General features: G+C 66.9%; 52 protein-coding genes and 1 tRNA gene (2 of these 53 only partly in view). 25 read left to right on the top strand and 28 right to left on the bottom strand.

All coding sequences use genetic code 11. The annotated features are described in order from the left end of the window. Nucleotides 1–465, top strand: partial view of a DUF488 family protein gene (locus ACP15H_RS28530; RefSeq protein WP_425069497.1) — the 3' portion only. The gene continues 99 nt to the left of window position 1, outside the view; 465 of the gene's 564 nt are visible here — the last part of the coding sequence; its start codon lies off the left edge, out of view; the stop codon is at nucleotides 463–465. Between the two features lie 5 nt (nucleotides 466–470). Then, nucleotides 471–1325, top strand: a complete 855-nt coding sequence (locus tag ACP15H_RS28525) for an alpha/beta fold hydrolase (protein WP_425069496.1) — start codon at nucleotides 471–473, stop codon at nucleotides 1323–1325. A gap of 3 nt (nucleotides 1326–1328) precedes the next feature. Here the strand turns inward: ACP15H_RS28525 and ACP15H_RS28520 are convergent, their stop codons facing one another. The 4 genes from ACP15H_RS28520 to ACP15H_RS28505 all read right to left on the bottom strand — a co-directional run bounded on the left by ACP15H_RS28520 (nucleotide 1329) and on the right by ACP15H_RS28505 (nucleotide 4587). Beyond that, a complete protein-coding gene (locus ACP15H_RS28520) occupies nucleotides 1329–2846 on the bottom strand; it encodes a hypothetical protein (RefSeq protein WP_425069495.1) in 1518 nt (505 codons plus the stop codon). Further along, the gene (locus ACP15H_RS28515) at nucleotides 2846–3781 is read right to left on the bottom strand and encodes an SGNH/GDSL hydrolase family protein (protein WP_425069494.1); all 936 of its coding nucleotides are present in this window, start codon (nucleotides 3779–3781) and stop codon (nucleotides 2846–2848) included. Before ACP15H_RS28515 ends, ACP15H_RS28520 begins: the two co-directional genes overlap by 1 nt. Before the next feature lie 152 nt (nucleotides 3782–3933). Beyond that, nucleotides 3934–4008: transfer RNA gene (locus ACP15H_RS28510), tRNA-Gln, on the bottom strand. 63 nt (nucleotides 4009–4071) lie between these two features. Further along, nucleotides 4072–4587, bottom strand: a complete 516-nt coding sequence (locus tag ACP15H_RS28505; protein ID WP_425069493.1) for a flavin reductase family protein — start codon at nucleotides 4585–4587, stop codon at nucleotides 4072–4074. A 194-nt stretch (nucleotides 4588–4781) separates the two neighbouring features. Here ACP15H_RS28505 and ACP15H_RS28500 point away from each other — a divergent pair, with 194 nt between their 5' ends. Genes ACP15H_RS28500 through ACP15H_RS28490 form a run of 3 tightly spaced genes read left to right on the top strand, consistent with a single transcriptional unit; the run spans nucleotide 4782 to nucleotide 7714 of the window. Beyond that, the gene (locus ACP15H_RS28500; protein ID WP_425069492.1) at nucleotides 4782–5651 is read left to right on the top strand and encodes a CHAD domain-containing protein; all 870 of its coding nucleotides are present in this window, start codon (nucleotides 4782–4784) and stop codon (nucleotides 5649–5651) included. A 21-nt stretch (nucleotides 5652–5672) separates the two neighbouring features. Continuing rightward, nucleotides 5673–6836, top strand: a complete 1164-nt coding sequence (locus tag ACP15H_RS28495) for a CobW family GTP-binding protein (protein ID WP_425069491.1) — start codon at nucleotides 5673–5675, stop codon at nucleotides 6834–6836. Continuing rightward, entirely contained in the window at nucleotides 6833–7714 is an 882-nt protein-coding gene (locus ACP15H_RS28490) for a fumarylacetoacetate hydrolase family protein (protein ID WP_425069490.1), read from the top strand. Before ACP15H_RS28495 ends, ACP15H_RS28490 begins: the two co-directional genes overlap by 4 nt. 90 nt (nucleotides 7715–7804) lie before the next feature. Here ACP15H_RS28490 and ACP15H_RS28485 read toward each other — a convergent pair whose 3' ends face one another. The 4 genes from ACP15H_RS28485 to ACP15H_RS28470 form a co-directional block, all read right to left on the bottom strand. After that, a complete protein-coding gene (locus tag ACP15H_RS28485) occupies nucleotides 7805–10954 on the bottom strand; it encodes a multidrug efflux RND transporter permease subunit (RefSeq protein ID WP_425069489.1) in 3150 nt (1049 codons plus the stop codon). Nucleotides 10955–10964: 10 nt separating this feature from the next. Continuing rightward, nucleotides 10965–12152 carry an efflux RND transporter periplasmic adaptor subunit gene (locus ACP15H_RS28480; protein WP_425069488.1) on the bottom strand — a complete coding sequence of 396 codons (1188 nt, stop codon included), beginning with the start codon at nucleotides 12150–12152 and terminating at the stop codon, nucleotides 10965–10967. A gap of 253 nt (nucleotides 12153–12405) precedes the next feature. Further along, complete coding sequence (locus tag ACP15H_RS28475) at nucleotides 12406–12984, bottom strand: TMEM165/GDT1 family protein (RefSeq protein WP_425069487.1); 579 nt, start codon at nucleotides 12982–12984, stop codon at nucleotides 12406–12408. Between the two features lie 281 nt (nucleotides 12985–13265). After that, entirely contained in the window at nucleotides 13266–13592 is a 327-nt protein-coding gene (locus tag ACP15H_RS28470; RefSeq protein WP_425069486.1) for an NIPSNAP family protein, read from the bottom strand. 72 nt (nucleotides 13593–13664) lie between these two features. Here ACP15H_RS28470 and ACP15H_RS28465 point away from each other — a divergent pair, with 72 nt between their 5' ends. Then, on the top strand, nucleotides 13665–14204 hold the full coding sequence (locus ACP15H_RS28465) for a hypothetical protein (protein WP_425069485.1): 540 nt from the start codon (nucleotides 13665–13667) through the stop codon (nucleotides 14202–14204). A 10-nt stretch (nucleotides 14205–14214) separates the two neighbouring features. Here ACP15H_RS28465 and ACP15H_RS28460 read toward each other — a convergent pair whose 3' ends face one another. Further along, a complete protein-coding gene (locus ACP15H_RS28460; RefSeq protein WP_425069484.1) occupies nucleotides 14215–15120 on the bottom strand; it encodes an ABC transporter substrate-binding protein in 906 nt (301 codons plus the stop codon). A gap of 58 nt (nucleotides 15121–15178) precedes the next feature. Between ACP15H_RS28460 and polA the strand changes: the two genes are divergently transcribed. Genes polA through ACP15H_RS28445 form a run of 3 tightly spaced genes read left to right on the top strand, consistent with a single transcriptional unit; the run spans nucleotide 15179 to nucleotide 19415 of the window. After that, entirely contained in the window at nucleotides 15179–18097 is a 2919-nt protein-coding gene (gene polA / locus ACP15H_RS28455; protein ID WP_425069483.1) for a DNA polymerase I, read from the top strand. A 9-nt stretch (nucleotides 18098–18106) separates the two neighbouring features. Next, the gene (locus ACP15H_RS28450) at nucleotides 18107–18778 is read left to right on the top strand and encodes a hypothetical protein (protein WP_425069482.1); all 672 of its coding nucleotides are present in this window, start codon (nucleotides 18107–18109) and stop codon (nucleotides 18776–18778) included. 19 nt (nucleotides 18779–18797) lie between these two features. Next, a complete protein-coding gene (locus tag ACP15H_RS28445) occupies nucleotides 18798–19415 on the top strand; it encodes a glutathione S-transferase family protein (protein ID WP_425069481.1) in 618 nt (205 codons plus the stop codon). Here ACP15H_RS28445 and ACP15H_RS28440 read toward each other — a convergent pair. Together ACP15H_RS28440 and ACP15H_RS28435 are read right to left on the bottom strand one after the other, a co-directional pair. After that, entirely contained in the window at nucleotides 19396–20742 is a 1347-nt protein-coding gene (locus tag ACP15H_RS28440) for a glycosyltransferase family 4 protein (protein ID WP_425069480.1), read from the bottom strand. The two genes, ACP15H_RS28445 and ACP15H_RS28440, sit on opposite strands and share 20 nt — an antisense overlap. Further along, on the bottom strand, nucleotides 20739–22097 hold the full coding sequence (locus ACP15H_RS28435) for a glycosyltransferase family 4 protein (RefSeq protein WP_425069479.1): 1359 nt from the start codon (nucleotides 22095–22097) through the stop codon (nucleotides 20739–20741). The genes ACP15H_RS28440 and ACP15H_RS28435 overlap by 4 nt, the downstream gene beginning before the upstream one ends. A gap of 84 nt (nucleotides 22098–22181) precedes the next feature. Here ACP15H_RS28435 and ACP15H_RS28430 point away from each other — a divergent pair, with 84 nt between their 5' ends. Beyond that, nucleotides 22182–22931, top strand: a complete 750-nt coding sequence (locus ACP15H_RS28430) for an SDR family NAD(P)-dependent oxidoreductase (RefSeq protein WP_425069478.1) — start codon at nucleotides 22182–22184, stop codon at nucleotides 22929–22931. 246 nt (nucleotides 22932–23177) lie between these two features. After that, a complete protein-coding gene (locus ACP15H_RS28425; protein ID WP_425069477.1) occupies nucleotides 23178–23831 on the top strand; it encodes a formyltransferase family protein in 654 nt (217 codons plus the stop codon). A 10-nt stretch (nucleotides 23832–23841) separates the two neighbouring features. Here the strand turns inward: ACP15H_RS28425 and ACP15H_RS28420 are convergent, their stop codons facing one another. From ACP15H_RS28420 to ACP15H_RS28390, 7 genes are all read right to left on the bottom strand, one after another. Continuing rightward, nucleotides 23842–24192 (bottom strand): HdeA/HdeB family chaperone, encoded by a 351-nt coding sequence (locus ACP15H_RS28420; RefSeq protein ID WP_425069476.1) that lies wholly within the window; start codon nucleotides 24190–24192, stop codon nucleotides 23842–23844. 12 nt (nucleotides 24193–24204) lie between these two features. Then, on the bottom strand, nucleotides 24205–24426 hold the full coding sequence (locus tag ACP15H_RS28415; protein ID WP_425069475.1) for a hypothetical protein: 222 nt from the start codon (nucleotides 24424–24426) through the stop codon (nucleotides 24205–24207). Nucleotides 24427–24457: 31 nt separating this feature from the next. Continuing rightward, nucleotides 24458–25387 carry a DUF2950 domain-containing protein gene (locus ACP15H_RS28410; protein ID WP_425069474.1) on the bottom strand — a complete coding sequence of 310 codons (930 nt, stop codon included), beginning with the start codon at nucleotides 25385–25387 and terminating at the stop codon, nucleotides 24458–24460. Next, nucleotides 25384–26568 (bottom strand): DUF3300 domain-containing protein, encoded by a 1185-nt coding sequence (locus ACP15H_RS28405; protein ID WP_425069473.1) that lies wholly within the window; start codon nucleotides 26566–26568, stop codon nucleotides 25384–25386. The genes ACP15H_RS28410 and ACP15H_RS28405 overlap by 4 nt, the downstream gene beginning before the upstream one ends. 117 nt (nucleotides 26569–26685) lie before the next feature. Next, nucleotides 26686–28533: an adenylate/guanylate cyclase domain-containing protein gene (locus tag ACP15H_RS28400; protein WP_425069472.1), complete on the bottom strand. Its 1848-nt coding sequence runs from the start codon at nucleotides 28531–28533 to the stop codon at nucleotides 26686–26688. 50 nt (nucleotides 28534–28583) lie between these two features. Further along, the gene (locus ACP15H_RS28395) at nucleotides 28584–30191 is read right to left on the bottom strand and encodes a phosphoenolpyruvate carboxykinase (RefSeq protein ID WP_425069471.1); all 1608 of its coding nucleotides are present in this window, start codon (nucleotides 30189–30191) and stop codon (nucleotides 28584–28586) included. Nucleotides 30192–30366: 175 nt separating this feature from the next. Then, nucleotides 30367–31071: a HugZ family protein gene (locus tag ACP15H_RS28390; protein WP_425069978.1), complete on the bottom strand. Its 705-nt coding sequence runs from the start codon at nucleotides 31069–31071 to the stop codon at nucleotides 30367–30369. 136 nt (nucleotides 31072–31207) lie between these two features. On the opposite strand from ACP15H_RS28390, the gene ACP15H_RS28385 reads away from it, so the two are divergent. The 13 genes from ACP15H_RS28385 (at nucleotide 31208) to trxA (ending at nucleotide 46400) form a co-directional block, all read left to right on the top strand. Continuing rightward, the gene (locus ACP15H_RS28385; protein ID WP_295132478.1) at nucleotides 31208–31903 is read left to right on the top strand and encodes a response regulator transcription factor; all 696 of its coding nucleotides are present in this window, start codon (nucleotides 31208–31210) and stop codon (nucleotides 31901–31903) included. Further along, nucleotides 31872–33662, top strand: a complete 1791-nt coding sequence (locus ACP15H_RS28380) for a stimulus-sensing domain-containing protein (RefSeq protein ID WP_425069470.1) — start codon at nucleotides 31872–31874, stop codon at nucleotides 33660–33662. The genes ACP15H_RS28385 and ACP15H_RS28380 overlap by 32 nt, the downstream gene beginning before the upstream one ends. Nucleotides 33663–33670: 8 nt before the next feature. Next, complete coding sequence (locus ACP15H_RS28375; protein ID WP_425069469.1) at nucleotides 33671–34126, top strand: HPr kinase/phosphorylase; 456 nt, start codon at nucleotides 33671–33673, stop codon at nucleotides 34124–34126. Between the two features lie 17 nt (nucleotides 34127–34143). After that, a complete protein-coding gene (rapZ, locus tag ACP15H_RS28370) occupies nucleotides 34144–35079 on the top strand; it encodes an RNase adapter RapZ (RefSeq protein ID WP_425069468.1) in 936 nt (311 codons plus the stop codon). A 9-nt stretch (nucleotides 35080–35088) separates the two neighbouring features. Next, nucleotides 35089–35493 carry a PTS sugar transporter subunit IIA gene (locus tag ACP15H_RS28365; RefSeq protein WP_295132495.1) on the top strand — a complete coding sequence of 135 codons (405 nt, stop codon included), beginning with the start codon at nucleotides 35089–35091 and terminating at the stop codon, nucleotides 35491–35493. Further along, on the top strand, nucleotides 35490–35801 hold the full coding sequence (locus tag ACP15H_RS28360) for an HPr family phosphocarrier protein (protein WP_425069467.1): 312 nt from the start codon (nucleotides 35490–35492) through the stop codon (nucleotides 35799–35801). The genes ACP15H_RS28365 and ACP15H_RS28360 overlap by 4 nt, the downstream gene beginning before the upstream one ends. 156 nt (nucleotides 35802–35957) lie before the next feature. Beyond that, on the top strand, nucleotides 35958–37349 hold the full coding sequence (ahcY, locus tag ACP15H_RS28355) for an adenosylhomocysteinase (RefSeq protein WP_425069466.1): 1392 nt from the start codon (nucleotides 35958–35960) through the stop codon (nucleotides 37347–37349). 63 nt (nucleotides 37350–37412) lie between these two features. Beyond that, on the top strand, nucleotides 37413–37856 hold the full coding sequence (gene tsaE / locus ACP15H_RS28350; protein ID WP_425069465.1) for a tRNA (adenosine(37)-N6)-threonylcarbamoyltransferase complex ATPase subunit type 1 TsaE: 444 nt from the start codon (nucleotides 37413–37415) through the stop codon (nucleotides 37854–37856). Beyond that, nucleotides 37843–38850 carry an aminoglycoside phosphotransferase family protein gene (locus ACP15H_RS28345; RefSeq protein WP_425069464.1) on the top strand — a complete coding sequence of 336 codons (1008 nt, stop codon included), beginning with the start codon at nucleotides 37843–37845 and terminating at the stop codon, nucleotides 38848–38850. Before tsaE ends, ACP15H_RS28345 begins: the two co-directional genes overlap by 14 nt. Beyond that, a complete protein-coding gene (locus ACP15H_RS28340; protein ID WP_425069463.1) occupies nucleotides 38847–39539 on the top strand; it encodes a nucleotidyltransferase family protein in 693 nt (230 codons plus the stop codon). The genes ACP15H_RS28345 and ACP15H_RS28340 overlap by 4 nt, the downstream gene beginning before the upstream one ends. Further along, entirely contained in the window at nucleotides 39536–42484 is a 2949-nt protein-coding gene (addB, locus tag ACP15H_RS28335; RefSeq protein ID WP_425069462.1) for a double-strand break repair protein AddB, read from the top strand. Before ACP15H_RS28340 ends, addB begins: the two co-directional genes overlap by 4 nt. Continuing rightward, a complete protein-coding gene (gene addA, locus ACP15H_RS28330) occupies nucleotides 42481–45996 on the top strand; it encodes a double-strand break repair helicase AddA (protein WP_425069461.1) in 3516 nt (1171 codons plus the stop codon). Before addB ends, addA begins: the two co-directional genes overlap by 4 nt. A gap of 86 nt (nucleotides 45997–46082) precedes the next feature. Beyond that, nucleotides 46083–46400, top strand: a complete 318-nt coding sequence (trxA, locus tag ACP15H_RS28325) for a thioredoxin (RefSeq protein WP_295132524.1) — start codon at nucleotides 46083–46085, stop codon at nucleotides 46398–46400. Between the two features lie 12 nt (nucleotides 46401–46412). Here trxA and ACP15H_RS28320 read toward each other — a convergent pair whose 3' ends face one another. From ACP15H_RS28320 to ACP15H_RS28310, 3 genes are read right to left on the bottom strand one after another with little or no spacing between them, the layout of a single operon-like run. Continuing rightward, nucleotides 46413–47711 (bottom strand): bifunctional folylpolyglutamate synthase/dihydrofolate synthase, encoded by a 1299-nt coding sequence (locus tag ACP15H_RS28320; RefSeq protein ID WP_425069460.1) that lies wholly within the window; start codon nucleotides 47709–47711, stop codon nucleotides 46413–46415. A 1-nt stretch (nucleotide 47712) separates the two neighbouring features. After that, complete coding sequence (accD, locus tag ACP15H_RS28315) at nucleotides 47713–48603, bottom strand: acetyl-CoA carboxylase, carboxyltransferase subunit beta (protein WP_425069459.1); 891 nt, start codon at nucleotides 48601–48603, stop codon at nucleotides 47713–47715. Nucleotides 48604–48640: 37 nt separating this feature from the next. Further along, complete coding sequence (locus ACP15H_RS28310) at nucleotides 48641–49855, bottom strand: D-alanyl-D-alanine carboxypeptidase family protein (RefSeq protein WP_425069458.1); 1215 nt, start codon at nucleotides 49853–49855, stop codon at nucleotides 48641–48643. A gap of 71 nt (nucleotides 49856–49926) precedes the next feature. Here ACP15H_RS28310 and ACP15H_RS28305 point away from each other — a divergent pair, with 71 nt between their 5' ends. After that, nucleotides 49927–50577 carry an MBL fold metallo-hydrolase gene (locus ACP15H_RS28305; RefSeq protein WP_425069457.1) on the top strand — a complete coding sequence of 217 codons (651 nt, stop codon included), beginning with the start codon at nucleotides 49927–49929 and terminating at the stop codon, nucleotides 50575–50577. 109 nt (nucleotides 50578–50686) lie between these two features. On the opposite strand, the gene trpA is transcribed toward ACP15H_RS28305, so the two are convergent. The 7 genes in view from trpA to ACP15H_RS28270 are tightly spaced (at most 58 nt apart) and all read right to left on the bottom strand, a layout consistent with a single transcriptional unit that may run on beyond the window. After that, nucleotides 50687–51520, bottom strand: a complete 834-nt coding sequence (gene trpA, locus ACP15H_RS28300) for a tryptophan synthase subunit alpha (RefSeq protein ID WP_425069456.1) — start codon at nucleotides 51518–51520, stop codon at nucleotides 50687–50689. Between the two features lie 2 nt (nucleotides 51521–51522). Beyond that, nucleotides 51523–52737, bottom strand: a complete 1215-nt coding sequence (trpB, locus tag ACP15H_RS28295) for a tryptophan synthase subunit beta (protein ID WP_425069455.1) — start codon at nucleotides 52735–52737, stop codon at nucleotides 51523–51525. Nucleotides 52738–52795: 58 nt separating this feature from the next. Further along, nucleotides 52796–53377: a RidA family protein gene (locus ACP15H_RS28290; protein ID WP_425069454.1), complete on the bottom strand. Its 582-nt coding sequence runs from the start codon at nucleotides 53375–53377 to the stop codon at nucleotides 52796–52798. 12 nt (nucleotides 53378–53389) lie between these two features. Beyond that, nucleotides 53390–54028: a phosphoribosylanthranilate isomerase gene (locus tag ACP15H_RS28285; protein WP_425069453.1), complete on the bottom strand. Its 639-nt coding sequence runs from the start codon at nucleotides 54026–54028 to the stop codon at nucleotides 53390–53392. Next, complete coding sequence (gene pyrF / locus ACP15H_RS28280; protein ID WP_425069452.1) at nucleotides 54025–54777, bottom strand: orotidine-5'-phosphate decarboxylase; 753 nt, start codon at nucleotides 54775–54777, stop codon at nucleotides 54025–54027. Before pyrF ends, ACP15H_RS28285 begins: the two co-directional genes overlap by 4 nt. 38 nt (nucleotides 54778–54815) lie before the next feature. Further along, entirely contained in the window at nucleotides 54816–56300 is a 1485-nt protein-coding gene (gene glpK, locus ACP15H_RS28275; protein ID WP_425069451.1) for a glycerol kinase GlpK, read from the bottom strand. A gap of 14 nt (nucleotides 56301–56314) precedes the next feature. Next, nucleotides 56315–57054, bottom strand: the 3' portion of a protein-coding gene (locus ACP15H_RS28270) for a polyprenyl synthetase family protein (RefSeq protein WP_425069450.1). It continues 280 nt past the right edge of the window; only the last 740 of its 1020 coding nucleotides appear in the window; its start codon lies off the right edge, out of view; it ends in the stop codon at nucleotides 56315–56317.

Raw genomic sequence — 57054 nt, 5'->3', positions numbered from 1 at the left:
TCCACGCCCTGGTCGCGACGCCATCCGCAGTTCGGCCAGAAGAACCTCGTACGGTCGCTGACTGAGGCCGGCATCGCCTACGCGCATGAAGGCGCCGCCCTCGGCGGCAAGCCGCAAGCGGGTGGCAGCTATGACCAGCTCGCCGCGCGTCCGGAATTCAGGGCGGCGCTGGATCGCGTGATCGACCAAGCGCAGGAGACAGTGCTTTGCCTGATGTGCGCCGAGAAGGAACCGCTCGACTGCCATCGCACGGTCCTGGTGTCACGCCGTCTCGCAGAGCGCGGCGTCTCGGTCGAGCACCTGTTGGCCGATGGCGGCACGCGGCCCCATCATGAGGTCGAGGAAACAGTGCTGGGCAAGGACGTCGCCCCCGACCTGTTCGAGGATCGCGCCGCGCGGCTGGCCCGCGCCTGGCACCGTCTCGAAGCGAAGTGGGGCCGCGCCGGGACCGGCGAGGGAGAATGATCGAGATGGAAGTCCGCAACATAGAAACCGCGCCCGGCCTGGTGTTCGACGCCTCCGTGGCCGGCGACGACTCCGCGCCGCTGGTGCTGATGCTGCATGGGTTCGGCGTGTCGCGGCATTTCTGGAAGGCGCAGGTGCCGGTGCTGGGCGAGGCCGGTTACTTCGCGGTGGCGCCCAACCAGCGCGGCTATTCGGCGGGCGCCCGGCCCGATCCCGCCAACCTGGACTCCTACCGGTTCGACAAACTGACGGGCGACGCGCTCGACCTCGTCTCGGCGGTCGGCCATGGCGACAGGCGCTTCCATCTCGTCGGCCACGATTGGGGCGCCAGTCTCGCCTGGGCCATCGCCTTCCAGCATCCCGAGCGTCTGCACTCCCTCACCATCCTGTCTCGTCCGCATCCGATGTCGTTCGCGCGGGCATTGGCGATGCCGGACGGTGAGCAGAAGCGCCGCTCCGGCCATCACCAGGCATTCCTCGAACCCGATGCGGTGCCGAAGGTGCTGGCGAACGATTGCGCCTGGCTGCGTACGCGGCACACCAAGGAAGGCGTGCCGAAGGACGCGATCGACCTCCATCTGTCCGTGCTGGGATCGGCACTGGCCATGGAAGCCGCGCTCGCCTGGTATCGCGCCCGCGGCGAGCGGATGCCGCTCGGCCCCATCAAGGTCCCGACGCTCTATGTCTGGGGAGATGCCGACGACACGGTGGGCCGCGCCGCCGCCGAAGGCACCGGCGAGTTCATCGCCGCGCCGTACCGTTTCGAGGTGCTGCCCGGCGTCGGCCACTATGCCGCCGACCAGATGCCGGAGCGGGTGAACGAACTGTTGCTCGAGCATCTGCGCCGCTACGCGGCGTGATCCTCAGGGTTTGCACTCGAGCTTGGTGAGCCGCGGCGAGAAGGTGGGCAGCGCCGTCGAGGCGCCGGCCGGCCAGGGGCGCGGCCAGGCCTTGTCGGCCAGCTTCTTCTCGACCAGCGGCACCAGCAGATTGAAGGCCGCCCAGCCGCGGATCCGCGTCCCGGCATAGGACGTGTGCACGGCATCGACGAACAGGTCCGGGTCGAACGGCGTGTTGCCGACGAGATCGAGGAAAGCGAGCCCGTGGACCGCGGCATACTTGGCGAACAGCCGGTTCTGGAACTTCGCCAGCCGTTCGAGGTCGCGATAGCGGTACGGCCAGTTGGCGGCATTGAGCTGCTCGATGATGAACTTGTGCCGCACCGGATCGACGACCAGCCCGTCCTTCACCATCCAGAAGAACGACGTGAGCGCCATGTCGGCGTCGACCGTCGCGAGGTCGGCGCGAATCTGGTCGAGGTCCTTCTGGATGAGGTTGAGGTTCACCGGCAGGTTGGCGAAGTCGAGATTGGGGTTCATCTCGTCGAGCCCCTCCGGCCAGACGACCTTGTAGTCGGGCTTGGGCCACTCCGCGCCGCTATTGTCGCCTGCGGCCGAACCGGCCATGGCGAACGCCGCCTGGATGCGGCCGATCAGGGCGGAGTAGCGCGCGGCCTCCTTCAGGAACTTCACGGCGGCCGGCTCCCGTGCGCTCACGGGCCGGGTGACCGGAACGTCCGGCACCTTCTCGACGATCGAGGCCGGCCGGAACTGGTTGCCACCCTCGTGATAGACGACGAGGTCGGGCCTGAGGGGAATCACTTCCGTCCGCACGACGGCGGCGATGTCGGTGGAACTGATGCTTTCGCGGCCCGCATTCAGGACCTCGAAGCGGATGCCGAGCCCCTTGGCCCGGGACCAGACGTTCAGCCAGTGGTTCACATATTCCGGCCAGGAATAGGGCAGATGATGCGCCTCGACGACGGTCGAGGAACCGACGAAGACGATGCGGACCGTCTTTTCGGGCCTCGGATTCTCGATCGGAGGACCACGCCAGCCGATCTGGTTGGTGGTCAATCCGCTCGGGATCGTGACGTCCGGCAGGAACCGGTAGGGCGGACGCGGCTGGCCATCGGGCGCATCGTAGAGAAAGAGCTGACCGGGCGCATGACGCAGGAACCAGTGCCTGCAGGGATCGCCCGAGAAACTGGTGTTCCAGACCTTGAAGGCATCGGAGGGACGAAACGACATGCCGCCGACGGGATTGGCCTCGACGAAGCGATAGAGGCGTTCCCAGTCGTCGGGAATGGCACGCTTGTTGGGCAGCGGCGGCGGGTCGACGAAGAACCAGTCGCGGTCCACGCCGGCGGCTCTCGAGACCTTGTCGACCGAGTCCTGTTTCACGCTGGCGAGGCCCGTCGGCTCGCCGAGCGGCGTGATCAGGATCGGATAGCCGTCAATGTACCGGACGACGCCTTCGGCCACGACGACGCTCAGCGCGAGCGAAACCACGACCAGCAGGGTGTCCTTGAGGAACCGCATTACTTGCAGCCCTTGTCCTGGTCGCGGCACAGGCCGTCCAGCAGCGTGTTGAGTTCGGGCACCATCATTTTCGTGAAGGCCGCCATCGCAGCGCCATTGGGATGCGGATCGGGGACCGTCACCCAAAGTCCCGGCGGATCCAGATCCTGGACGGTCGGCAGCATGTCGAAGAACGGTACGCCCAGCCCCTCGACGTCCGCCTTCACCTTGGCGGTGACGTCGGTGAACGGATAGGGCTTCAGCTCGCGCAGCTCGGGAATGTTGAACACGACCAGCTTGGCGCCCATCTCGCGCGCCGTCGTCGCGAATCCCTGCAGGGCCTTGCGGGTCTGCTGCCAGCCGGCGGCGTCATCCTTGTAGAGTTCGCGGTAGTAGCGCTTCCAGTCGGGCGCCTCGCCGAACTGGCGCATCAGCGAGTCGAGGCGATACTTGAAGACGACCCAGGCGGCCGAATGCTCGTCGAGCCACGAGGTCTGCCCGTAGGTCGGCATCGGCTCGGCGTCGTTGATGAAGTAGCTCAGCACGATGATGTCGGGCTTCAGTTTCGCTGCCGTGTCGCGAAACAGCGTGAGTTCCTGCAGCGTGTTGTGATTGCCGACGCCGAGATTGTAGCTGTCGACCTTGCGGCCCTCGGCGAGCAGCGCGGCCGTCACCCGGGCGGCAGCGGTCTCGTTCTGCGCGACGCCCCATCCCAGCGTCGTCGAATCGCCGACGAAGGCGATGCGCGCCACGCCCGGCGGCGCCTTCTCGGGAATCTCAGAGGACCGGAAACCGTGGCTGTCGGTCGTGACCTTGACGCCCATCAGCTGCGCCTCGGCATTGGGGCGGTGCCGATGTCCGAGGTCGGGCCGCATGTCGCGCACCTTCACGTCGCGTGCGTAGCGCCACATTTCGAGTTCGTAGAGCATGCCGGTGTCGAGGAAGAGCCGGGTCATGCCCTCCAGACAAAGCGCGCAGACAGCGGTGAGAACGACGACGAGAAGCGTATTCTTTAGAAAGTTCATAGACCTTGTCGCTCGAGCGGTTCATCCAGGACAGCAGACGGCGGGACAGCAGACGGGCCTCGAAGCCCTCGAAGAAGGCGCGTTGGCTGGGGCGCCAGGATTCGAACCTGGGAATGGAGGAATCAAAATCCTCTGCCTTACCGCTTGGCGACGCCCCAGCAGGCGCCCGTTCGGGCGGGCGGGAACATAGTGGGTTGGCGCCGGGGCGCAACCCCGCTCGTTCAGGCTGCCTGGGCAGCCTTCTTCAGGGCATCGCCGTGCACGAAGGTGCCGTCGGCGTAGAGCAGCGGCAAGGCGCTGTCGTGCAGGGCCACGTCGACGATCTCGCCGATGTAGATCGTGTGGGTACCGGCCGAGAGTTCGGTGACCAGTTTGCAGTCGAACGACACGGGACAGCCTTTCAGCACCGGTGCGCCGGTGGTGAGCGTGGTCCAATCGCCCATGTCCCGGAACCGATCGTCGCCCTCGGTGCCGTCCATGCCGGCGAAGCGCTCCGCAATCTTGCGATGCTCCGGGCACAGGATGTTGACGCAGAAGAATCCCGCCTCGCCGATCGGGTCGTGGGCGCTTGCGGTCTTGTTGACGCAGACCAGGATCTGCGGCGGTTGGGCCGAAACCGAACAGACCGCCGTGGCGGTGAGTCCGCCCCGCTGGTCTCCGACCCGGGTGGTGATCAGGGTTACGCTCGCCGCCAGGTGGCGCATGCCCTTCTTGAAGGCCGCCGCATCGATACTCATGGAGGGACTCTAGGCCACGCCGGCCTGCCGCCGCCACTGCAAAGACGGGGTAAAAAGCGACTGTGAGCGCGGGGCTGGCCAGCGAAATCGGCGAAGCCGGAGGCCGGAGCCGTCTCCCGGATGACATAAAAGCTTCATCGGACTGTCGCTCTTTACGGTTGCCCCCTCGCCGGGTGCCGCTACGGTCGTAGGCAATGTCAGCTTCCGGGCCAAAGCTTACCCCTGCAACCCCTGCCGAAACGGCACTCAGAATCATCGCCGGCTCCTGCCGGGCCGATCTTTCGAAGTATCGGGACATCGTGCTGCAGAGCCGTCGGCCCATCGGCATCCATCAGGCCCGGGTGGCACTGCGCCGGCTGCGCGCGGCGTTCAGCGTATTTCGTCCTGCGGTAGACAGTCCCGAGGTGCGCGCCCTTTCGGCCGAAGCCAAGTGGCTGGCGGGCGAGTGCGGACCCGCACGCGACCTGCATGTATTCCTGACCGAAAGCGTGACCGACGTTCCCTCGGTCGTGAAACGCGTCGGCGCGCGGCTGGCCGCCAGCCATTTGGAGCGCGCCCGCGCCGCCCTCGGCAGCGCCCGCTACGACGCTTTCGACGAGCGGCTCGCCGCCTTTGCCGCGCATCCGGCCTCCGAAGAGGTCCGGGGTGAGCTGCGCCTCGACGAATTCGGCCGTCACATCCTCGATTCCCGCCACGCCAAGGTGATCCGCCGGGGCCGCCTGTTCGCCCGGCTGAGCGAGGAGCAGCTCCATGAGCTGCGCATCGGCATCAAGAAGCTGCGCTATGCCGCGACCTACCTCAGCCCCGCCTTTGCCTCGCCGGCAGCCAAGCCCTATATCGAGGCAACGGTGCGCCTGCAGGGCGCGCTCGGCGCCTTGAACGATCGCGCGACGGCGGCTCGCATGCTGGCCGACATCGCGACGGCCTCCCGTCCCACCGAGGACACGGCCTCGGCCCTCAAGGTCCTCGCCAGGCAGGCGGCAAGCGGCGAGAAGCGCCGACGCCGCAAGCTGGAGCGGGCCTGGAAGGAGTTCAGGAAGGTCGAGCGCTTCTGGCGGGCGTGATCCCCGAACAAGGATGATTCGATGAGCGACACGCAGAACGCTGCCGAGCAGCGCATTCCCGTCACCGTGCTGACGGGCTTCCTCGGCAGCGGCAAGACGACCCTGCTCAACAAGCTGCTGCGCCGGCCCGAGCTGGCGGACACGGCCGTCATCATCAACGAGTTCGGCGAGATCGGCCTCGACCATCTGCTGGTCGAGAAATCCGACGACGAGGGCATGGTAACGCTGAACTCGGGCTGCCTGTGCTGCACGGTGCGCGGCGACCTGGTGCGCACCATGAGCGAGCTGTTCCTCAAGCGCTCGCGCGGCGAGGTCTCGCCGTTCAAGCGCATGGTCGTCGAGACCACGGGCCTCGCCGACCCCGCCCCCATCCTGCACACGCTGATGACCGACCCGCTGCTGGCCTCGCGCTACCGCCTCGACGGCGTGGTGACGACGGTCGACGGCGTCAACGGCGCCAGCACGCTCGACAATCACGAGGAGGCCGTGAAGCAGGCCGCCGTCGCCGACCGCCTCCTGCTCACCAAGGTCGACATCGCCGATGCGCCCAAGCTCGCCGAGCTGAAGCACCGGCTGCACCACCTCAATCCGGGCGCGCCGTTCCACACCGTCGCCACGGGCGAGATCGATCCCAACCAGATCCTCAATGCCGGCCTCTACAATCCCGAGACCAAGAGCGCCGACGTGAAGAAGTGGCTGCAGGCCGAGGCCTATGACGGCAGCCACGACCATGGGCACGGACACCATCACCATGGACATGACCATGGTCACGATCACGGCCATTCCCACGACCATGGCCACGGCGAGCAGGATCCGCACGACGTGAACCGTCACGACGACCGCATCCGCTCCTTCTGCATGACCTTCGACGAGCCGATGAGCTGGTCGACCGTGGCCGCCGCCTTCGACGCGCTGGTGACCTATCGCGGCCCCGACCTCTTGCGCATGAAGGGCATCCTGAACGTCAAGGACACCGACAAGCCCGTCGTGATCCACGGCGTGCAGCACGTCTTCCACCCGCCCGCCACGCTCGACGCCTGGCCGGAAGGCGACGACCGCAAGAGCCGCGTCGTGTTCATCACGCGCGACATCGGCGAGAGCACGATCCGCAAGGTCTTCGCCTCTTTTTTCGATGCCGAGAAGAAAGGCTGGGGCAACGCCGGCGACCAGGGCAAAGCGCAATGAAGCTCGCCACGATCACACACGGCGGCGTCCCCAAGGGCGCGCTCGTCAGCCCGGACGGCAAGACCTTCTGGCCGCTGGAGGAGATGCTGGGCCGCGCCGTTCCCGATCTCGGCGCCATCGTGGGCGAACTCGACGCGCTCAAGGCGAAGATCAAGCCGAACGGCCCGGGCCTGCCGCTGGCGTCCGTGACGATCGAAGCACCGATTCCGCGGCCGGCGCGCAACGTCATGTGCGTCGGCAAGAACTATCACGAGCATGCGAAGGAGTTCACGCGCAGCGGCTTCGACAGCAGCGCCAGCTCCGCCGCTGACGCCATCCCGACCGCGCCGATCATCTTCACCAAGGCGCCGGAGTGCGTGATCGCCGACGGCGCCGACATCCGCTATCCCGAGGGCGTCAGCGACTCGGTCGACTACGAGGCGGAGCTGGGCGTGGTCATCGGACGTGGCGGGCGCGGCATCTCCAAGGCCGACGCCTACAGTCACATCTGCGGCTACACGATCATCAACGACGTGACGGCGCGCGACCTTCAGGGCAAGCACAAGCAGTGGTTCCTCGGCAAATCGCTCGACACTTTCTGCCCGATGGGCCCGTGGCTGGTGACCGCCGACGAGGTCGATCCGGAGAATCTCGGCGTGAAGTGCTGGGTGAACGACGAGTTGCGCCAGGACGCCAACACGCGCGACCTCATCTTCGACATCCCGACCCTGATCGCGACGATCTCCGCCGGCATCACGCTTCGGCCGGGCGACGTCATCGCCACCGGCACACCGGTCGGCGTCGGCATCGGCTTCACGCCGCCGAAGTTCCTGAAGCGCGGCGACCGCGTCACGATCGAGATCGACGGACTCGGCCGGCTTTCGAACACGGTCGCGTAAGACTCAAGGGAGCGCGCCACTCCAGTGGTGCTCAAGCTCGGTCGATGGACAGGCATGAGCGCCACTGGAGTGGCGCGCTCCATTCAGCCCCTATGTCGACCGGGCCGACGCGTGAGCCGGTGCTTGGGGCGCCTCCACGACCTTCTCGCGATCACGCGCCAGCACGCGCTGCACCACGACGAAGAAGACCGGCACCATCAGCAGGGCGAGGATGACGACGGCGATCATGCCGCCCATGACGCCGGTGCCCAGCGCCTGCTGGCTCTTGGCGCCCGCGCCGACGGCGATCGCCATCGGCAGCACGCCGCAGACGAAGGCGAAGCCGGTCATCAGGATCGGCCGGAAGCGCAGCTTGCAGGCCTCCAGCGTCGCCTCGACCAGCGGCTTGCCCTGCGACCGCAGCTCCTTCGCGAACTCGATGATCAAGATCGCGTCCTTGGCGGCGAGACCGATGATCGTGACCAGGCCCACGGTGAAGTACACGTCGTTGGGCAGCCCGCGCAGGGTGGCGGCGATGACCGCGCCGGTGATGCCGAGCGGCACCGTGAGCAGCACGGCGAGCGGGATCGTCCAGCTCTCGTAGAGCGCCGCCAGGCAAAGGAAGACCAGCAGCGCCGACAGCCCGAGCAGCAGCGGCGCCAGCGAGCCGGCGAGCTTCTCCTGCAGCGACTGTCCCGTCCATTCGTAGCCGAAGCCGCGCGGCAGGCGGCCGGCCAGCTTCTCCATCTCGGCGATGGCGTCGCCGCTGGTATAGCCGGGCTTGGCCTCGCCGCTGATGCGAACCGAGGGATAGTAGTTGAAGCCCACGATCTGCGTCGGGCCCTTCGACCATTCGACCTTGGCGAAGGCCGAGAAAGGCACCAGCTGTCCCTGCGCGTTCTTGACGTTGTAGGCGAGGATATCGTCGGCGGTCATGCGGCCCGCCGCATCGCTCTGCACGATCACGCGCTGCATGCGGCCGCGATTGGGGAAGTCGTTGACGTAGGCCGAACCCAGGTTGGTCGAGATGGTGTTGTTGATGTCCTCGAAGGTGACGCCGAAGGCGCTCGCCTTCTCGCGGTCGATGACCAGGTTGACCAGCGGCGCTTCCGGCAGTCCCTCGACGAAGACGTTGCGCAGCACCGGGCTCGCATTGGCCGCGGCGATGAGCTGCTGGGTGGCGGCCATCAGCGCGGGATAGCCCTTCTGCCCACGATCCTGCAGGCGGAAGCTGAAGCCCGCGGAGTTGCCGAGATTGTCGATCGGCGGCGGCTGCAGCGCCGAAATCTCGGCGTCGCGGATCGACGCCATGTTGCGGTTGATGTCGTCGACGATCGCCGCGGCGGACTCGTTGGGGCCGCGCTCGGACCAGTCCTTCAGGGTGATGAAGGCCTGCGCCGTGTTCACGCCCTGGCCGAGGAAGCTATAGCCGGTCAGGAAGGTCACGTTGTCGATGCCTTCGCGGCCGGCCAGGTAGCGTTCGACCGCTTCCACCGCCGCCTTGGTGCGATTGTAGGAGGCGTCGGACGGCGCCTGCACGTCGGTGGTGATGAAGCCCTGGTCGTCGATCGGCAGGAAGCCGCCGGGAAGCCGCACGAAGGCCCAGGACAGGCAGATGAGGAGCGCGGCGTAGATCGCCATCATCCGTCCCGTCCGCTTCAGCGACCATCCCACCGTGCCGACATAGCGATCGCGGATACCGTCGAGCTTGCGGTTGAACCAGCCGAAGAAACCGCGCTTCTCGTGCGCGTGGCCGGCCGGGATCGGCTTGAGCAGGGTGGCGCAGAGGGCCGGAGTCAGCGAGAGGGCGAGCAGCGCCGAGAAGCCGATCGCCGCCACCATGGTCACCGAGAACTGGCGATAGATGATGCCGACCGAGCCGGGGAAGAACGCCATCGGCAGGAACACCGCGACCAGCACCAGCGTGATGCCGATGATGGCGCTGGTGATCTGCTTCATCGCCTTGCGCGTGGCGTCCCGGGGCGAAAGCCCCTCCTCCGCCATGATGCGCTCGACATTCTCGACGACGACGATCGCATCGTCGACCAGGATGCCGATCGCCAGCACCATACTGAACAAAGTGAGCATGTTGATGGAGTAGCCGACGGCCAGCAGCGTCGCGCAGGTGCCGAGCAGCGCCACCGGCACCACGATGGTCGGGATGATCGTGTAGCGGATGTTCTGCAGGAACAGGAACATCACGACGAAGACCAGCACGACGGCCTCGGCCAGGGTCATCAGGACCTTCTGGATCGAGGCCTCGACGACCGGGGTGATGTTGTAGGGAATCGAATAGGTGATGTTGGCCGGGAAGAAGCGCGACAGCTCCTTCATCTTCGCCTCGACGGCGCTGGCGGTCGCCAGCGCGTTGCCGGTCGGCGCCAGCAGCACCGACAGGCCGGCGGTCGGCTTGCCGTTCAGGCGGGTGTTGAACTGGTAGCCCATGCCGCCGACCTCGATGCGGGCCACGTCGCGCAGCCGCACGGTCGAGCCATCGGGATTGGCGCGCAGAACGATGGCGCCGAATTCCTCGGGCGAGCTGAGCTGGCCCTTCACCAGCACGAGGGCCGAAATCTTCTGATGGGCCGGGCTCGGCTCGGCGCCGAGGCTGCCGGAGGCGACCTGCGCGTTCTGGGCATTGATGGCCCGCGTGACGTCGTCCGAAGTCAGGTTGTAGCCGACCAGCTTTGCCGGATCGATCCAGATGCGCAGCGACCGCTCGGTCGAGTAGAGGGTCGCGCGGCCGACGCCGGGAATGCGGCGGATCTCGCCCAGCACGTTGCGCACCATGAAATCGCCGAGGCCGACTTCGTCGAGGCTGCCGTCGGTCGAGTTCAGCGTGATGATCTGCAGCACCGCGCTCGAGGCTTCCTCGATCAGGATGCCCTGCTGGATCACCGCCCGCGGCAGGCGGGCCTCGACCCGCTTGATGCGGTTCTGCACCTCGACCGAAGCCAGACTGGGATCGGTGCCGGGCTGGAAGTTCGCGATGATCTCGACCTGGCCCAGCGAATCGCTGGCCGATTCGAAATTCAGGATGCCCGAGGCGCCGTTCAGCTCCTCTTCGATCAGGCGCGTGACGCTGTTGTAGAGATTTTCGGGCGACGCGCCGGGATAGCTCGTGCTGATCGAGATCGAAGGCGGCGCGATGATCGGATACTGCGCGATCGCCAGCAGCGGGATGGAGATGACGCCGATCAGGCAGATGAAGAGCGAGACGACCCAGGCAAAGATCGGGCGATCGATGAAGAAACTCGGCATGGGTCGGGGCTCACCGCGTCGCGCTGGCGGTCGCGGCCGGGCCTTCGGGTGGCGCCTCCGCGCTGACGACGCGCGGATTGACGCTGTCGCCGGCGGCGAACTTCTGGAAGCCGTCGACCACGACCCGATCGCCCGCCTTCAGGCCATCGAGCACCAGCCACTGCCCGCCCTGCACCGGGCCGAGCCGCACCGGCTGCACGGCGACGCGGTTGTCATCCTTGACCACGAACACCTCAGCTCCGCCACCGCCGTTGCGCTGGATCGCTTGCTCGGGAAGGCTGATTGCGTCGCTGTCGACGCCCTGCTCGATCAGGACACGCACATACATGCCCGAGAGCAGGTCGCGATTGGGGTTGAGGAACTCGCCGCGCAAGGTCACCTGTCCGGTCGAGGCATCGACCTGGGCTTCGGAAAACAGCAGCTTGCCGGTGAGCGGATAGACCGAACCGTCATCCATCAGGAGCTTCACCTTGATCGCGTCGGGCGCGATGCGCTCCAGTTCGCCGGATGCGAGGGCGCGACGCAGCTTGTTGAGCTCCCCGACCGACTGCGTGAAGTCGGCATAGATCGGATCGAGCTGCTGGATGGTGGCGAGATTGGTCAGGTCGTTCTGCACGACCAGCGCGCCTTCGCTGACCCGCGCCGCGCCGATGCGCCCGCTGATGGGCGCGCGGACCGTCGCATAGTCGAGGTTGAGGCGCGCCCGCGCCACGTCGGCCGCACGGGCGGCGACCTCGGCCCGGGCCTGTTCGACCGTTGCCACGGCGATCTCGTGCTGGGCGGTCGAGATGGCCTGTGTCTTGGCGAGCGCGGCCGAGCGGGTGGCCTGCGGGACGGCGAGATCGAGCGCGGCCTTCGCCTTGTCGAGCGCCGCCTCGGCCGCCTGCAGCTCGACTTCGAACGGCTTGGGATCGATCTGATAGAGCGCGTCGCCGGCCTTGACGTCGCTGCCCTGATTGAAGGTGCGGGCGGTCACGATCCCGGAGACGCGCGGTCGGACGTCGGCGACCCGGGTCGGCGCAATGCGCCCCGGCAGCTCACGCATGATCGTGCGCGGCTGCGGCGTTACCGTCACGACGCCCACTTCCGGAGGCGGCGCCTCCGGCTCTGCCGATGCCGAGGATTCCTTGCAGGCCGCGAGAACCGGTGCCAGCAGCACCAGGAAGAGGGCCAGTTTCCAAGGGTTGGCAGCAGGCATCGACAATCTCTCCATAAGTCTGTGCGCCCAGGGCGCAGAATTTCACCTCCACGCCGCGTGTTTCCGGCGCAGATGCTTTCTCGAGCGTTTCGGATCCCTGCGCGACTTCGGCGCTGTTTCTTCAGTCTCTCGGGCTGCCGTTCGGTCGATTCGCAGGGTGTGAAGTTTGGTCAGGAGTATGGCATTACAAGGACGACGCCCTGGACGGGCGTCATCACGTTCATGCGAGGTGAAGTCCGACCTCGACCGGCGGTCAGCCGCCCATCAGCCCCATGTCCAGCTTGAACAGCGCAAGCAGGCCCAGCACCACGAAAGCGGCCGCCGCCAGCGAGCGCACGAGCGTGAGGGATACCTTGCGCGACAGCACGTCGCCGAACAGGACTGCGGGCACGTTGGCGATCATCATGCCGCACGTCGTGCCGGCGGTTACCGCGAACAGGTCGTTGAAGCGCGCCGAGAGCGCCACGGTGGCGATCTGGGTCTTGTCGCCGATCTCGACCAGGAAGAAGGCGATCGCGGTCGCGACGAACGCACCGGCCGCGCCCGCGACCTTCGGACCTTCGTCGGCCTTGTCGGGGATCAGGCACCACACGGCCATCGCCAGAAACAGGATCCCCAGGATCCAGCGCATCGCGTCGGGTCCCAGCCAGGCGGCGACGGCGGCGCCGGCCCAGGCGGCCAGCGCGTGGTTGGCAAGGGTCGCGACCAGGATGCCCAGGATGATGGGGACCGGGCGGCGGTAGCGGGTGGCGAGGATCATGGCCAGGAGTTGCGTCTTGTCTCCGATCTCGGCGACGGCAACGATTCCTGTAGAGACGAGAAAGGCTTCCACGGCGAATCACACAGCGGGACCGAGCACGAACCTATGGCTCCCGGTGCCGCCCGATCCCGCGGGTAAAGGCACTGGAAAGCCAAAGGTCTCGCCAAGCGCGGTCCGTTGGACCGTCGGTCGCCGGATGGGCCATGGATCCCGAAGGACCCAAGTCTGTTGACACATCCGCCTCTGGGGTGAGGCCGGCTACTCCCCGATGACGCGACGCTGATAGTCCCCCGCCCCGTCCACCGCAAGGCCCGGAACGTCGCGGATGTCGTGAACGCCTCGCGGGGGATCGCTCAGGGGTGCGGGCCCCACGGCGCCGCATTCAGCAGCTTCACTTCCTGGCTCATCACCAGGGGGCGGAACTTGACCGCGAAGCCGTCCATGAAGGCGGGGTCGGCGAAGACGGCGGCCCAGTGGCTGCGCCGATGGGCGTCGTCGTCGAATTTCCAGAGATGGACGATCTGGTTGATGGTGCCGGTGTCGCCCTGGAAATAGCCAACGAGGTTCTTCGCATGGCCGCCTTTGTCGAGCGCCGGGAAGCCGAACGCCTGATAGAGTTTCACGGCTTCGCCCATCTTGCCGACATAGAGCGTGTAGGTCCTGAGTTCGTACAGCGCCATTTCGATCTCCGCTGATTGTCGTGGGCCGTCAGCATGACAAGACCGGGCATCGCGATCTAGGCTGCTCGGCCCATGCCCGGTCCTCTCGAAGCCGTCACCACGTATTTCCATGCCAAGGACGGCAACCGCCCGTTCCTGATGCGCCGCGCCTTCGCCGAGGACGCCCGACTGGAAATGGTGGTCAAGACCGATGCCATTTCATTCCCGGGCACGGCGAGCGGATTGGCCGAACTGGAGGAAGTCCTAGTTCGACGTATCGCGACCGATTTCGAGAACGTCCATTCCTTCGGCCTCAGGCGGCCGGGAGAGGCCGACCGGCGCGATTTCACCTGCCCCTGGCTCGTCGCCATGTCGGCCAGAACGGATGGCGCAGTGCGGGTCGGCAGCGGGCGCTACGACTGGCGGTTCTCGTCAGACGCCAGATGCCTGGTCGAGAAGCTGGTCATCACCATAGATGTGATGGAAGTCCTTCCGGCCACCGACCTCGGCAGCGTCATGGGCTGGATCACCGACCTGCCCTATCCCTGGTGCCGGCCCGACGAGGTCGTGCACGGCATGCCACGTCTCGAGGCGCTGGCCCCCGTCGAGCGCTACCTGAAGAAACTCGGTTGAAGCGAGTCCTTCACGCGCCGATCGCGTGACGGGCCAGCTTCGTGTCGATCACGTCCTCGAAGGCGATGTCGCGCGACAGGATTCCCGACGACCGCATGGCGGCATGCAGGCGGTCGTAGCCTTCGCGCCGGATAACCGGATCGCGGCCCCACAGTTCGAGTGCGCGATAGCGGTCGATGCAGGCAGCGAACAGGTCGCGCGGAACGTCGGGGAAGAACGACTGCACGACGTCGACTATCTCGAGGGACGGCGTGACGGCGAACCATTTCAGCGTCGCCTCCATGCCGCGGATCATGCGCGCGAGTTCGTCGGCGCGATCAGCGAGGATGCCGCGCCGCGTCACCAGGGTCGTATAGGCGGTGAGGCCGCGGTTGGCGGCGGCGTTCCAGATATGACCGGCACCGGTGGAAACGAGATTCTCGGCATAGGGCTGGAACACCTGCACGGCATCGACCCTGCCTTCGCGCAGGGCGGCCTCGTTCTCGGCCATGTCCTTGTCGTCGATCCGGTCGACCTTCGCGGGGTCGACGCCGGCGCGGCGCAGATCGTCCTGCAGGCAGACCCACGGCGTCGGCACTTCCGAGACCGTCGCCAGCTTCACCGACAGGAGATCGGCAAACTTGAAATCCGGGCGCGGCCTCGCGCCCACCACGAAGAACGGATCGCGCGCCACCACGTCACAGAAGCAGACCAGATCCGAGTCGGGGTCCTTGTCGCGCGCGATCAGGACACGCAGCGGCCCGCCCCACATCACGTCGACCTCCCCGGCGCGCAGCGCCCGCGCGGCCTCCAGCGGGTCGGACGAGGGCCGCAACTCGACCTCGACACCGGCCCGCTTGAAAGCACCGCTGGCATGGGCGGCATAGAAGGGGGCGTAGAACAGCGCGCGGAAATTCTCGGACAGGATGATGGTCATGCACCGATCGTAACACAGCCATCTCCCGCCGCACGGTCCAGCGTGCTAGGCCTTGGACATGGCGAAATCCAAGGCTCCCGCGACGACCCCGGCGGACGGCGACAAGCCGCTCCGCCACCTCTACCTGATCGACGGCTCGGGCTATCTGTTCCGCGCCTATCACGCCCTGCCGCCGATGAACCGGCCCGACGGGACGCCGATCAATGCCGTGTTCGGCTTCTGCCGCATGCTGGTGGCCGACCTGCTGGACAATCCCGAGATCGACCATATCGCCATGATCCTCGACGCCGGCAGCGTCACCTTCCGCAACCAGATCTACGACAAGTACAAGGCCAACCGGCCCGATCCGCCGGAAGACCTGATCCCGCAATTCCCGCTGATCCGCGAGGCCGCGCGCGCGTTCAACGTCACGGTGTGCGAACTCGAGGGCTACGAGGCCGACGACCTGATCGCGACCTACGCCCGCATGGCCGTCGAGGCCGGCGGCACCTGCACCATCGTCTCGTCCGACAAGGACCTGATGCAGCTGGTGCGGCCGGGCGTCGAGCTGATGGACCCGATCAAGAAGATCAAGCTCGGGCCCGAGGCGGTGTTCGAGAAGTTCGGCGTGACACCCGACAAGGTCGTCGACGTGCAGGCGCTGGCGGGCGATTCGACCGACAATGTGCCGGGCGCGCCGGGCATCGGCATCAAGACCGCCGCCCAGCTGATCAACGAGTACGGCACCCTCGAAGCGCTGCTCGAGCGCACCAAGGAGATCAAGCAGCCCAAGCGGCGCGAATCGCTGGAGAACAATGCCGAGCTGATCCGCATCTCCAAGCAGCTCGTGACCCTGCGCGACGACGTGCCGACACCCGCCGAGCCCGAGGCCTTCGACAAGCGCAAGCCCGATCCCAACGTGCTGCTGCCGTGGCTGGAACAGCAGGGGTTCAGGACCCTGCTGCAGCGCTTCACCAGCGAACTGGGCGAGGCGAGTGCGCCGGTTGCGCCCGCCTCCGCGTCCGCGCCGGTGAAGAAAGCCGACCCCACGCCCGCCCCCGCCGCCTCTTCCTCGAAGAAGCCCAACCGCGACTTCACGGCGGCCGACTATGAGATGATCCAAGACGAGAAGCTGCTCGACGAATGGATCGCCGAGGCGACACGGGCCGGCACGGTGGCTTTCGACTGCGAGACCGACGGACTCGATTCCAACAATGCCGGCCTGGTCGGGGTTTCGCTGGCGCTGCTCGAAGGCCCGTGGGGCGACGTCAACTCGACGCGGCGGCGCGCCGCCTACCTGCCGCTGATGCATCGCACCCCCGGCGGTGCCGTCCAGGGCGCGCTCGATCTGCTGGGCGACGGCGGCGACAAGGATGCCGGCAAGCTCCTCGAGGGGCAGATCCCCTTCAGCACCGCGATCGAAAAACTGAAGCCGCTCCTGGAAGATCCGGCGGTGTTGAAGGTCGGCCAGAACATTAAGTACGACATGGCGGTGTTCCGCCGGCATGGCGTCGAGATCGGCCCGGTCGACGACACGATGCTGATCTCGTTCGTCCTCGACGCCGGCAGGAACAACCACGGCATGGACGAGCTGGCCGAACTGCATCTCGGCCAGAAGACGATAAAATTCTCCGACGTGGCCGGCAGCGGTTCCAAGCAGGTGACCTTCGACAAGGTGCCGCTCGACAAGGCGCGCGACTATGCCGCCGAGGACGCCGACGTCACCATGCAGCTCTGGGCGCGCCTCAAGCCGCGCCTCGTGCCTGAGCGCGTCACCTCGATGTACGAGACGATCGAGCGGCCGCTGATCCCGGTCCTGCTGTCGATGGAGAGCGCGGGCATCAAGGTCGATGCGCTGAAGCTCAAGGGGCTGAGCGCCGACTTCGAGAAGCGGCTGGCCGAACTCGAGGGCGAGATCCACAAGATCGCCGGCCGCGAGTTCAACGTCGGCTCGCCCAAGCAGCTGGGCGAAATCCTGTTCGACGAACAGAAGCTGCCCGGTGGCAAGCGCAACAAGAACGGCTCGTGGGCCACCGACGCCTCAGTGCTGGAAGACCTCGCGGCGCAGGGTCATCCGCTGCCGGTGAAGATCCTGGAGCACCGCCAGCTCGCCAAGCTCAAGGGCACCTACACCGACGCGCTGGTGCGTCAGGTCGATGCCAAGACCGGCCGCGTCCATACCTCTTATCACATGACCGGCGCGGCTACGGGGCGGCTCGCCTCGACCGATCCCAACCTGCAGAACATTCCGGTGCGCAGCGAGGAAGGCCGCAAGATCCGCCAGGCTTTTATCGCAGAGACGGGCTACAAGCTCCTGAGTGCCGACTATTCGCAGATCGAGCTGCGCCTGCTGGCGCATGTCGCCGACATTCCGTCCCTCAAGGAGGCCTTCGCACGCGGCGACGACATCCACGCCATCACCGCCTCCGACATGTTCGGCGTACCGGTGAAAGGCATGGATCCGCTGGTGCGGCGGCGCGCCAAGGCGATCAACTTCGGTATCATCTACGGCATCTCGGCCTTCGGCCTCGCCAACCAGCTGGGCATCGGCCAGCAGGAGGCCAAGGAGTACATCGCCAAGTACTTCCAGCGCTATCCCGGCATCCGCGACTACATGGAGCGGACCAAGGACTTCGCGCGCAAGCACGGCTATGTGCTGACGCCGTTCGGCCGCAAGATCCACCTCCGGTTCATCCACGACAAGAGCCAGGGCATGCGCGCCTTCGCCGAACGCGCCGCGATCAACGCCCCGCTGCAGGGCGGCGGCGCCGACATCATCAAGCGTGCCATGATCCGCCTGCCCGGCGCCCTCACGGCCGCGAAGCTCAACGCCAGGATGCTCCTGCAGGTCCACGACGAACTGCTGTTCGAGGTGCCCGAGAAGGAACTCGACAAAACCAAGGACGTGACCCGCAAGGTCATGGAAAGCGCCGCCTCGCTCACCGTGCCACTGGTCGTCGACACCGGCGTCGGCGACAACTGGGCGGCGGCGCATTAGGAGCGAGCGATGCGTGCGACGTTGACGGTCTTGGCTTGTCTTCTTGCGATGCCAGTCCACGCAGAGTCTGACATTGTGATCGAGGACAGGCACTGTTGCGAAGAGCAACGCGAGATAGCGTCTCGTTCGCCTGAGGCAAAAGTAATCGCCTCGATACCGGAGCAAGCTTTTCGCTCAGGCAGCGTCCTGTGGCTGAAACTCGAAGGCAATCGATCGGTGCGGATCATCGATTGCGTTGGCTATTACTGTTATGTTGATAATTCGCGCCGGCACGAGCTGGTGGCATGGTGGCCGAAGCACCGCCAATACGTGATCGATGTTGGACTCTACGAAGGACGACAAGCTTTTCTCATCTCACAGCGAGACGGTCGCCGGACGTCGGTGTTCGCACCACCTATTCTATCGCCCTCCGGTCGCTACGCCGTCGCGGCCGACCTGTCGATAGGCCACGGCAATGGCTTGCAGATCATCGACATGGACACAAATCCTCCAACCGTCGTTGCCGTAGAATCGAAGCCTGCGTGTCCCGGGGTCAAGCCGCAATTATGGTTACGACCGGATCCACGTTGGCTCGATGATACACGCATCATTTTCGAGGGGTCCCTCGATCCGGTCCAGTTCGACCCTGACATCAAACACATCCTGCGCATCGTCGACGGGAAGCCGGAATGGGAATGCTGAATTCAAGGAGAGTGATTCGATGAAAATCTGGGGCCGCGCCAATTCGATCAACGTGATGAAGGTGCTGTGGTGCGCCGACGAGTGCGGGCTGAGCTACGAGCGCGAGGATGTCGGCGGGGCGTTCGGCGGCAACGACCAGAAATGGTACCTCGACATGAACCCGAACGGCGTCGTGCCGACCATCGACGTGGGCGGGCGGATCATCTGGGAAAGCAATTCGGCAGTGCGCTATCTCGCCGCCAGGCATGCCGCGGGCACGCTGTGGCCCACCGATCCCGGCCTGCGCAGCGAGGCCGACCGCTGGATGGACTGGCAGCTCAGCACCATCGGCGAGCCGATGCGCCTCGCCTTCTGGGGCCTGATCCGCACGCCGCCGGAGAAGCGTGACATGGCGGCGATCGGCAAGGCCGCCGCGGAGGCCGGCAGACTGTTCGGCCGGCTCGACGGCTGGCTCGAGGGCAAGCGCTACGTCGCGGGCGACCAGTTCACGATGGGCGACATCCCGGTCGGCTGTTTCGTTTATCGCTGGTATGCACTCGACATCGAGCGTCCAGACCTGAAGAACGTCCGGGCATGGTACGAGCGACTCACGACACGCCCGGCCTATGCCAGGCACGTCATGGTGAAGCTGACCTGAGCAGCACGCTTCCCGCGTCGTTCCAGCTCGGAAACTTCCGCGTCGCCAGCGCCTGCGCGATCCTGTCCCGCGCGGCTGCCAGCGCCGCGCCGTCAGAGATCCAGGTGGCCATCGCCCGCGTCAACCCTTCGCGACTCGAGGGATCGAAATAGGTTGCGAGATCGAGGCCGGCCTCGCGCGTCGCGCCGGCATCCGAGGCAATGCAGGGTACCCCGAGGGCAAGGCTCTCCTGCACCGCCAGCCCCCAGCCTTCACCGTGACTCGGAGCGACCGTGAAGAGTGCGTTCCTGTAAAGGGTCCCAAGATCGCCGTCGGAGAGATTTTCGAGCCAGACCAGGGTGCCGTTGCGGGATGCCGATTCCAGCCGGGCCCGCACCTCGGCCGCTTTCCAGCCGTAGCCACCCACGATCACCAGACGCGGCATGGCGTCGCCAAATCGTGCGCGAAGCCCATCGGCTGCATCGAGCAGTGCCGGGACATTCTTGCGCGGCTCGATCGTGCCGACCGACAGCATGAACGGCTTGTCGATCAACCCATGACGCTCGAGGACGAGGCGGTCGGAGAGGCGATCATGGCCGGCATCGTGGAGCGCCTCGAAGCTGTCCCAGCCCATGGGCAAGACAGTGATCGGCTTCTCCGAAACTGACCGATCGGCAAGATAGCGTTGCACCTGTTGCCTGACGAACTGCGAGCTGGTCAGCCAGCAATCCACGCTCGCCGCGATCCCGTGAAGCTGGCCGGCAAAAATCCGTACGGCGGCGGCGGGGGTCCATTCCGGCCGCTCGATGAGATAAAGATCGTGGATCATCTGGACGATCCGCACGCCCGTTCGCGCCTTCAAGCCCGCGACCGTCGCGGCGTATTTCTTCTGCCACCAGAGATCGCCGGGATTGAACAGCGTATCGTGCGCGCCCGGCGGCGCGACGATGTCGAGCGCGGGCAAAGACCGCACCGTCGCCCCTTCCGTCCAGGCCTCGATGAGACCCTCCGTCCGGGTCAGCCCGACCGCCAGATACGGCAGATGGAAATGGCGTCCTTCGGCCATCATTTCCGGGAGCGTCGCCAGTCTCAATCCCTGCGCCAGGATGCGGCGCAGGCGCGATATGGCCGAGGCGCGCCCGCTGCCGAGCTGGGCAATCAGGTCGGGATCGATCCTGTAGAATCGATCACTGCCGAGTATGCGCACCACGAACTCGACCGCGGACGACTGACGGACGACATCCGAGGACGCCACCTTTTCGACGACCCTCTGCACGCCGCCGGGATGCCGGAAGTAGGCATACCAGTGGATCAGCCCCGTCAGGTCGTAGAGCAACCGCGCACTCACGGGTGGCTTCCGTTCCCGTCGAGGCTCGCCTGCTTCAGCAACACCTGTCCCGCATCGTTCCAGGTCGGGAAATGCTCGGATCCCAGGGCCTCGGCAATTCGCGCCCGCTCTCGCTGAAGGGCGGCGCCATCGGTGATCCAATGGGCGATCGCAGACTTCAAACTCGCCGGGTCCAACGGATCGAAATGCACGGCGAGGCCGCGACCGGACTCACGCAGCGCTCCGCCGGTCGAGGCGATACAGGGCACGCCGTGGGCGATGCTCTCCTGCACCGGCAATCCCCATCCCTCGGAAAAACTGGGCGATACGGTGAAGAGCGCGGCGCGATAGATGGCAGACAGATCGACGTCGCGAACCCTGGTCAGCCAGCTGGTGTGCGGGGTGCGCCTCAGGCGCGCCGCAATATCCTTCGCACTCCACCCGTACCCGCCGACGACGACCAACTTTGGAACACGCGCACCGAGGTCGCGGCGCAAGTCCTCCATGACATCGAGCAGCGTTGCCAGGTTCTTGCGCGGCTCGACGGTTCCGACGAACAGGATAAATGGCTCGCCAACGATGCCGTAGCGCCGGAGCGCCGCCGCAGCACCGGGCCCATCCTCCGCCCTCGAAGCCGCGAAACTATCCCAGCCCAAGGGCAGGACCTCGACAGGTCGCGGAGGCAGGGAGTGGCTCTCCAGATAGGTCCTGAGTTGGCCCGTCACGAAGGCCGAATTGGTCAGCCAGCGATCGACGCCGGGTGCGAGCTTGCGAAAGCTGGACGGAAAGATGCGCGCGAAGGTTGGCGAGAACCAGTCGGGCCGCTCAATGAAGAAAAGATCGTGGATCATCTGCACGAGCTTCACCCCCGTGCGGGCCTTCAGCCGAAGCACGAACGGGGCGTACTGCTTCTGCCACCACAAATCCCCCGGGTTGAAAAACATGTCCTGCGGCCCGGGCTCCCGCACGACTTCCAGCGACGGCAAGGCGGTCGGCAATCGCCGGCTGAACCAGGCCTCGACCAACGGCGCCAGACGGGCCAGGCCGAGCAGGAAATAGGGAACATGGATGATCGTCATATCCGACAGCGCCCCCCCCGGCCGCGCCTGTCGCATGGTCATCGTGAAGAGGGCCCGCAGGCGGGCGATCGCCGCCCGGCGCTGCAGCGGATCCTGGAGATCACGCAATGTGACACCATCGACCCTGTATAGATTGTCGCCACCAAAGGCCCGCGCCACGAACTCCACCTGCTTGTTCTGCTGAACAGCCGTCGAGGAACACAGCTTTTCAATCACCCTTTGGGTGCCAGAGGGATTCGAGAAGAAGGCGTACCAGTGAAGCAGCCCCGTGACGTCGAACAACAACCTACCGGTCACGTCCGGACTTCCGACCATCGCTCAACATAAAAGCGTGGTCCGGCACTCGCAAGGTCACTATCATTTCAAGGCATTTGCCCGAACATGAAGACATTCCGCCACATCATTATCACTGGCGCTTCGAGTGGCATCGGGGAGGCCCTGGCCATCGACTATGCCGCTCCCGGCGTCGTTCTTGGCCTGACCGGTCGTGACGCCGGGCGCCTGCATGCGGTTGCGGATGCCTGCCGGATCAAGGGAGCGACAGTGCTCGCCGATACCGTCGACACCACCGATCGATCCGCCATGGCGCGCTGGTTGAAGGCGTTCGACGACGCCCATCCCGTCGACCTGCTGATTGCCAATGCCGGCATATCGCTCGACCAGAACAACCTGGGGATCGAACCCTTCGATTCGGCTCACAGGACCATCGCGGTCAATATCACGGGTGTACTGAACACCGTCGAGCCGCTGATCGATCGCCTCATGGCGCGGCGCGAAGGCCAAGTCGGCGTGATTTCGTCCCTTGCGGCTTTCTTTGGCCGCCCGCGCTCGGCTTCGTATAACGCAAGCAAGGCAGCTATTCGCGTCTGGGGCGAGAGCCTTCGTTTCCCGCTCGCAAAAGCCAATGTCGGGTTGAGCGTCGTCTGCCCGGGCTATGTGGCGAGCCGCATGACCGATGCGATTGCCGATCCCAGACCGAAATCGATGAGTACCGGACGAGCCTCGCAGATCATCCGGCACGGCCTCGCCCGCAACAGACCGCGTATCGCGTTCCCCTTTGGCCTCGCCATCGGTGTCTGGTTTACGGCGCTGCTTCCCGCCTGGCTGAGTGCGCGGATGTTGAAGGAGTAGGGCCGCATGCCGTCCGCTGCGGAGAACGGACCAAAGACGCGCAAGATCGTAATTTGCCATATCGATAGCCTGTGTTGCCTTCCGGCATTGAACGCGGTGTTTGCGGAACTCGGGAACGACATAAGCCTCGTCCTGTCCTCGCGGCGGTTCGGCTCCAGTCACGGCACCTTCTGGGAGCAGACGACCGCAGGCTTCCGGCGCTTCGGCCTCCCGCTCAACCTCTGGTTGGGTTTCGACCTGATATCCGTGCCGATCGTCGCCAAGTTCGCGCGCTTGCTTTCGCTGGTCACGCGCCGAACGCCGTCGCTTGCGACATTGCCCGAGCTCGCGCGGCGGCATGATGCGCGGTTCGTCGAGACACCGGACGTCAATTCGGCCGAGACGCTTGCCGCCGTAAAGGCTTGCGCTCCCGACTTCATCGTCGTCATGAATTTCGACCAGATCCTACAGCCCCCTCTGATCGGCCTGCCGAAGGTGGCTACGTTGAATGTTCATCCGTCCCTGCTTCCCAAACTGCGCGGTCCCTGCCCCGTGCTGTGGGCACAAGCAAGGCAGGAGCGCATTTCAGGTGCGACGGTTCACGTGATCGAGGATCGCACAATCGACGCCGGCCGCGTCATTGCCCAGATCGAAGTGCCGATCGCCGGCGCAACCTCGGTGGGCGAACTGACGACGCAATTCTTCGTGGCCGGTGCGCGCGCCCTGCCGACGGCACTGGCGCGTCTTGCGGCCGACAGGACAGCCGGACAATCGCAGCGACTCTCGGAGGGCCAGTATCTGGGATATCCGACGGCGCTGCAGATGAAAGACTTCCGACGCGCAGGGCTTCGCCTCTGCCGCCTACGTCACGCCGCCCGTTTGGTCTTGGCAGCTCTCGGCGTGACCCGCTGGAAGTCGTAGCTGGAAATAACTAGCGGCGCTTCGGGAGCTTCGAGCTCTCGGCCACGATGGCGCGATCGACCACCGTGAACAGGTATGCGTCCGGCGAGAGCGTGCAGCCGCCGCGCACCAGATGAGCGAGCTGGGCGCCCTGCTCGCCGTCGGGGATCATGACGCCGCGCACCCGCGCCGAATGCTCCGCGAGGAACACGGCCAGCGCCTTGCGGGCGTCAGGATTCATGGCATGCGCTTCGCGGCAGGTGATGTAGGCCGCCTGGTCGAAATTGAGCGGCGGAAGGGCGGCCTGCTGGGCGGATGCCGAGGCGGCGACGACGCTGCCGACCGAGAGGGCGCCCAGCGCGAGGAGAAGCCTGGAGGTCATGTGGATCTCCCCTTACTTGCTGTTGCCGATGGCGGTGCCGCCGATATAGCCGACCGCGCCGCCGATCAGGCCGGCGCCGACCACCGCACCGAAGCTGCCGCCGGTCGCCAGGCCGATGCCGGTACCGGCCGCGGCGCCGACGAGCGCGCCGGTCTGGCCGTCCGACAGGTTGCTGGTGTTGCAGCCACCGAGGAAGCCTGCGGCCACCATCAGCGTCAGGATCTTCGTCTTCATCATACCTCTCCCCTTCACGACGACGCTTCCGTTACGGAGGCGTCATGTCCGCCTTCACCCAACCCTTATCAGGATTGAAGGTGGTAATCATGCCGGCCCGCTGAGCCGTCTCGGGTCCGAGGTCCTGCTGATAGACCTCGCCCTTGTAGTCGACGATGAAGGTCATCACCCCGGTCACGCCATAGCGCACCGGCCAGGCGATGGCGCCGAAGCCGCCCATCATGCGGCCGTTGACGATGTAGTCGCGCGTGCCGCCCGGGGCCGCCGCTCCCTGGCCATAGAGCAGGCGGAAATAGTAGCCGTAATGGCCGTCCGGAGAATTGCCGTCGGCCTGGGCACGGGCGACCGCCGGCCCGAGCGGGCTCTGCGGCTCGCCCGGCTTGGTCTCCCAATAGAGACCGTCCTTGCGGCCGGGGCTGCTGAGCAGACGCCGCGCATAGACCGGCGAACCGGTCTTCATCGGATCCATCGCCGCGTAGTCGCGCTGGGCATCGACGATGGCCAGCATCGTCTGCACCACAGCCGACTCGTCATGGCCGATCTGGCGCAGGCGCATCTCGCGCCAGCCCGCGACCGGATCGAAGCGCCAGTCCGCGCCGTCCTTCACGATCGGGATCGGCAGGGTCCAGCCGGCCTTGCCGGCCATGATGGTCGCCTTGTCGCCCGAGACCTTGACCTCGTGGCTTTCGTCCCAGGCGGCGAGAAAGGCCTTCCGGCGCTCCTCACGCTGCTCGGACGTCGTCGGCACGAACTCGTTCCATTGGGGCCCCAGCAGAGCCCCCAGAGCCTTCTGGTCGCCCTTGCGGACCGCGTCGGTGAAGGCACTCGCGGCCGCATCGGCCGTCGGGAACCCCTGAAGCTTGGCCGCCTGCTGGGCGACCGCGCCGCCGGCCAGGCCGCCAGCAAGGCCGACGAACACGGCCAGTGCGAGGAGACCGCGCCTGAACATCGAGCCGCTCATCGCCGTCCTCCTCCCCCGAACCTTTCGCCCCCGCCGCCAAAGCGCTCGCCGCCGCCGCCGCCGCCCCCCCAGCTGCGGTTACCCCAGGACTGGCTGCCTCGGTCGAAGTCGCGGGTGGCGCCGCTGCCGCCGCGGTTGATGTCGCCGAAGGCGCCGCGGTCGCCCGCAGTCCGGTTCTCGAAGCTGCGATTCTCCGCCGGCCTATTCTCGGCAGGACGGGCCTCGGCTCCGCGATTCTGTACGCCCGCCGCGCCGCGCCCGTCGAGCTGACCGCGGAACTGTTCGCGCTGTGCCGCCGAATCGGGGCGATGCTGGCCGAACTCCTGCCGCTCGGCGGGCGTGCGGTACGGCACGCCGTCGCGATGCGCCGGATCGTGGCTCCACTGGCCGTTGCGGTAGCGGTCGGCGTTGAAGTTATTGGTGATGCTGGTCGCCCGGTTGACGTTCACGGTGGTGTAGCTGTTGCCCCAGCCGCCGCCGCCATAGCCCCAGTGCCAGCCGCCGAACATCGCCGCACCCGCGGCAACGCCCAGGCCGAACATCATGCCGCTCATCAAGGCCGCACCATAGTTGGGCGGGGGCGGATAATAGGGCGGCGGATAGGCCGGATAGGGCCAGGCGCCGTAAGCCCAGGCCGGGTTGTAGTAGGGAACGTAGAGCACTTCGGGATTGGCCGGCTCGATGACGATCGCATTGGCACCGCCACTCGACTGCGTCGTCACCTTCTGCTGCGAGGTCGACTTCAGATTGCCGGCGGCCTCCGCCTTGGCGCGCAGGCGCTGGACCGCCGTAGCGACGTCCTTCTGCTGGCCGATCATCGCGTCGCCCAGCTTCTGGGTCCAATCGAGCTGGTTGCTCATCATCTGCAGCGTCTGCGGGAACGCGACCAGCGACTTCACGCTGACGTCCCAGCTCTTGTCCTTCACGGCCGCGACGGCAGCATCGCCCTTGAGGTTGGGGTTGGCCTGCGACCAGCGCGCCGCCTCGACGACCTCGAGCGGATAGGTGGCGGCCATCAGGACCTGCGACAGCAGCGCGTCGGGATAGAGGGCGATCGGGGCCAGCATCTGGTCGAGCTGCTCGGTCGTGAACGGCTTGTTGGAGTCCTGTGCCCGCAGTCCGTGGAAGGGAGCAAGGGCGAGCGCGGCCGTCGACAATGCAAGAAGTTTGCGTCGTTCCATGTGCGGCTCGTTCCTTGAAAATTGCCAACCAAGAGGACGGCGGCACATTACCGGCGAAGACCATATCCCGTCCAGCGGACCGCCCGTCACATCAGGCGCGCCCTACAGGAGACGCCCTTACATGAGTCGATAGACCTGCTCGGGCTCGTCTCGGCCCTTCACGTGACGCAGTTCCGGTTTGGGCAGTTCGCCCAGCACTTCGGGGTGCTTCATCGCCGCGATCGTGTCGCCGCTCACCAGGACGATCACGTCGTCTTCGGGGGCCATGAATTCCTTGCCCATCTGCTCGAAGCGCTGCGCCACGTTCACCGTGTCGCCGACGACGGTGTAATTGACCCGGCCCGGCGCGCCGATATTGCCCACGATCACCGGCCCCGAATGGATGCCGACGCGCAGGCGGACGGCCTTGTGACCGGCGGCGACGCGCTGCAGATTGTCCTCGTGCACGACGCGCCCCATCTCCAGCGCCGCATGCACGGCATGGTCGGCATGGTCCTCCATGGTCGAGAGACCGCCCCACACCGCCATCACGCAGTCGCCGATATACTTGTCGATCACGCCCAGGTCGTTCTCGATGCAGCTGCCGAGCAGGGCAAAGTGATGGTTGAGCATGTCGGCGGTTTCCTGTTCCGGCAGCTCCTCGGCCTGCGGCGTGAAGCCCACGATGTCGGTGAACATCACGGTGACGACCCGCCGGCGCGACGCCACCGCATCCTCGCCCAGCTCCATCAATCCGAAGACGAGGCGGCGCGGCACATAGGCGCCGAACCATTTCAGCGCCCCGCGCGCCTTGTCGAGGCTGTGCCCGGCATCGTCGATCTCGCGCAGACGCGACTTGCGGTGGAACGGCTCGTCGAACTTGAGCTGCTCGATCAGCTCCGCGGCCGAGGTCAGGGTGCGGATGGAGCGCGCCATGCTGAGCCCCATCACCAGCGCCAGCAGCGCGGCGACGGCCAGCGTGATGCCGCCCACGATCGCGCCGTTGGTCAGCCGGTCGAGATCGCCGGTCGCGTCCTCGATCGGGAAATACTGCCCGACCAGCCAGGGCTCGGGGCCGAACCGCTTGAGTTCACGATAGACGAACACCCAGCGCCGACCGCCCTGCTCGACGACGTGCCCCAGCGAGCCCAGGGCGCGGTCGATCTGCGGCGACCGCACGGGCGGGTCCCAGATCTTGGCGAGGACGGGGTCGTCCACCTCCTTGATGGTGGGCAAGGGCCGCGCCTCGGAAAGGCCGAGCCCGCGGGGATCGATCAGCCGGCGCGCCGCCAGCACATGGTCCCGGCCCACCAGGATGAAATAGCGCCCGTCGCCGCCGCGCACCGGATCGCCGATCAGATAGGAGAGATCGCCAACGGCCACCGTGGCGATCAGGCCGCCGATGAAGGCATTGTCGATGCGCCTCACCGGCGTGCGCACGTTGACCACCGGCTGCTTGATGGTCTCGCTCCAGAACAGGGCGCCCCAGAAGGTGTGTTGCGCGGTCTGGAGCTGACGGAAGCGCTCCATGCCCTGCGGCTGGTCGACCAGCGAGAGCGTTTCGCGCTCGATCGTGCCGTCGGGCTCGCGCACGGCACGATGAAGCTTGAGATCGAGCGTGGCGAAGCCGACCGCCGAGACGGCGGGCACCTGCTGCATCATGACCGCCAGAAGCTCGCGCACGGCCACCGGCGATTCGATGTCGATGCGGCCGCCGGCTGCGAGGGCTGCGATCAGCTCGAGTTGCTCGCTCACCGGATCGAGTCGGCTGCGGACCAGCGCCACCTGGGCATCGACCACGCGCGCCGCACGGTCGACCAGCAGCCGATCTGCGGTACCGGTCGCACCGGCCAGCACGACGATGTAGGCAACGCCGGAAATCAGCGAGAGCGAAACGAAGGCAAGCGCCAGCGCGGCGACCATCGGCAACCGCCAGGGGCGGCGCACGGCGGCTTTCGCGGGGGACGTTTCGGTAATCTGGCTCACGCGGCGGGCATCATAGGATGTCCGCCGCGCGGAAGCGATGTCGCGTTAGGTTACGCGGCGGCGCGGATGGCCGACTTGTTGACCTTGTCGTCGACGTGGCTCTCGAACTGCTGGAAGTTCTTCTCGAAGCGCTGGGCGACGTCGCGCGCGGCGCTGTCATAGGCCTTCTTGTCCTTCCAGGTGTTCTTCGGGTTCAGCACTTCCCCCGGCACGTCGGGGCAGGCGCTCGGCACCTGCATGCCGAAGTGCGGATCGGTCGAGGAGGAGACCGAGGCCAGCGTGCCGTCGAGCGCGGCGCGCACCATCGCGCGGGTGTGGCGGATCGACATGCGCTCGCCGACGCCGAACCCGCCGCCCGACCAGCCGGTGTTGACCAGCCAGCACTTCACGTTCTGGCGAGCCATCTTCTCGCCCAGCATCTTGGCGTAGACGGTCGGATGACGCGGCATGAACGGCGCGCCGAAGCAGGTCGAGAAGGTCGCCTGCGGTTCGGTCACCCCCTTCTCGGTGCCGGCGACGCGCGCCGTGTAGCCCGAGAGGAAGTGGTACATCGCCTGCTCCGGCGACAGGCGCGAGATCGGCGGCAGCACGCCGAACGCGTCGGCGGTCAGCATCACGATGTTCTCGGGCGTGCCGGCGATGCCGGAAGTCGATGCGTTCGGGATGAAGTCGAGCGGATAGCAGGCGCGGGTGTTCTCGGTATGGGCGCCATCATCGAGGTCGAGACGGCCGGTCGCCGGATCGATCACGACGTTCTCCAGCACCGTGCCGAAGCGGCCGGTGGTGGCATAGATCTCGGGCTCGGCCTCGCGGCTGAGCTTGATCACCTTGGCGTAGCAGCCGCCTTCGAAGTTGAAGAGGCTGTCCTCGGCCCAGCCATGCTCGTCGTCGCCGATCAAGGTGCGCGTCGGATCGGCCGAGAGCGTGGTCTTTCCGGTGCCCGAGAGGCCGAAGAAGACCGCGACGTCGCCCTTCGGACCGATGTTGGCGGAAGCATGCATCGGCAGGACGTTCTTGTCCGGCAGGAGGTAGTTCAGGATCGTGAACACCGACTTCTTGATCTCGCCGGCGTACCAGGTGCCGCAGATCGCCACGACGCGCTCGGTGAAGTTCACCAGGATGGCGCAATCAGAAGCCGTGCCGTCGAGCTTCGGATCGGCCTGGAAGCCCGGCAGGTTCAGGATGGTGAATTCCGGCTTGAAGCCCTCGAGTTCCTCCGCTTTGGGACGCAGGAACATGTTGCGGGCGAAGAGATTGTGCCACGCGGTCTCGTTGACGACGCGCACGCCGATGCGATGGGCGGGATCGGCGCCGGCCCAGCAGTCGCGCACGAACAGGTCGCGGCGCTGCGCATAGGCGATCATGCGGTTGTAGAGGGCGCGATAGCGGTCGGGCGTGATGGGCTTGTTGGTCTTGCCCCAGTCGATGCGGCCCTTGCTCTCGGAATCCTCGACGATGAACTTGTCGTTGGGCGAGCGACCGGTATGGATGCCGGTGCGAACCACCAGCGCGCCGCCATCGGCCACCACACCTTCATGCCGGCGAATCGCTTCCTGGTAGAGCGCCGGAACCTGGAGGTTCCAGTAGACATTGCTCAGGTTCTTGAGACCGAGCACTTCCAGTCCAACTTTGGGTACGATGAAGCCCGCCTGATGCACAGCGTTTCTCCTGCTTTCCGGCCGATCCGAATGGCGAAGGTGTTTCGACACTATTGCGCTACTGGCAGGGCCGCGATGAGGCAAGTCCCTTGCGACAAGTTAGTGTCGCCACACGTGTGGATCGGCCTTCGCACTCGCGAGAAGAATGCTGCGACGCGAAACAGATAGCACTCGATCAGGGTCTTGCGCGGGCCTTGCCGACCAGGTCCACCAGGACTTTTCGCGCCTCGCCAACGGCTTGCAGCGGCACATCGAATGCGAGGCGGGCGACTTCCCCGCCGCGGCGCAGATCGAGTCCCTCGGGATCGATCCCCGTCATCTTCCAGCCCTCGCCGGCCCGGCCGATCAACTTTGCGGCATAAAGCTGAAGGGCATCCGCGTGGTCGGCATTCATATGGTCGACGATGCTCGCCTCGGCCTCGGCGAGGCCCGGAGCGGACGGCGGAGCCAGTTCCGCTGCATCGATCCAGCGGATCTTGCCGAAGCCACCCACCAGATGGGCCCGTTCCACCGCGACGCGATAGAAGGCGAAGTCCTTGAAGCCCGAATAGAGCGCGGCATCCGGATGGCGCGTCAGGAAGCGCGTCTTCAGCCGTTGATCTGCGGTCCGCACGGCCCGGCCGAGCACCGTCGCCCGCGGGCCCGTGAGCGGCTGGTCGAGCCCGACCGTCCCGTCGAACAGAAGAGAGACGCGACCGTCCGCCTTGATTGCCCTGGTGTGTTCGGCCATATCGCTGAGCAGAAGGATTGGCGACAGGTCGTGATCGACCGCCACCAGCACCAGGGAGGCATAGGGCCAGCCGGCCGGTTCGCCCGGCAGGTTTGTGGCCAGGGAAGCGCGGTCGAGGGCACGCAGCAGGGTGCGCACGGTGCGGGGCATGTCGTCCTGTGTCATTTTTCGGATCAAAAAAGCCGCAATTGTTCGTTGAATATCGTGGACCGGAAGGCGGCGGCGACGGTCCAGACTATGATAGCATGCTACAGAAGCCGTTGTCCGCTGCAGGAGAAGCCAAGCCGTGCGCAAGAACATCGCCCTCGTCGACGACGACCGCAACATCCTCACGTCGGTGTCGATGCTGCTCGAAGCCGAAGGGTTTCAGATCAAGACCTACAATGACGGTGCATCGGCGCTGGAAGGCCTCAACCAGTCGCCGCCCGATCTCGGCATCTTCGACATCAAGATGCCGCGCATGGACGGCATGGAACTCCTGAACCGCATCCGCAAGACGCAGCAATTCCCCGTCATATTCCTCACCTCCAAGGACGAGGAGATCGACGAAGTGCTGGGTCTGCGCATGGGCGCCGACGATTTCATCCGCAAGCCGTTCTCTCAGCGCCTGCTGCTGGAGCGCATCCGCGCCGTGCTGCGACGCGCCGATGTCGGCGGCGCCAAGGGAGAATCCGCCGCCGAGCGCATCGTGCGCGGCGAACTGGTCCTCGACCCGAGCCGCCATCAGTGCACCTGGAAGGGCAAGGAAGTGCACCTCACGGTCACCGAGTTCCTGCTCCTGAAGTCGCTCGCCGAGCGGCCCGGCCACGTGAAGAACCGCGACCAGCTGATGGACGCGGCCTACGGCGAGACGATCTACGTCGACGACCGCACCATCGACAGCCATATCAAGCGCGTCCGCCGCAAGTTCCGCGAGGTCGATGGCGAGTTCGAGCAGATCGAAACGCTGTATGGCATCGGATATCGATACCGCGACTCCTGAGCCCGGCGCGCATCCGCCCGGGCATCAGACGCTAAGCGCCCGGATTGCCGCGGCCCTCGGCCGCCTGTTCCCGCGCTCGGTGCGCAAGGCGGCAGGCGCGTCCGGTGCTACCGACTCGCCTTCGCTCCTGCGGCGCCGCCGCAGCGTGAGCCGCGGCTACTCGCCGCTCACGCGGCGTATCCTGCTGCTCAATCTCATCCCGGTGGCGCTGCTGACCCTGGGCGCCGTCTATCTCAGCGACTACGAGGAGGAGCTGATCGACAGCGAGCTCGCCTCGTTGCTGGTACAGGGAGAGATGGTGGCCGCCGGTATCGGCGAGGTGGCAGTGGTCGGCGGCGAGTCCACGGTCAACCGCATGGACGCCGACGCCGCGCGCCAGCTCCTCACCCGGCTGGTGCGGCCGACTGGCGTACGCGCGCGCCTGTTCAGCGAGACCGGCGAGCTCCTGGCCGATTCGGCGATGCTCAACGATCTGGGACGCATCCACGTCGTGCCGCTACCGCCCCCCGAAGTGCCCGTCGAAGCCGAACCCGAATACAGCATCGGCGAGCGCGTCAGCGACTGGATCGCGCGCCAGATGTCCCGCGTCGACCACTATCCCGAATATGTCGAGAAGCCGGTCCCGACCCTGCGCGATTTTCCCGAGGCGGCCAGCGCGCTGCGCGGCTTCAACGCATCGGCCGTGCGCAGCGCCGGTCAGGGGCGGCTGCTGCTCAGCGCCGCCGTGCCGGTCCAGCGCTACAAGCAGGTGCTGGGGGCCCTCCTCCTGACGCGCGACAATCGCGCCATCGCCGCCTCGCTGCGCGAAGTCCGCTACGACATGCTGACCATCGCCGCAGCGGCGCTCGGCATCACCGTGCTGCTGTCGCTCTACTTGGCCGGCACCATCACCCAGCCGATCGTGCGCCTGGCGCGCGCCGCCGACGAGGTCCGGCTGGCCCGCGAGAGCCGGCCGGAGATTCCCGACCTCGGCAAGCGGGGCGACGAGATCGGCGACCTCAACGATGCGCTGCGCTCGATGACCGAGGCGCTGTGGCTGCGCATCAACACGATCGAGAGTTTCGCGGCCGACGTCTCCCACGAACTCAAGAACCCGCTGACGTCGCTGCGCTCGGCCATCGAGATGGCCGGACATCCCAACCTGGATGCCGAACGCCGCGCCAAGCTGATGGCGATCGTGATGGACGACATCAACCGGCTCAACCGGCTGATCTCCGACATCTCCGATGCGTCGCGGCTCGACGCCGAGCTGATGCGCGGCGAGGTGAAGCAGGTCGACCTCGACAAGCTGCTGCGCGACATGGTCCACCACTACGCCGTGACCGCCAGCCAGAAGTCCGGCGTGGAGGTCGAGTTCCGGGTGGCCACCAATCCGCCGTTCATGGCGCACGGCCACGACGGCCGCTACGGCCAGGTATTCCGCAACGTCATCGACAATGCGCTGTCGTTCGCGCCGTCGGGCTCGCGCATCCTGGTCGAGCTGGGCCGCGAATCGCGGAACGGCCCGTTCGTCGTCACCATCGACGACGAGGGAAAGGGCATTCCCGAGGACAATCTCGAATCGATCTTCCAGCGCTTCTATTCGGAGCGTCCGACCGAGCATTTCGGCCAGCATTCCGGCCTCGGCCTGTCGATCTGCCGTCAGATCGTCGAAACCTATGGCGGCACGATCGCGGCTACCAACCGGCGCGGCCCCGACGGCAAGCTGCTGGGCGCCCGCTTCACGGTGCGGCTGCCCGCGGCCAGCGGCCGCAAGTGACGACCTGAGTGGCGATCCGGGTCACGACTTTCGTCCATGCGACCTGCGTCGCCTTGCGGGCCGGCAGGAGCTGGCGCGGCATCCTGCTGCGCGGGCCGTCGGGCGCCGGCAAATCCGACCTGGCGCTTCGTCTCGTCGAGGCAGGCGGGCGGCTGGTGGCCGACGATCAAACCGCACTGGTCCGACAGGGCCGCAGCCTCGTTGCCACGCCGCCTGCTACGCTTGCGGGCCTGCTGGAAGTGCGCGGCGTCGGCATCGCCAAGCTCGGCCGCGCCCAACTTCTCGCGCGGGCGACGATTGCCCTGCTGGTGGATCTCGTGCCGCCGGAGCGCATCGAACGTCTGCCCGATCCGGCGCGCGAGACGCTGTTCGATGTCGATCTGCCGGTCCTGGCGCTCACACCCTTCGAGGCCTCCGCCCCGACGAAGTTGCGCCTTGCCCTCGCGCGAACCACGGCGGCATGATCCGGCCCGCGCCGCTCATGCCAGACAGCCCCTCCCCTTCCGTTGCCGCCACCACCGACGACACGCGCCGGCCGTTCGTCGTGGTCACCGGCCTGTCCGGTGCCGGCCGGGGAACCGCCCTGAACGTCCTCGACGACCTGGGCTATGTCGCCGTCGACAACGTGCCGCTGCCCCTGCTCGACGATCTCATGCGCTCGACCGGCGGCGAGGCGGGTGCACAAGCCCAGCCCCTTGCCCTCGGCATCGACACCCGCACCTTCGGCTTCGACGCACGGGCGCTGGCCGCCCGCATCCACGAGCTGCGGAACCGTCCCGACCTCGCCGCACGGCTGCTCTTTCTCACGGCCGACACCGAGACGCTGCAGCGGCGCTACACCGAAACGCGCCGGCCCCATCCGCTCGCGCCCGACCGTCCCGTGGTCGACGGCATCAGCGAGGAGCGCCGGCAGATCGGCTGGATGGGCGACGTGGCCGACCTCACCATCGACACCACATCGCTGTCGCCGCACCGCCTGAAGCAGATCCTGACCGGCCACTTCGGGCTCGGCCGCACGGCCGGCACGCGCATTTCCGTGATGTCGTTTTCGTTCCGCCGCGGCCTTCCGCGCGAGGCCGACCTGGTGTTCGACGTCCGGTTCCTCAAGAACCCGCACTACGATCCTGCACTGAGGCCGCTCACGGGCCGCGACCCAGCCGTCGCGGCCTTCATCGCAACCGATCCCGACTACCGCCCGTTCGTGGACAGGTTGCAGGCCCTGATCGGGCCGCTGCTGCCCCGGTTCGATGCGGAGGGCAAGAGCTATCTGACCATCGCCGTCGGCTGCACCGGCGGCAAGCACCGGTCGGTCGCCCTCGCCGAGGAGCTTGCAGACTGGTTGCGAAGCGCCGGCCGCTCCGTCACTCTCTCCCACCGGGACGTCGCGGCGGCCGGGGAGGCCGATGGCGCAGGGTAGAGCGAACGCATGATTGGTATCGTACTCGTGACTCACGGCAATCTGGCGCAGGAATTCAAAGCCGCGCTGGAGCATGTGGTCGGACCGCAGCAATGCATGTCGACCGTTTGCATAGGCGCCGACGACGACATGGAAAAGCGCCGCGGCGAAATTCTGGAGAGGGTCCGGGCCTGTGAAACGGGCGAGGGCGTCATCGTCCTGACCGACATGTTCGGGGGCACGCCCTCCAATCTGGCGATCTCCATCATGGAGCAGGCCCGGGTCGAGGTGCTGGCCGGCGTCAATCTGCCGATGCTGGTGAAGCTCGCCAGCGTCCGCACGCGGCCCATCGCCGAGGCCGTGCGCATGGCGCAGGAAGCCGGCCGCAAGTACATCACCGTCGCCTCGCGCATCCTGGCCAAGGAAGCCTCGTGAGCGACACCGCCGCGAATTCGAGCGCGGAGGCCGGCATCGGCACCCTCAAGCGCAGCCTGGCCATCGCCAACAAGCGTGGTCTGCATGCCCGCGCCGCCGCCAAGTTCGTGCGTACGGCCGGCCAGTTCGACGCGATCGTCCGCGTTTCCTACAAGGGTCAGGAAGTCTCGGGCCTGTCGATCATGGGCCTCATGATGCTGGCCGCCGGCATCGGCAGCTCGATCGATGTTGCCTGTTCGGGCAAGCAGGCCAAGGACGCGATGACGGCGATCTCCGCGCTGGTCGAAGGCAAATTCGGCGAAGATTGATCGATTTGTGGCCGCGCATAAAGGCGCGCGCATACCGACATAAATTCTTGCTTATATGTTGATCCGGCGCGTTGAGGCGGTCCCGGACCGCTGTTATGACACGCCCGCTTTCAACAATTTTCCGCCTGCCGACGCCGGCACACCAAGGAGCGCCACATGGCCGACTACATCGTCAAGGATATCGGGCTCGCCGACTGGGGTCGCAAGGAACTCGACATGGCCGAGACCGAGATGCCGGGCCTGATGTCGATCCGCAAGGAATACGGCCCGAAGAAGCCGCTGAAGGGCGCGCGCATCGCCGGCTCGCTGCACATGACCATCCAGACGGGCGTGCTGATCGAGACGCTGAAGGCGCTGGGCGCCGACGTGCGCTGGGCCTCGTGCAACATCTACTCGACGCAGGACCATGCCGCCGCGGCGATCGCCAAGGCCGGCACGCCGGTCTTCGCCATCAAGGGCGAGAGCCTCGAGGAATACTGGGATTACACCCACAAGATCTTCGAGTGGCATGACGGCGGCGAGCCTAACATGATCCTCGACGACGGCGGCGACGCCACCCTGCTGGTCCATCTCGGCGCCCGCGCGGAGAAGGATCCGTCGCTGGTCGCCAACCCGACCAACGAGGAAGAGGAAGTCCTCTACAAGGCGATCCTCAAGACCAACAAGGAAAAGCCCGGCTGGTACGCCAAGCTCGGCGCGTCGATCCGCGGCGTCACCGAAGAGACGACCACGGGCGTCCATCGCCTCTACAACATGGCGAAGGAAGGCAAGCTCCTGTGGCCGGCCATCAACGTCAACGACTCGGTGACCAAGTCGAAGTTCGACAATCTCTACGGTTGCCGTGAATCGCTGGTCGACGGCATCCGTCGCGGCACCGACGTCATGATGTCGGGCAAGGTCGCGATGGTCGCGGGCTTCGGCGACGTCGGCAAGGGCTCGGCCGCCTCGCTGCGCCAGGCCGGCTGCCGCGTGATGGTGTCCGAAGTCGATCCGATCTGCGCCCTGCAGGCGGCGATGGAAGGCTACGAGGTCGTCACCATGGAAGAAGCGGCTCCCAAGGCCGACATCTTCGTGACCGCCACCGGCAACGTCGACGTGCTGACGCTCGAGCACATGAAGGCGATGAAGCATCGCGCCATCATCTGCAACATCGGGCACTTCGACAGCGAGATCCAGATCGCGTCCCTGCGTAACTTCAAGTGGCACAACGTGAAGCCGCAGGTCGACGAGGTCGAGTTCGCCGACGGCAAGCGCATCATCGTTCTGTCGGAAGGCCGCCTGGTGAACCTGGGCAACGCGACCGGCCATCCGAGCTTCGTGATGTCGGCGTCCTTCTCGAACCAGACGCTGGCCCAGATCGAGCTGTGGACCAATCCTGGCAAGTACGAGAAGCAGGTCTACACGCTGCCGAAGTTCCTCGACGAGAAGGTCGCGGCGCTGCATCTCGAAAAGGTCGGCGCCAAGCTGACCAAGCTCCGCCCCGACCAGGCCAAGTACATCGGCGTGCCCGAGGCCGGCCCGTTCAAGGGCGACCTCTACCGGTACTAATCGCCCCTTAATCGCCCACAGGGCGAGCAAGGGCTAGCGCATGCTAAAAGTCGGCATCGAAAGATGCCGACTTTTTCTTTGCCCCTTCCCGATGAGGCCGCGACCCAGCGGCTGGGCGCAGCTCTGGCCGCCCGCCTGAGGCCGCGCGACGTCGTGGCGCTGGAGGGCAGCCTCGGCGCCGGCAAGACGACGCTGGCGCGCGCCCTCCTGCGCGCCGCTGCCGGCGATCCGGCGCTGATCGTCCCCAGCCCCACCTTCACGCTCGTCGAAGTCTACGAAACCGCCCGCGGCAGTTTCTGGCATTTCGACCTCTATCGCCTGGAGGAGCCCGAACAGGTCTTCGAACTGGGCTGGGAAGAAGCGCGCATCGACGGCGTGGTCCTGGTCGAATGGGCCGAGCGGCTGGGTCCGCTGCTGCCGCGCGAGCGACTCACCGTCAGCCTGTCGGTCGAGGGTGACGGCCGCCGCGCAATTCTGGAAGGAGACTCCCGCTTTGGCGAAATCTGAACGCGACCGGCTGCGCGCCGAGTTCGTGAACCGTGCCGGCTGGGGCGATGCCGGCGAACGGCTGCTGGCTGGCGATGCCTCGTTCCGCAAGTATTTCCGGCTGAGCCGCCCGCGCGGTTCGGCGGTCGTCATGGATGCCCCGCCCCCGCAGGAGGATGTGCGGCCGTTCGTGCAGATCGGCAAACACCTGATCGCACTCGGCCTCAGCGCACCGGAGATCCTCGCCGAGGATGCCGGGCACGGCTTCCTGCTGCTCGAGGATTTCGGCGACGACACTTACGCGCGCGTACTGGCGGCGGGTGGCGACGAGGGCGAGCTCTACACCCGGGCGACCGACGTGCTGGTCGAAATCTATCGCGCCGGCGAGCGCAGCCTGCTGCCCGGCCTCGGCGCCTATGCCGGCGACGCGCTGATCGAGGCCGCGATGCTGCTGCCGGAATGGTATCTGCCGGAAGCGACCGGCAAGCCGACGCCGTCCGAGGAGACCGCGCGCTACGTCGCGGCCTGGCGCGAATGCCTCGCGGCCCTGCCGGCAACGGCTGAGACGCTTCTGCTGCGCGACTACCACAAGGACAATCTCCTGTGGCTGCCGGCGCGTGCGGGCGTGAAGGCCTGCGGCCTGCTCGACTTCCAGGATGCCCAGCGCGGCCATCCTTCCTACGACCTCGTGTCGCTGATCGAGGATGCGCGCCGCGACGTGGCGCCCGCCGTTCATGCCGCCTGCCTCGACCGCTATGTCGCCGAGGCGGGAATCGCCGACGCCGCGGGGTTCCGCACCGGCTTCGCGCTGATGGCCGCGCAACGCCACGCCCGCATCATCGGGCTGTTCGTTCGCCTGCTGCGGCGTGACGGCAAGCCCGACTATCTGCGCCACCTGCCGCGCGTCTGGCGGATGTTCGAGCGCGCCCTGGAGCATGAGGCGCTGTCGCCGCTGCGCGACTGGGTCGATCGCACCCTGCCGGCGGACCTGCGCCGCATCGGAGCCGCCGCATGATCCGCAGCGCGATGATCCTGGCGGCGGGCCGCGGCGAGCGCATGCGGCCCCTCACCGATTCGACACCCAAGCCGCTGATCCCCGTCGCCGGTCGTTCGATGCTCGAACGATCCCTGGATCGCCTGCAACGCACCGGCGTCCAGAACATCGTCGTGAACGTTCATCACCTGGGCAGCCAGATCGCCGACCGGCTGGGCAGCCGCGTGCGCATCATCCGCGAGGATCATCTTCTGGAAACCGGCGGCAGCGTCCGCAACGCACTCCCCCTGCTGGGCAACGCGCCCTTCTTCGTGTTGAACGGCGACGGGCTGTGGCGCGAAGGACCGGAATCGATGATGGGACGTCTCGCCGCCGCCTGGAATCCCGACCGCATGGACGCGCTGCTGCTGCTGCATCCGCGCGCCACCGCCTTCGGCTGCGAGGAGAAGGATCGCGGCGACTACTATCTCGAGCCCGATGGCCGCGTCCGCCATCGCGGCACGGCCGAGACGGCGCCCTACATGTTCGCCAGCGTATCCGTCTGCGATTCGCGTCTGTTCAACGGCTCGCCCGAAGGCCCCTTCTCGCTCCTGAAGTTGTGGAACCGTGCCGAGCAGTCCGGTCGGCTGCATGGCCTCGTGCACGACGGCGACTGGTTCCACATCGGCACGCCCTCGGCGCTTGCCGAGGCGGAACGCGTGCTGGGGTGAAGGGCCTCTTCACCATCGGCACGGAACGCCGATTCGCCGACGAGCTGGCGCGGGTGGTGCTGGCCGAGCATGGCGGCGATCCGCTGGCCCTGGCCGACGTGCTGATCCTCGTTCCGACGCGACGCTCCGTGCGCGCGTTGCGAGAAGCCTTCCTGCGCGCCGCCGACGGCACGCCGACGATCCTGCCGCGTATGGCGCCGCTCGGCGATGTCGACGACGGCGAATGGGAGATCGCCTCGGGCGATGGCGATGCGCTCACCCTGCCGCCCGCCATCGACTCGGTCGAGCGCGAGGCGCTTCTGGCGCAGCTCGTGGCCGCGTTCACCGACGACCAGGGCCATCCCATTGCGCAGTCCGCCGCACAGGCGCTGAAGCTCGCGCGCGAACTCGGCCGCCTGCTCGACGAACTCGCCATCGAAGGCGTCTCGTTCGGGCAGCTCGAAGGCCTGGTCGAGGGCAACTTCGCCACCCATTGGCAGCGCACGCTGAGGTTCCTCGCCATCGTCGGAGAAGCCTGGCCACAGCTCCTCGCCGAGCGTGGACAGATCGACACCATCGAGCGGCGCACGCGGGCGATCCGCAACCAGGCCGCCCGCTGGCGCGCCAACCCTCCGGCGACGCCGGTGATCGCGGCAGGATCGACCGGCTCGCAACCCGCGACGCGCGACCTGCTCGCCGCCATCGCCGACCTGCCCCTCGGCGCGCTGGTCCTGCCGGGCCTCGACCGCGACATGGACGAGGCCAGCTGGAACGCCCTCGATCCGTCGCATCCGCAATACGGGCTGCGCGAACTGCTGGCGGCACTCGGACATACGCGCGCCGAGGTGCAGGAGTGGCCCGGCGCCGCTGGCGGCTCGGCACGTCACCTTCTGCTCACCGAACTGATGCGGCCGGCGGAGACCAGCGAATCCTGGGTGAAACCGGAGGCCGCCTCGCTGGAGCATGTGACCCGCGCCGATTGCGCGACGCCGCACCAGGAGGCGCTGGTCGTCGCGCTGGCCCTGCGCAGCGTCCTCGAAATCCCGACCCGCACCGCCGCGCTGGTGACGCCCGATCGCGAACTGGCGCGGAGGGTCACGGCCGAGTTGAAGCGCTGGCAGATCGACATCGACGATTCCGCCGGAACGCCGCTCGCCGACACGCCGCCGGCCGGTCTCCTGCATGCGCTGATCGCGGCGGTCGATGCAGGCTTTGCGCCGGTGGAGCTGCTGGCGCTGCTCAAGCACCCACTCTGCACCCTGGGTCTCGATCGCGCCGCGGTGCTCGATGCGACCCGGCGGCTCGACCGCAAGTGCCTGCGCGGCCTGAAGCCGACGCCGGGACTGGCGGCGATCCATGCTCGCGTCGACGAAGCGAAATTCGGCGATCCCTCGGACCGCGCGGCCGTGAGGACGCTGCTCGACCGGCTCGACCAGGCGGCCGGGCCACTCGTCGAGTTGCTGCACGGCAACGCCGAACCCGATGCCCTGCTTGCCGCCACGATCGCTGCCGCAGAGGAGATCGCGTCGGCCGAAACGCTGTGGTCGGGTGAAGCCGGCAGCGCGCTGGCCGACCTGCTGGGCCGGCTGCGCACCGCCTGGGCGAACCGGCCGGCGATCGCGCCGGGCGAGTGGCCCGGTCTGTTCGCGGCGATGCTGGAGCCGGAAACGATCCGCCCGGCCTTCGGACGCCACCCGCGCCTGTCGATCTGGGGACCGCTCGAGGCCCGCCTGCAGCGCGCCGACCTTCTGGTGCTGGGCGGCCTCAACGAAGGCACATGGCCGCCCTCGGTCGAGACCGGCCCGTGGATCAATCGCCCGATGCGCGAGACGTTGGGGCTGCAACAGCCCGAGCGCCGGATCGGCCTGTCGGCGCACGATTTCGTGGCGGCGCTCGGTGCCGAGCGGGTGCTGCTGACGCGCGCGGAACGCGAGGGCGGCGCGCCCACCGTGCCGTCGCGCTGGCTGGCACGTCTCGATGCGCTGTTCGGCTACGAGCCCGGAGGCAACGCACCGGTGCCGGAATACATCCAGCGCGGCCGCTACAGTTTCGTCGCCTGGGCCGAGGCGATCGACCGGCCCGACACCTACGCGCCGTGGCTGCGGCCCGAGCCGCGGCCGCCGCTCGAAGCGCGGCCCACACGATTGTCCGTCTCCAGCGTCGAGCAGTGGCGGCGCGATCCCTATGGTCTTTATGCCCGCCGCATCCTGGGACTGGAGGCCCTCGATCCGCTGGAAGCCGAGCTGGGCGCCGCCGATCGCGGCAATGCCCTGCACAATGCACTCGATGAATTTCTGCGGGCGCATCCCTCGGGCGTGCTGCCGCCCGATGCCGTGCACGAGTTCGAACGGCTGGGCGAAAAGCATCTCGCCGATCTTCTGACCGCCCCCGCCGAGCGTGCCTTCTGGTGGCCGCGCTTCCAGCGCCTCGCCCGCTGGTTCGTCGCCCAGGAGAATGCGCGGCGCGCCAGCGGCACGAAGCTTCTGGCCAGCGAGAGCAAAGCCGCGATGACCGTCGGGCCGGCCGCGCATCCGCTGCGCATCGAAGCGCGCGCCGACCGGGTCGACGAGCTGGAACGCGGCGCCTGGGAGATCATCGACTACAAGACCGGCCGGGTGCCGACCAAGGACGAGCTCGAAGCGCTGTTCGCGCCGCAGCTGCTGCTCGAGGCGGCGATGGCCGAGCGCGGCGGCTTCGAGAAGATCGACGGCAAGGCCAGGACGGTTCGCCTCTCCTACTGGCAGGCCAACGGTCTGGGCGACGGCGGCAAGGTGAGCGAGATCAAGGGCAGCGACGAGCTGGTGGCCGAGATGATGGCGCTGGTCGAGAAGATGGCCGACCACTTCTCGAACCCGAACACGCCCTATCGCGCGCTCCCCTGGCCGGCCTACGGGCCGCACTTCAACGACTACGCCCATCTCGAGCGCGTCGCCGAATGGTCGACCGCGGGCGGCGGTGACGAATGAGCGACATTCTCGACGCTCTTGCCCTCGCGACCGATGCGCAGCGGCGCGCCACGACCCCCGATCATTCGGCCTGGGTCGAGGCCAATGCCGGCACCGGCAAGACGAAGGTCCTCACGGATCGCGTGACACGGTTGCTGCTGAACGAGGTGAAGCCCGAGCGCATCCTCTGCCTCACCTTCACCAAGGCGGCGGCCGCCGAGATGCGCAATCGCCTGGCCCACCAGCTCGGCCGCTGGGCCCTGACCGACGAAGCGGCACTCGATAGCGGCATCGCCAAGCTCATCGACACGGCGCCGACCCCGGCGCAGCGGGTCGTGGCGCGTCGCCTGTTCGCCCGCGTCCTCGATGCGCCGGGCGGCATCAACATCCTCACCATCCACGCTTTCTGCCAGGCGTTGCTGAAGCGCTTTCCGCTCGAAGCCGGCGTCGCGCCGGGCTTCGAGATTCTCGACGAGGCCGAGGCGCAGACCATCCTGCGCCGCGTGCAGGACGAGCAGTTGGAGGCGCTGGCCCGCAGCGATGCGCCGCCCGCGCTCGCGGCCGCCCTGGCGTCGGTCGCCGGCAAGGTATCGATCGCCGAATACGCCGAACTGATGACTCGGCTGCTGAGCGAACGGGCGTGGCTGCTGGCCCGCATCGGCGACGAGGCCGGCCTGCAACGGGTTCGCGCGCGCCTGGCCAGGGAGATGGGCTGCGGTGTCGACGATACGGCCGACAGCCTGACAGCCGATGCCTGCCTCGAAGCCGCGTTCGACTCGGCAGCGCTTCGCGAGGCCGCCCGCGCGCTCGCCAAGGGCGGCAAGCAGGACAAGGCACGCGCCGCCACGATTGCGGAGTGGCTGGCTTCGACGGACCGGCCCTCCCTGCTGACCGGCTATGCCGGAGCCTTCTTCACGGCCAAAGGCGAGATCCTGGCACGGCTCGCGACCAAGGCCGCGATCGCGGAGATGCCCACCATCGAGGACGTGCTTCTGCGCGAAGCCAGGCGGCTCGCGGAAATCCTCGACCGCATCAACGGCGCCGCCCTGGTCGAGCGCACCCTCGCGCTGCTGCGGCTGGGCCTCGACATCGCCGACCGCTACACGCGCGCCAAGCGCCGCCGCGCGGTGCTCGACTACGATGACCTGATCGTGGCGACGCGCCGCCTGCTGGAGACCGCCGAAAGCGCCGCCTGGGTGCTCTTCAAGCTCGATGGCGGCATCGACCATGTGCTGGTCGACGAGGCCCAGGACACCAATCCCGACCAGTGGGAAGTGATCCGCCGGCTCACCGAGGAATTCTTCGTCGGCGAAGGTGCGGTCGGGCGCAGCCGAACGATCTTCGCCGTGGGCGACACCAAGCAGTCGATCTTCGGTTTCCAGCGCGCCGATCCGCGCAAGCTCAAGGAAATGCGTGAGTGGTTCGACGAGCGCAGCCGCGTCGCCGACCGGATCTTCGTGCCGGTCGAACTCAACGTCTCCTTTCGATCGACGCCGGCCGTACTCGACGCCGTCGACTGGGTGTTCGGCGAGATCGAGGCCGCGAAGGGCGTCGCCGAGCCGGGTGACGTGATCCATCTGCCGAGCCGCAAGAACGAGCCGGGCCGTGTCGAGCTGTGGCCGCTGGTCGTCGGCAGCGACGACAAGGTCGATACAAGCGATATCGATGGCGCCGGAAGCAGCGGCGGACTGGCACTGCCGCACCAGCGACTGGCCCAGTTGATCGCCGTGCACGCCAAGGAGCTGATCGGCAGGGAGCGCCGCGCACGCGACGGCGAGAAGCTGCATGCCGGCCACTTCATGGTGCTGGTGCGGCGTCGCAACGAGTTCGTGAATGCACTCGTGCGGGCGCTGAAGCGCGAGGGCGTCGAGGTCGCGGGCGTCGACCGGCTGAACCTCGGCCAGGAACTCGCGATCCAGGACCTGCTGGCGATGGCGCGCTTCGTCCTGTTGCCGCAGGACGATCTCAATCTCGCGGCGCTGCTGAAGTCGCCGCTGGTCGGGCTCGACGAGGACCAGCTGTTCAGCCTGGCCTGGAAGCGCCCCGGCCATCTGTGGCGCGCGTTGCGCGAGCGCGCGGCCGAGACGCCGTTTGCCGCGGCTTACGCGACCCTGGCCGACTGGCTGAAGCGCGCCGACTACGACACGCCGTTCGACTTCTTCGCCCGCGCACTTGGCCCGCAGGGCGGCCGTCGGCGGCTGCTGGAACGGCTGGGCCGCGAGGCCTCCGATCCGATCGACGAGCTGCTGGCGCGCGCCCTCCAATACCAGGGGATAGAGGGCGGCTCGCTGCAGGGCTTCCTGCGCTGGTTCGAGACCGGCGGCGGCGAGATCAAGCGCGACCTCGACCAGAACCGGCGGCGCGAGCTGCGCATCCTGACCGTGCATGCCTCGAAGGGTCTGCAGGCACCGATCGTCTACCTGCCCGACACGACGCGCGTACCGCGCGATTCGGACCGGTTGCTGGCCGGTGCCGAAGGCGAGGCGCGCCTCTGGCTGCCACGGACCGACGATGCCAACGAGGCCGCCCGAACCTGGCGGAGCGAGGCCCGCGAGCGCGCCCTGGAAGAGCAGAACCGCCTCCTCTACGTCGCCATGACGCGGGCCGAAGACCGGCTCTATGTCGGCGGCTGGGTCGGCTCGAAGAAGCCCGATCGCGGCTGCTGGTACGAACGCATCGAGACGGGCCTGCGGGCCAGCAGCGAAGCCGGTGGGCCCGGCGACGCGTTGCAAACGCGTACCCGCGCCGTCGCACGGCCGTTCGATTTCACCGCCGCGCTCGGACCCGATGGCTGGTCGGGCGATGGCTACGAGCTCGTGAACGAAGGCCATATCGTCGAGGCCGAGCAACCCGAGCTGCCGATTGCCGACGAGGCGCCGCTGCCCGACTGGTGGACGGCGCCCGCGCCCGGCGAGCCCGATCCGCCGACGCCGCTCGCCCCGTCGCAGCCCCTTCCCGACGAGGCCACCAGTGGACCGCGCGCCTACAGCCCGCTGATCGCCGACGATCCCAGGCGTTGGCAGCGCGGTCTGCTGCTGCATGACCTTCTGCGGCACCTGCCCGGCCTGCCGCCGGCGGATCGCGCCGACGCCGCCCGCCGGTTCCTCGCGCAGCCGGCGCACGGGCTTTCATCCGAGGACATCGAGCAGTGGGCCGGCGAAGCGCTCGCCGTCACCGAAGCCCCAGCGCACGCCGCCCTGTTCGCTCCGGGATCGCGGGCCGAGGTACCGTTGATCGGCACCCTGCAGACGCCGCGCGGCACCTTCACGGTCAGCGGCCAGGTCGACCGGCTGGCGGTATCGGAAGCGGAAGTCCTGATCGTCGACTACAAGACCAACCGCCCGCCGCCGGACTCGGCAGAGGGCGTGGCGCTGGTCTATCGCCGCCAGCTCGCGCTGTATCGCGCCCTGCTTCAGCGCATCTATCCCGGCCGGAGGGTGCGAGCCTTCCTGCTCTGGACGGCGGCCCCCCGGCTCATGGAGATCGCCGAAGAAACCCTAGATAAATCAATGCCTTATGCCACCGCATCTTGACTCGGGGGGCGTGCGTTCCTAGCTTCTAGACCAAGGGCGGCGCCGGTCCCATCGACCGGCCTGTTGTGTTTTTGGGAGAACCCGCGATGACCGTTAAAGCAACCGATGCTTCCTTCGAAGAGGAAGTGCTGAAGTCCGACACGCCCGTCCTCGTCGACTTCTGGGCCGAGTGGTGCGGCCCCTGCCGCATGATCGGCCCGTCGCTCGAAGACATCTCCAAGGAGATGGACGGCAAGCTCAAGGTCGTGAAGATCAACATCGACGAGAACCCGATGGCGCCGACGCGCTATGGTGTGCGGTCGATCCCGACCCTGCTGCTGTTCAAGAACGGTCAGGTCGCCGCCACCAAGATCGGCGCCGAGCCGAAGCAGAAGCTGGTGAGCTGGATCAACACCGTCGTTTGATTCGATGCGGGCTCAGCCGTTGCGGACGAGGACCTCGCCCGCAAGGTAGAGCGAGCCGCAGATGAGAATGCGCATCGGCGCGGGCTGGGTGGCCAACAGGTCTTCCAGTGCCGCGCCGATGTCGTTTGCGGGCGCACACTCGAGACCGACATCGGCCGCCCGCGCGCAGGCTTCCTGCGGCGTATAGGCGGCATGGCCTTCGGGGAACGGTACTGCGCGGGCCGCGCTCGCGTGGCGCGCCAGCGGCCGCAGGAAGCCCGACGCGTCCTTGGTCGTCTGCATGGCGAAGACGAGATAGAGCGGCAGCGGCGCGGGCTCCTTGGCCCACTCCGCCGCCATGCGGCCGAGCACGATGCCGCAATCCTCGTTGTGTCCGCCATCGAGCCAGAGCTCGCATCCGGGCGGCAGCGAGTTCGGCAGGGGCCCCTTCGTGAGACGCTGCAGCCGTGCCGGCCACTCGACGGAGCCCAGACCTTTGCGGATCGCGGTATCGTCGAAGTCGAAGCGCGCCGCCCGCAGGCGCTCGATGCAGGCGACGGCGGTCGCGGCGTTGTCGATCTGGTGGGAGCCCGCCAGCGCCGGATTGGGCAGATCGAGCGTCAGAAGATCGCTTTCGTAGCGAAAGCCCGAGTCCTTCGGCATCACCTGCCATTCGCGGCCCATCCGGAACAACGGCGCCGCGAGCTTGGCCGCCTCGGTCTCGATCACCTGAGCGCTGACATCGCGCTGACGACCGATCACGCCCGGGGTCGCGCGTTTGAGGATGCCCGCCTTCTCCCAGGCGATACCTTCGAGCTTGTCGCCCATGAAGCCGGTATGGTCATAGCCGACCGGCGTGATTGCCGACAGAATCGGCTCGATCACATTGGTGCTGTCGTATCGTCCGCCCATTCCAACCTCGATGATGCCGAGGTCCGCCGGGACACGCGAGAAGGCCAGGAAGGCGAGAGCGGTGGTGATGTCGAAGAAGGAGATCGGTGTGTCGCCGTTGGCCTCCTCGCATTCGGTCAGCATCTCGTCGAGTTCGTGATCGTCGATCAGCCGGCCGGCAATGCGGATGCGCTCGTTGAAGTGCACGAGATGCGGCGAAGTATAGACATGGACGCGATAGCCGGCAGCTTCGGCGATGGCACGCAGATAGGCTACCAGCGAGCCCTTGCCGTTGGTGCCGGCGACATGGATCAGCGGCGGCAGCTTCTTTTCCGGCGATCCCAGCCGCACGAGCAGACGCTCGATGCGCTCGAGCCCGAGGGTGATGACCCTCGGATGATGGCTCATCAGGCGTTGAACGATCGGGTCGTTCGCGGTCACGTCAGCGACCGGGCTCCGCGAGGGCGCGGCTCTCGACGATCAGCGGATCCATGAACAGCGAGACCATGCGGATCAGGGTCTCGCGCAGCTTGTGGCGATGCACGACGGCATCGACCATGCCGTGCTCCAGCAGATACTCCGAGCGCTGGAACCCTTCGGGCAGCTCCTGGCGGATCGTGTCCTGGATCACGCGCGGGCCGGCGAAGCCGATGATGGCGTCGGGCTCGGCGATGTGGACGTCGCCCAGCATGGCGAACGAGGCCGAGACGCCGCCGGTCGTCGGATCGGTCAATACCACGATATAGGGCAGCCCCGCCTGCTTGACCTTGCGCACTGCGATCGTCGTGCGGGTGAGCTGCATCAGCGAGAGGATGCCCTCCTGCATGCGCGCGCCGCCCGAGGCCGAGAAGACGATCAGCGGCGCTCCGCGTGCGACGGCGAGATCGGCGGCCATGACCAGCCCCTCGCCCACCGCGGTGCCCATCGAGCCGCCCATGAAGCCGAAGTCGAGCAGCGCCACCACGGAGAGACGGCTGCCCATCAGGCCGCTCGCCACGACCAGCGCGTCGGTCGTGCCCTCGGCCTTGGCCTGGGCCTCCTTCAGGCGCGCGTCATAGCGCTTGGTGTCGCGAAACTTGAGCGGATCGGCATTCACCCGCGGCAGCGGATGAAGCTCGTACTTGCCCTCGTCGAAGAGGAACGGCAGCCGCTTCATCGGACGCAGCCGCATGTGATGGCCGCAATGACTGCAGACCTCCTGGTTGGCCTCCCAGTCGCGCGTGAACAGCATCTGTTCGCACTTGGGGCACTTCACCCAGAGATTGTCCGGCACTTCCTTGCGGGCGACCAGCGCGCGCAACTTGGGGCGGACGAAATTGGTCAGCCAGTTCATGGGCGCGGTATCGCACGAATGAGGGGATGGGCCAAGGTCAGCGCCAGAACCCGCTATAGGGCGCCGAGAAGTCCGAAGGTTTCTTCACGACGCAGAAGGATTTCCGGGCCTGGTACTCGGCGCACAGTCTCTGCGCCGTCGCCGGCTCGAGGTCGGCGATGATGGCGGCCTGTTTCGTGACCTTGTTGGAGGTGACCGGCAGGATGTACTCCTTGCCCGGGTGCGCGACGCCCATCGCCATCAGCTTGGCCTGTCCGGCATCGAACGCATTCTTTGCCGTTCGCCAGTCGCCGAAGGTGCCGAGCCAGACCGCATCGCCCGGCATGTCGTAGCGGATGCCGCCGCATTCGCCGTAGGGCAGGACCGTCACCGGGCCGCCCTCGCCGTTGCGCAACTGCCACACCTTCTGGCGGTTGCCGCCGGTCTTGAGCGCATAGGCCTCGTCGAACAGGCGGACAAGGAATTCGTCGCGCAGGTCGGCGCGGCGGAACCCGAAGGCAACGGCCACCAGCCGCCGGCCGTCGCGCACCGCGCTACCCACGATGTTGAAACCCGAGGCGCAGATGAAACCCGTCTTGAAGCCGTCGGCATAGGGCGAATAGAGATCGAGGAACTTGATGCCCGGCCCGATCAGCTGGTTGCCCAGCATGAACTCCTTGGTGCGGAAGTAGCCGTAGTACTGTGGGAAGTCCTTGATGATCGCGAGGGCGAGGATGGCCATGTCGCGCGCGGTCGTGGTCTGTGCCGGATCCGGCAGGCCGTTGGCGTTGCGGAAGGTCGTGGCCGTCATGCCCAGCCGCTGCGCAGTCTCGGTCATGCGCTGGCCGAAGGTCGGCTCCGAGCCCGAGAGGCGCTCGCCGAAAGCCGTCGCCACGTCGTTTGCCGACCGGGCGACCAGCGCCTGTATCCCCTGCTCGACCGTGATGGTCCGGCCCTGCGCCAGACCCAGGTGGGAAGACGGCTTGGTGCGGGCATTCTCCGTGAACGAAAGCGTGGCGTTGAGTTGCAGGCGTCCGGCCTTGAGCTCCTCGAAGACGATATAGAGCGTCATCATCTTGGTGAGCGACGCAGGATACCACAGCGTCCCGGCACTCCGGTCCAGCAGGGCCTCGCCCGTGGCCACATCGACGACGACATAGGGGCCGGCGGGGACGGGACCTGAGGGGGAGGCCACGGGGGCGATCTGGGCCCGCGCCGGAGCCAACGACAGGGCGAACAAGCCCAAAATGCACAGCAGAAGACGCACGTTCATGGCCATCGATGCCGGAGGGGTCGGCAGCATACGCCCTTCCAACGGCCCGCGGGAGGCATTAGATCGAAGGGATGCTCAAGGTTATGATCGCTCCCGTCACCCCGTTTCAGCAGAACTGCTCCATCGTCTGGTGCGACGAGACAATGGAGGGCACCGCCGTCGATCCGGGCGGCGACTTCGACATGCTCAAGCAGGCGATCGACCAGCAGGGCATCAAGGTCACCAAGGTCCTGCTGACCCACGGCCATGTCGACCATGCCTCGGCCGCCGGCACCATGGCCGAGCATTACGGCGTGAAGATCGAAGGACCGCACGAGGACGACCTGTTCCTGATCGAGGGGTTGCCGGACTCGGGCAGGAAGTACAATTTCCCGGTCTACAAACCGTTCGTTCCCGACCGCTGGCTGACCCATGGCGAGACGGTGAGCCTCGGCAACGCGACCTTCGACGTGGTCCACTGCCCCGGCCATACGCCGGGCCATGTCGTGTTCGTGAACAAGCCCGCAAAGGTCGCCTTCGTCGGCGACGTACTATTCCGCGGCTCGATCGGCCGCACGGATTTTCCGCGCGGCAATCACGATCAGCTCCTCGAGTCGATCCGCCACCGCCTGTGGCCGTTCGGCGACGACATCACCTTCGTCCCCGGCCACGGCCAGACCTCGACCTTCGGCTGGGAACGCAAGACCAACCCCTACGTCGCCGATCTCAACTTCGAAGATTAGGACGGGTTGGCACTTGGCTGGCGTCCTGAGCACAGCGAAGGACCTTAGGAAACGACTGAGGACTCCGGCGCTGACGTGAGATCCTTCGCTTCGCTCTGGATGACAAGAACTAAGCCTTGCGCACGCCCCTGACACCGTCGGCGAGAGCCTTGATGTAGGCGAAGACGCCCGGCACGAGGTCGGGCTTGGCCTTGCCGTGGTCATCGAGGCCCGCCTTCACGCGCTCGACGATCGCCGAGCCCACGACCGCGGCATCGGCGTGACGCGCGATGGCCGCCGCCTGATCGGGCGTGCGGATACCGAAGCCCACGCCGATCGGCAATTCGGTGTGACGCTTGATGCGCTCGACATGGGTGCGCACGGCTTCCTCGGTCGCCGAACTGGTGCCGGTGATGCCGAGCACCGAGACGAAATAGACGAAACCGGAAGAATACTTCAGCACCGCCGGCAGGCGCTCGTCGTCGGTGGTGGGGGCCGTCAACAGCACGGTGTCGATGCCGGCCGTAACCGCATAGGGCTTTAGTTCATCGGCCTCTTCCGGCGGCAGGTCGACCAGGATGAAACCGTCGACACCGGCGGCGGCTGCGTCCTTGCAGAAGCGCTCGGGGCCGCGCTGGTAGACGAGATTGTAGTAGCCCATCAGCAGGATCGGCGTGTCGTTGTCGCCGGTTTCCTTGCGAAAGCGACGCACCATGTCGAAGGTCGCATCGACGGTGATGCCGGCCTTCAGCGCGCGTTGACCGGCGAGCTGGATCGACGGGCCGTCGGCCATCGGATCGGTGAAGGGCATGCCGAGTTCGATGAGATCGGCGCCGGCGGCCGGCAGGCCCTTCAGGATCTGGTAGCTGATGTCGAGGTTGGGATCGCCGGCCGTGACGTAGGTGACGAGACCGGCCCGTTTGTCGGCCTTGAGACGGGCGAAGCGCTTGGCGATGCGGCTCATGGTCAGATCTTCATTCCGAGGCGTTCGGCTACGGCAAAGACATCCTTGTCGCCGCGTCCGCAGAGATTCATCACCAGCAGATTGTCCTTCGGCAAGGTGGGCGCGAGCTTGATCACATGCCCCAGAGCGTGGGCCGGCTCGAGCGCCGGAATGATGCCCTCGAGCTTGCACAGCATCTGGAAGGCCGCGAGCGCCTCGGCGTCGGTGGCCGATACGTATTCGATGCGACCCATCTCCTTCAGCCAGGAATGCTCGGGCCCGATGCCCGGATAATCGAGGCCGGCGGAGATCGAATGCGCCTCGGTGATCTGGCCTTCCTTGTCCTGCAGGAGATAGGTCCGGTTGCCGTGCAGAACACCCGGGCGCCCGCCCGTGAGCGACGCGGCATGCTCGCCGGTTTCCACACCCTTGCCGCCCGCCTCGACGCCGACGAGGCGCACGCCCTTGTCGTCGAGGAACGGATGGAACAGGCCCATCGCATTCGAGCCGCCGCCGATGCAAGCCACCAGCGTGTCGGGCAGACGGCCCTCGGCCTTCATCATCTGCACGCGCGTCTCGTTGCCGATGACGCACTGGAAATCACGCACCATCGCCGGATAGGGATGCGGGCCCGCCACGGTGCCGATGCAGTAGAACGTGTTCTCGCAGGTCGCGACCCAGTCGCGCAGCGCCTCGTTCATGGCGTCCTTGAGCGTGGCCGACCCCGCCGTCACGGCGCGCACCTCGGCGCCCAGCATGTTCATGCGCACGACGTTGGGCGCCTGACGTTCAACGTCGACGGCGCCCATGAAGACCACACAGGGAATGTCGAACAGCGCACAGGCGGTGGCGGTGGCGACGCCATGCTGGCCGGCGCCGGTCTCGGCGATGACCCGCGTCTTGCCCATGCGCTTGGCCATCAGGACCTGGCCCAGCACGTTATTGATCTTGTGGCTGCCCGTATGGTTCAGCTCGTCGCGCTTGAAGTAGATTTTTGCGCCGCCCAGCTTCTCGGTCAGGCGCTTGGCGAAATAGAGCGGGCTGGGGCGACCGGCATAGTGCTCCAGCAGATAGTCGAGCTCGTTCTGGAACGACGGATCGGCCTTGGCCTCGTTGTAGGCCTTCTCCAGGTCGAGGATCAGCGGCATCAGCGTCTCGGCGACGTAGCGGCCGCCGAAAATGCCGAAGTGCCCACGCTCGTCAGGGCCGGTGCGGAAACTGTTGGGTGCGCTGGGCATTGTTCTTCCTGTCGGGACGGGCCGGATTAGCAGTCCCGGCGGGGGTCGGTCAAAAGCCCTAGTTTTTCTTCTTCTTGGCCGCTTTCGCCTTGGGGGCGGCCTTGGCCTTCGGGGCGGGCGCAGCCTTGCGCCGGGCAGCAGCCGGCTTGGCCGCAACGGCGGGCGCCGGAGGCGGCGCGTCGTCCTCGAGTTCGATGATCACCTCGATCTCGACCGGAATGCCGCGCGGCAGCGAACCCATGCCGACCGCGGACCGGGCATGGCGGCCCTTCTCGCCGAACACCTCGACGAAGAGATCCGAGCAGCCGTTGATCACTTCCGGATGGCTGCCGTATTCCGACGTGGCATTCACCATCCCCAGCACCTTGACGATGCGCTTCACGCGATCGAGGTCGCCCAGTTCGGCCTTGAGGGCGCCGAGAATGCTGAGACCGGTGTCGCGTGCGAGGCGATTGGCCTGCTCGAGGGAGAAATCACGTCCCACCTTGCCCACCGGCAGCGGCTTGCCGGGCAGGCCCGGGCCCTTGCCCGCCATATAGAGCAGGTTGCCGGTACGCACGGCATTGACGTAGCTCCCCATCGGCGTGGTCGCCTCGGGAAGCTCGATGCCGAGCTCCTTCAGCCGCTCTTCGACTTTCATGCCCTCAGCTCCTCAAAGCACTCGTACGGCGCCCAGAAAGGCGCGGATCAATTCAGCGGATTTCACCCCGCGCGTCGCTTCTACACCAGAAGAAACGTCGACGGCGCGCGCGCCGGTGACGCGGACCGCCTCGGCGACATTTCCGGGATTGAGTCCACCGGCGAGGAACCATGGCAGCGGCACGGTCCGGCCCGACAGAAAGGTCCAGTCGAAGGCCTTGGCGTTGCCACCCGGCAGCGTGCCGTCGGCGGCATCGAACATCAGCCGATCGGCGACGCCGGCATAGGTCGCAATGCCGTGCTCGACATCGGCGGGCACCGCGACCTTGATCGCCTTCATCACCGGCTTGCCGGTCCTTGCCTTGAGCGCGGCCAGTCGCTCCGGCGTCTCGGCACCGTGAAGCTGCAGCATGTCGATCGCGCCGGTCGCCAGGCGCTCGTCGATCAGCGCATCATCGGCATCGACGAACAGGCCGACCCGGATCACCCTCGACGGGACACGCGCGCCCAACGCCTTCAGCAGATCGAGCGACTCGATATGACGCGGCGAGCGCGGAAAGGTGACGAAGCCCACGAAGCCCGCGCCGGCCTCCACCGCAGCATCGACCGTCTCCGGCGTCGACAGCCCGCAGATCTTGGCTTCGACGGTCATAGGTCGTTGACCCCGGCCTCGCGCGCGATCGCCTCGGCGGCCGCGCGGGGATCGGCCGCCTGGTAGATCGGCCGCCCGACGACGAGATTGCTGGCGCCGAGATCGACCGCCTGGCGCGGCGTCATCGCCCGCTTCTGGTCGTTGGCGGCACTGCCGACCGGACGGATGCCCGGCACCATCAGCACGAAGTCAGGACCGCATTGCTTCCGCAGGGCCGCGATCTCGTGAGGCGAGCAGATCACGCCGTCGAGGCCGCTCTCATGCGCCAGCGCCGCGAGCCGCAGCACCTGCTCCGACGGATCGGCATTGATGCCGGTCGATTCGAGATCGGACCGGTCGAGCGAGGTGAGCACGGTGACGCCGAGCAGTTTGGGTCGCGCGACATTCAGCTTCGCGGCCTGCGAAGCGGCCTCTTCGACCGCCGCCTTCATCATTTCGCGGCCACCGCTCGCATGGATCGTGATGAAGGTGGGCGCGAGGTCGACCACCGCGCGGATGCCACCTGCCACCGTGTTGGGAATGTCGTGCAGCTTGAGATCGAGGAAGAATCCCACGCCGGTCGCCCGCACCGGGGTCGGGAAGGCATAGCGCACGCCTGGCGCACCATGGGCGAGGAAGAACTCCAGCCCGAGCTTGATGCCGCCGACCGCCGGCTTCGGCCCCCCGGCAACGCTCTGGATGAGCTTCGTGGCGAGGGCGAGATCGATGGTGTCGATGCTCGAATAGACGGGATTGGCGCGGGCTTTCATGGCGGGCGCAACCTAATGGCCGCGCCCCTCACCAGCAATCAGGAACTGCGCACCCGGCGGACCGCGTCCTGCCAGCCGGCATAGCGGCGTTCGCGCGAGGCGCTGTCCTCGGCGGGCCGGAAAGCCCGGTCGAGCACCCATGTCTTCGAGAGGGCTTCCAGCGACGGCCAGAGACCCGCCTTCAGGCCGGCCAGGAAGGCAGCGCCCAGCGCGGTCGTCTCCGTCACTTCCGGCCGCTCGACCGGTGTGCCCGTCGTGTCGGCCAGCCGCTGCATCAACGAGTCGTTCACCACCATGCCGCCGTCGACGCGGACCTCGTCGATCTGGGCACCGTCACCGCGCATCGCCTCGAGCAGGTCGCGGGTCTGGTAGCAGACCGAATCGAGGGTCGCGGCGGCAATCTCGCCGGGGCCCGAATCGCGCGTCAGGCCAAGAATGGCCGCACGGGCCTCGGGGTCCCAATGCGGCGCGCCCAGCCCCACGAAGGCCGGCACCATGTACACGCCGTGGCCTTCCCTGGCGCCCGCGGCGACCTTTTCGACATCCGAGGATTTCTCGATCAGCTTCAGCCCGTCGCGCAGCCATTGCACGGCGGCCCCGGCGATGAAGATGCTGCCTTCGAGCGCATAGGTACGCCGGCCGTCGAGCTGATAGGCGATCGTCGTCAGCAGGCGGTGGCGGGAATGCACCGCCATGCTGCCGGTATTGAGGAGCGCGAAGCACCCTGTGCCGTAGGTCGCCTTCACCATGCCGGGCTTGATGCAGGCCTGGCCCACGGTGGCCGCCTGCTGATCCCCGGCCATGCCGAGGATGGGAACGGGGACGCCCAGTATGTCCTTGGTAGCGACGCCCAGTTCGCCGGAACAGTCGACGACCTCGGGCAGCATCGAGGCCGGTACCCCCAGCATTTTCATCAGCTCGGGATCCCAGCGGCCCGTACGGATGTCGAGCAGCAGCGAACGGCTCGCATTGGTGGCATCGCTGGCATGCACGGCGCCGCCGGTCAGGCGCCACAGCAGAAAACATTCGATGGTGCCGGCTGCGAGCGCGCCCTTGTCCGCGGCGGCGCGGGCGCCGGCGACATGATCGAGGATCCACGCGATCTTGGTGCCGGAGAAATAGGGATCGAGCAGCAGGCCGGTGCGATCGGTGAAGAGCTTCTCGTGCCCTTCCTTTTTCAGTTCGGCGCAGCGGTCGGCGGTGCGCCGGTCCTGCCAGACGATGGCATTGTGGATCGGCTTGCCGGTGGCACGATCCCACACGACCGTGGTCTCGCGCTGGTTGGTGATGCCGATGCCGGCGAGATCCTTGGCATCGAGTTTCGCGCTGGTGAGCGCGCCGCGGCAGACCTCGACCGTCGCCGACCAGATCTCTTCCGGATCGTGCTCGACCCAGCCGGGCTTGGGAAAGATCTGCGGCAGTTCCTTTTGGGCCGACGCGACCGGCCGCCCGCCCGCGTCGAAGACGATGGCGCGGGTACTGGTCGTGCCCTGGTCTATGGCGAGAACATGCTGGGCAGCCATCGTGGGGCGAAAGCCTAGTGGGCGCGATCGATGGCGAAGTCGACGGCCTCGAGCAGCGCCGACTTGAGCGGCGTGCTGGGAAACAGGCCGAGCGCGTCGCGCGCCATGGCGCCGTAGTGGCGCGCCCGCTCCAGCGTGTCGGACAAGGCGCCATGCCGTTCGATCAGGCCGTGAGCCTGTTCGAGATCCTCGGGACGCTGGTCGAGCTTCTCGATGGTGCGCTTCCAGAACTCGCGATCGACGGCGCCGCCGCGCAGGAAGGCCAGGATCACCGGCAGGGTAATCTTGCCCTCGCGGAAGTCGTCGCCGACCGACTTGCCGAGCTTGGCTTCGCGGCCGGAATAATCGAGGGCGTCGTCGACCAGCTGGAAGGCGATGCCCAGGTTCATGCCGAAGCTCTGCAGCGCCACGCGCTCCGGGCCATTGCGGCCGGCCACCATCGCACCGACCTCGGCGGCTGCGGCAAACAGCTTGGCGGTCTTGGCCTTGATGATCTCGAGATAGGTCGCCTCGGGCGTGCTGATGTCGCGCTGGCTGACCAGCTGCAGCACCTCGCCCTCCGCAATCGTGGAGGAGGCGTTCGACAGCACGCCCAGGATGTCGAGCGAACCGACCTCGACCATCAGCTCGAACGCTCGCGTGAAGAGGAAGTCGCCGACCAGTACCGAGGCCTTGTCGCCATACACGGTGTTGGCGGTCGGCTTTCCGCGGCGCAGGGCGCTCACGTCGACCACGTCGTCATGCAGCAAGGTGG

The organism is Reyranella sp., assembly GCF_965249915.1.
In the GTDB taxonomy this organism is placed as follows: Bacteria; Pseudomonadota; Alphaproteobacteria; order Reyranellales; family Reyranellaceae; genus Reyranella.
Note: the sequence above shows the minus strand (reverse complement) of the source record. Positions and strands in the feature narration are given on the sequence as shown.

Excerpts from the sequence above, each read along its gene's own strand:
- ACP15H_RS28525 (WP_425069496.1), top strand. The coding sequence starts at position 471 with ATGGAAGTCCGCAACATAGAAACCGCGCCCGGCCTGGTGTTCGACGCC.
- ACP15H_RS28520 (WP_425069495.1), bottom strand. The coding sequence starts at position 2,846 with ATGCGGTTCCTCAAGGACACCCTGCTGGTCGTGGTTTCGCTCGCGCTG.
- ACP15H_RS28515 (WP_425069494.1), bottom strand. The coding sequence starts at position 3,781 with ATGACCCGGCTCTTCCTCGACACCGGCATGCTCTACGAACTCGAAATG.
- ACP15H_RS28505 (WP_425069493.1), bottom strand. The coding sequence starts at position 4,587 with ATGAGTATCGATGCGGCGGCCTTCAAGAAGGGCATGCGCCACCTGGCG.
- ACP15H_RS28500 (WP_425069492.1), top strand. The coding sequence starts at position 4,782 with ATGTCAGCTTCCGGGCCAAAGCTTACCCCTGCAACCCCTGCCGAAACG.
- ACP15H_RS28495 (WP_425069491.1), top strand. The coding sequence starts at position 5,673 with ATGAGCGACACGCAGAACGCTGCCGAGCAGCGCATTCCCGTCACCGTG.
- ACP15H_RS28490 (WP_425069490.1), top strand. The coding sequence starts at position 6,833 with ATGAAGCTCGCCACGATCACACACGGCGGCGTCCCCAAGGGCGCGCTC.
- ACP15H_RS28485 (WP_425069489.1), bottom strand. The coding sequence starts at position 10,954 with ATGCCGAGTTTCTTCATCGATCGCCCGATCTTTGCCTGGGTCGTCTCG.
- ACP15H_RS28480 (WP_425069488.1), bottom strand. The coding sequence starts at position 12,152 with ATGCCTGCTGCCAACCCTTGGAAACTGGCCCTCTTCCTGGTGCTGCTG.
- ACP15H_RS28470 (WP_425069486.1), bottom strand. The coding sequence starts at position 13,592 with ATGGCGCTGTACGAACTCAGGACCTACACGCTCTATGTCGGCAAGATG.
- ACP15H_RS28465 (WP_425069485.1), top strand. The coding sequence starts at position 13,665 with ATGCCCGGTCCTCTCGAAGCCGTCACCACGTATTTCCATGCCAAGGAC.
- ACP15H_RS28460 (WP_425069484.1), bottom strand. The coding sequence starts at position 15,120 with ATGACCATCATCCTGTCCGAGAATTTCCGCGCGCTGTTCTACGCCCCC.
- polA (WP_425069483.1), top strand. The coding sequence starts at position 15,179 with ATGGCGAAATCCAAGGCTCCCGCGACGACCCCGGCGGACGGCGACAAG.
- ACP15H_RS28450 (WP_425069482.1), top strand. The coding sequence starts at position 18,107 with ATGCGTGCGACGTTGACGGTCTTGGCTTGTCTTCTTGCGATGCCAGTC.
- ACP15H_RS28445 (WP_425069481.1), top strand. The coding sequence starts at position 18,798 with ATGAAAATCTGGGGCCGCGCCAATTCGATCAACGTGATGAAGGTGCTG.
- ACP15H_RS28430 (WP_425069478.1), top strand. The coding sequence starts at position 22,182 with ATGAAGACATTCCGCCACATCATTATCACTGGCGCTTCGAGTGGCATC.
- ACP15H_RS28420 (WP_425069476.1), bottom strand. The coding sequence starts at position 24,192 with ATGACCTCCAGGCTTCTCCTCGCGCTGGGCGCCCTCTCGGTCGGCAGC.
- ACP15H_RS28415 (WP_425069475.1), bottom strand. The coding sequence starts at position 24,426 with ATGAAGACGAAGATCCTGACGCTGATGGTGGCCGCAGGCTTCCTCGGT.
- ACP15H_RS28410 (WP_425069474.1), bottom strand. The coding sequence starts at position 25,387 with ATGAGCGGCTCGATGTTCAGGCGCGGTCTCCTCGCACTGGCCGTGTTC.
- ACP15H_RS28405 (WP_425069473.1), bottom strand. The coding sequence starts at position 26,568 with ATGGAACGACGCAAACTTCTTGCATTGTCGACGGCCGCGCTCGCCCTT.
- ACP15H_RS28390 (WP_425069978.1), bottom strand. The coding sequence starts at position 31,071 with ATGCCCCGCACCGTGCGCACCCTGCTGCGTGCCCTCGACCGCGCTTCC.
- ACP15H_RS28380 (WP_425069470.1), top strand. The coding sequence starts at position 31,872 with ATGGCATCGGATATCGATACCGCGACTCCTGAGCCCGGCGCGCATCCG.
- rapZ (WP_425069468.1), top strand. The coding sequence starts at position 34,144 with ATGCCAGACAGCCCCTCCCCTTCCGTTGCCGCCACCACCGACGACACG.
- ACP15H_RS28365 (WP_295132495.1), top strand. The coding sequence starts at position 35,089 with ATGATTGGTATCGTACTCGTGACTCACGGCAATCTGGCGCAGGAATTC.
- ahcY (WP_425069466.1), top strand. The coding sequence starts at position 35,958 with ATGGCCGACTACATCGTCAAGGATATCGGGCTCGCCGACTGGGGTCGC.
- tsaE (WP_425069465.1), top strand. The coding sequence starts at position 37,413 with ATGCCGACTTTTTCTTTGCCCCTTCCCGATGAGGCCGCGACCCAGCGG.
- ACP15H_RS28340 (WP_425069463.1), top strand. The coding sequence starts at position 38,847 with ATGATCCGCAGCGCGATGATCCTGGCGGCGGGCCGCGGCGAGCGCATG.
- addA (WP_425069461.1), top strand. The coding sequence starts at position 42,481 with ATGAGCGACATTCTCGACGCTCTTGCCCTCGCGACCGATGCGCAGCGG.
- trxA (WP_295132524.1), top strand. The coding sequence starts at position 46,083 with ATGACCGTTAAAGCAACCGATGCTTCCTTCGAAGAGGAAGTGCTGAAG.
- accD (WP_425069459.1), bottom strand. The coding sequence starts at position 48,603 with ATGAACTGGCTGACCAATTTCGTCCGCCCCAAGTTGCGCGCGCTGGTC.
- ACP15H_RS28310 (WP_425069458.1), bottom strand. The coding sequence starts at position 49,855 with ATGAACGTGCGTCTTCTGCTGTGCATTTTGGGCTTGTTCGCCCTGTCG.
- ACP15H_RS28305 (WP_425069457.1), top strand. The coding sequence starts at position 49,927 with ATGCTCAAGGTTATGATCGCTCCCGTCACCCCGTTTCAGCAGAACTGC.
- trpA (WP_425069456.1), bottom strand. The coding sequence starts at position 51,520 with ATGAGCCGCATCGCCAAGCGCTTCGCCCGTCTCAAGGCCGACAAACGG.
- trpB (WP_425069455.1), bottom strand. The coding sequence starts at position 52,737 with ATGCCCAGCGCACCCAACAGTTTCCGCACCGGCCCTGACGAGCGTGGG.
- ACP15H_RS28290 (WP_425069454.1), bottom strand. The coding sequence starts at position 53,377 with ATGAAAGTCGAAGAGCGGCTGAAGGAGCTCGGCATCGAGCTTCCCGAG.
- ACP15H_RS28285 (WP_425069453.1), bottom strand. The coding sequence starts at position 54,028 with ATGACCGTCGAAGCCAAGATCTGCGGGCTGTCGACGCCGGAGACGGTC.
- pyrF (WP_425069452.1), bottom strand. The coding sequence starts at position 54,777 with ATGAAAGCCCGCGCCAATCCCGTCTATTCGAGCATCGACACCATCGAT.
- glpK (WP_425069451.1), bottom strand. The coding sequence starts at position 56,300 with ATGGCTGCCCAGCATGTTCTCGCCATAGACCAGGGCACGACCAGTACC.